The sequence below is a fragment of the Paraburkholderia sp. BR10923 genome, assembly GCF_040948765.1.
GTDB classification, from domain to species: Bacteria; Pseudomonadota; Gammaproteobacteria; order Burkholderiales; family Burkholderiaceae; genus Paraburkholderia; species Paraburkholderia youngii.
On sequence record NZ_JBFPKO010000033.1, the window covers coordinates 1 to 56,612 of the forward strand.

Consider the following 56,612-nt stretch of genomic DNA (forward strand, 5'->3'; position numbering starts at 1 on the left):
CATAACTTTCGACGACTGCGCATCCGCTTCGAACGGCTTGCATTCATCCATGAAGCCTTCATGAAAATTGCCTGCTGCATCATCTGCTGGCGAAAGCTGAAGAACTCATTTTGTTATCGCCTCTAAGGAGCTACCTAAGGTCTTCGCGGTGGACCGTGCCGCTCATCGCGATTGCGATCTATGCCGTGGCGAAGCCTGTGGCTGAAATGGTAGGCAGATGGATGAGCAGCCAAGAGGGTTGTGTCGCAGTAAGACGGGAGCGACGAGAAAATGCGATATCCAAAGAACACCTTATGAAACGAGCGAGTAGAACTGCTGTGCAGCGGGCAGCGGGATTGTACCCCGGCATTTCATCTGCCCTTTCTTGATCATGTGCATGGTCTCAATGCCATTGAGAATAACGCGAGCGCAGTCAAAGTCCTTGAACCCCTGCATCGGCCGAGTGATGCGTTTGATGGCCCCGATGGTCCTGTTCGAACACGTTGTTCAATTACTTGACTTGACGAATCTTGATGGGCGTCTCGCGCTCGGCATTCACCGCATGAAGCGCTGCCAGATTGGAGCCGCTCTTGTCGATGGTCGCCTTCTCGGGCGAGCCGTTCTGACCGATTGCCTTTTCAAAAAACCGCCGGGCAGCAGTCCTGTCCCGCTTGGCTCTAGACAGAAAGTCGATGGTGTTGCCCGCCTTGTCCACGGCGCGATAAAGATATTTTCACGAGCCTTTGACCTTGATATAACTTTCATCCATGCGCCAACTCCTGCCCACCGGGCGCTTGTGCTTGCGAAATGTCTTTTCGAAGCAGAGGTCAAACACAAACCGAAACCGCAAGAGGGCCGCGGCGTGCGGCCCGGTTGCGGGCTTAACGCGTAGCGACATACATTACGATTTCAAAACCGAGGCGTACGTCGGTGTAGCTCGGAGTCGTCCATTGCATACGTGCTTTCTCCTTCGGTTGAAACAGCGGTTGGAACAGCGTTGCGCCGGCGGCCCGGCGAAATTTCGTGCCCGGTCTCGACAGCAGCCGGCATCTTCATCGTGGGCACAGGCAAAGTTTTGGCAACCTCCCTCAGTTATTTCATGTATGACCTATCAGCCTTTTCGGCAATGTCTGTCTTCCTTGCCTCGTTCAGATTGAAACCGATTGCTGCAGTTCTTCCATTAGCGCCAATCGGTTTCGGCAAATGCGTCAGTTCGTGGGCACCCAAGATTCAGGGTCGTCCTTGGCACGAAGAATTCTTTCCGCGTGCCACGCTCCACCGCTGAATGGGCCGAAAACGTGGACGGCCTTTCCGACCACGTGCGGAACGCTCAGGTGAGCCTGGTCGGCAGCCGAAGTGTCAACGAGCACAGGGGCTCCGGTCTGAGGTTGGATGGTGATTTGCAACGTGCCTACCGAAGTGACAATTCCGTAGATTTGGCTGGGCAGAGGTCCCGGCGGAGTAGTCGGGGGCGGGACTACGACGGGGGCGAGCGTCCCGCCCGGAGCGAAGATGTTCAGGGCTGCGAAGCTGGCCACAAAGACCTTGCCATTGGCGACAGTGGGCACGATGTTGGCGTTGGCGCCGTTGCGAGGCCAGGAGCCGGCGACGGACGAGAAGATCGGTGTTGTGCCACCTGAGGCGTCGAAGGCGTATAGGGTCACGTTGGCCGGCGCAGTAGTGGAGGTGGGGCGACCGACGGCCCAGATGATCGCGGACCCGGATGTTGTGCCGTTCGATGAAACCGTCGTGAAAAAGCCACCATCCTGGCCGGATTGGATGCTAGAAAACGATTTTTCCAGTTGCAGCGTCGCCGTTGCCGGAACCTTCCATAGTTTGATGCTTCTGCCGCCACTGCTGACAACGCGGCGGACGCCGTCCGATCCCATAAAATACGATGGGCCGCACCAGCAGGAACCGAAATCGGCGATGGAAACCGCTCTGCCGGAGTCGTTGTGACCCATCGAGGCCCGGTTGATGAGGTACAGACGGCCGCGCTTTCCGCCGGCAACGAGCGTAGAAGCCGATTGTCCGGGGATGTCCGGTATAACCATGGCCCCACCGGAACCGAAATCGTCGTCCGTTTCATCTAGCGATGCGACACCATTAGTACCTGAAGGGGTGAAATAGTCCTGCAAGGTGGTCAAGTCGGTAGAGAGCCTCACCACGCTTTCCTGGATGTTCTTTGGAGGAGCGTAGGTCGTACCAGACGGGTCTGAGTTCCCGGTGACAGCGTACAGCACCCCCGACGGACCTGCGGCAATGCCATACCCGGACATCCAGATCGATGACAGAAAAAATGTGTTGGGTGAAGTCGACAGCTTGTCCATCAACTGATTCGCAGGCAGCGGTGACAGCGTGCTCGCCTTCCATCCCAACACCCAGCCTCTCGACTCATCGGCGCGTATGTCGCAGAAGCTGCCGAAAGCGGCGTAGACGTTTCCGTTCGCCAGAAGAAGACCGGCACGCTGCCGGCTGAACTGTGCGGCGAAATGGTGGGTCGTGCCGTCCGTCAGGGTATGCGAAGCCGAGACCGAGGTCGGAGAACCCGCTTTATCAGCCAAGGTGGTGATGTCAAGAGCGTGGAGCCAAAAGGTCAGCGTGTCGCTTACCAGCTTGTACGAGACCACATATAGCGTTTGGGTGCCCAGATCGATCACCGGCGTGGAGTTGATTCCCACGGTCGGGCCGTTGTTGTCACAGCCGCCGGGAAGCCTCGATCGCGGTACCGGAGTCCCGAGGTTCCGTTGGAGGAGCAGCTTGCCCGTGGAAGCCGAATAGGCGTAAATGTTGTTGGCTTCGGTGGCGACGTATACGACATCCTGCGTTGTCCCGCTTACGCTCAACGCTGAAACAACCAATGGCTGCGCGTCAACCCAGTCGTTCACAGGGTCGCCGAGCTTGATTGCATGCAAGACGCCGAACGAACCGGCTCTGACGTTGGAAGGGGTAAGGGTCGTCTCGTTCGAATTCCAACCAGTACGATTCGTGTCGCCATGATAGGTCAACACGTTCGCGGACGTGGCTGCCAACGTATTGATCGGAGATGCCGTCGCGGCAGGAGCTAAGTCGGTGACTTCTGGAGATAAAGGCTGTCCAGCTGACTGCCCGGACGCGACGGACATCCAGGCACCTAAAAAGACGGCGGCGAACAGATAGGATAGGAACGAAAAATGCCTTGCCGAAACTGCGCCGGATTCTTCGTTGTTAGTATTGAGCTTCGCGTTTTTCATGACAGGTCCTGCCTTCTTTCCAAGGACGTTATGCAGCAGTTCGCTAGACGCGAAAATCTTCGCGTTTGATTAAACTTATTTCGTAAGCAACCCTGCGCCAGTCAGGACATAGTTGGCGTCCGCCATCCACCGTACGTGGGGGCTTCCGCGCTGAATTGCTGGCGCACCGAATCGGGCGCGCGCCGCGCACCCGGGTGCTGCCGCGTGGTGTGGGCCAGCGCCGCCGCCTTACGCCGCACAGACCGGCAACGCGCATCAGGCGCGCCGCGCGCTTGCGTCCCACATGCAAGCCCTCGCGGGGCCAATCGCATTTCTCTCAAAACTGGCCTCACGTCGCTGGATTCACGATGAAATTGCACCTGCGAAAAGATCGCGCCGTCAGCCGCGCAGGTGGTAAGCCGTTCCTGCGCGGCTGTATTTCAGCAGTCTGTTAGTCAAGACGCCCGAATGCGCCTGGATTACCGTTCGATATCGATGGGCATTCCGTCGCATCGCCCGCCAGAACTACCGGTTCCAATTCGCGGAACTTTATTTTTCAGCTCCCGCTGAGCTGGTCTATGCTCAAGGAGTACGAAACGCTCCTCCGTAAACCCAGCCGAGGAACTTGCTGAGGGGGCCTATCATCATGAAACTCGCGCTATATGTCGCCATCTTCAGTGCGCTGTTCGGGGTCCGGCTGGCGCAAGCCGCCTGCCCCGACGACGCCGTCTTCATCGGTCTGAATGATCAGATTCGCGGTTACTCCTTGCGCGCCAACGGAGCGACCAAGCCCTGCCAGGTGCTGGAAGGGCCGCGCACCACCTTCGGCACTGCTCGGGCGATCGCCTTCAGCAAGAACGACTTTTTTCACGTCGCGCAGTTTCTCACCAACGGCACCGTCGCCATCTTTCCGCCGAAGGCCGAGGACAATGCGGCGCCCAGTCGCTCGTTCACGTTGCCGGGGAATGATCTGGTGAGCATCGCGGTGGATTCCCACCTCAACGACTTCATCTTGAGCATTCGCGCCGGGGCTGGCCCGCTCTTTGTCGCTCCCGTCAACAGCACTGGGTTGCTGCTCCAGCCGATTGTCATTTCTGACCCATCTCCAAATCTCCGGGTGTACGTGAGCCTTGCCGTCGATAACGAGGACAATCTGCTGCTTGCGGGTTATGACGACCGGGGAGCGGCGATCATCGATACGCTTGGCACGGCCCGGAGCCTCACCTCCCCGGCGCTTCTGCGCAGCCTCACTGGTAGCAACACCGGGCTGCTGGCGGGTGGGGAAGGTGGGGCAGCATCCAACAACCTGACGATCGCTGTCGATCCTCGTACGAACGAATTGTTCGTCTACAACACGACCACAGACCACACGCAGATCCAGGTGAGCGTTTTCGCCGCCGGGGCGAGCGGCAATGTGCCGCCGGTGCGGACGATCAGCGGTCCAGCCACAGGAATCACTGGGCCTGGCTTTCCGGGCGCCAACAAGATCAGCGTCTCCTCCGACGGGCGACTCTTTGTTGCCGAGCCGAACAGGCGCATTCTCGTGTTCGCGCCGGGAGCGACCGGCAATGTGGCGCCGTCTCAAGTCATCGAGGATTCCACCCCCGGTCCCGCCGACCAGGGAGGGATCGCGGTCCAGTCCTCCGGCCGCTGCCGATAGCCGCATGGCGGTCCCAGATCGGCGCGGGGTGTAAACCCCGCCGCGGCACGACGCCCGCTTTCATGATGGATATCTGCTGCGCACAAGTTCGGGGTCCCCATCGATCTTGGGATCCTCGTCGGCAATGGATCACGCGCAATCAAAGAGCCATGACGCCATCTATGCGGGCTGATGGAACACCGGGCTCGCGCCAATGTGGATTTCCCGTCGACGATCAACGAATCAGAGCAAAATACCTCTGTTCGCGAAAGACCGCTTCATGTAATGGATCGGACTTTTGAGTGGCCGTCTGCGCTTGGGTGCGAATGTCCGTAGATGGCCGATCCCTGCCTGACGCGGCCGGTCGTAGCCCACCCTCTGCGGCCCTTCACCGTTCTCTAGCCAATGTCCGCTTGAGAGCCAACCGCGGACCATGCTGCGTGTTCAAATCCAGAAGTAGTTAATGCTCTCACGCCACTTGGGTATTGCCTATGCCGTCGAGGAAGAGGTCCACCAGGTGGGCAACGCGCGATTTCGACGAGCCGCCTTGCTCGATGGCAAGAGAAATCGCCGTGACCATACAAACCAGATCGTCGAAAGAGACGTCCTTGCGAACAGCCCCCGACTTCTGGGCACGTTGGAGCAGTCGGCGTCCCTCTTCACGTCCCGCGTGACAGCCAGGCGTATCTTCCTGGAGTACCGTTCCCAGCAACGCCGCTAGCCCGCGATAGTGACTCGCGTGGTTCACGAGTTCCTTGACGAATGCACGTATGGAAGCGCTCGGCTCGAGCTTGTCATCCCGTGCACGGCTCGCCTCGGCGAGCGACAGGAGGCGCTCATCACTCGTCGCCGCGAGGAGCGCATCGCGCGTCGGGAAGCGACGATAGAGCGTGCCGATGCCCACCTTGGCACGCTTGGCTATATCGTCGAGCGAAGCCTCAGCGCCACGTTCGAGAAACACTTCGTCAGCCGCTTCGAGGATGCGTTCCCGGTTGCGAGCTGCGTCGGCACGCAGCGGCGCTTCGTCGGTCGGGAAAAACTTGCTCTTCATTTTGCCGTGATTCCTCTTGAAAAGTGGATGATGCCTCCATATACTAAGTGGAGCAACACTCCACTTAACCAGAGGTAGATATGACAAAGCGATTCGAAAACAAGATTGTGGCAATTACCGGCGGCACTGAAGGCATTGGCTTGGCAACCGCCCGGCTCTTCGCGAACGAAGGCGCGCGGGTCTACGTCACTGGTCGGAGGCAGGATCGACTTGACGAAGCAGTGGGGGAAATCGGTAACGGCGCCGTTGGCGTTCAGGGGGATGCCAGTAACCTCGCCGACCTTGACCGACTCTATGAGCGCATCCAGCGCGACTACGGCAAGCTCGATGTTGTTTTTGCAAACGCTGGCGTCTCGGAAAGCGAGCCACGACCGCTGGGAATGATCGATGAGGACAGCTTTGACCGTCTCTTCGGCCTGAACGTGCGTGGTCTGCTATTCACCGTGCAGAAAGCCTTGCCGCTGATGTCGTCAGGTGGCGTTGTCGTCCTTAACGGCTCGGTTGCGGGCAGCAAAGGCTTTCCGGGCCAGTCGCTTTACAACGCGAGCAAAGCTGCAGTGCGCTCGTTCGCACGAAGCTGGACGAGCGACCTGAAGGAGCGAGGTATTCGTGTAAACGTGGTCTCGCCGAGCGGAACCGAGACACGCCCGATGCGTAGCTACCTCGACGCACGTCCGGGAGTCGAAGATGTGTTGAAGCAGCTGGTGCCAATGGGACGCCTGGGGCAACCGGATGAGATCGCGCGTGCTGTTCTTTTTCTGGCATCAAACGAAAGCACCTACATCGCGGGCGTCGAACTCTTCGTGGACGGTGGGTCACTCGCGGTTTGAGCCCCCAAGCACCATTCCGTCGCTCTCGCCGGACATACGGCCGATTTGTGCAGCGGCTGAACGACGGTCCGCTTGTCTGCGTCCTGCGGACGCTCGCGTCAGGATGACGATGGTCAGCTCCTGGCCGTTCTGGTACTAGTCAAAACGAACCACCGTATCGCACGGAGTATTCCGTGGGCCTCTTCAACCAAGGCGCCGTGAACACACAAGACCGCGACCGAACTCACCGCGGACGACTGCAAAATAGGCGCCGGTATCCGCCTACTTCAGTGCTCGACCTGCCAGCGCAGCACCGGATGTGTCGCGCCCGCCGGCATCACCCATGCGCCATCGCTGCCGAAGTTCCAGCCGACGAAACTCCTCGGATCGCTCATCTGCGCGGTGGTCAAGCCGTTCGAAGCCGACAGATTGCCGCCGCTTTTTGCTTGTCCAGTCGTTTCGGTATTCCAGTAGACGTCGCTGCCGAGTCCTGTGCAGTATGCTGCAGACGCCGCCCACCGTCACAAGGTTGAACGCGGAGACGTTGCCTGTCGCGAACGACTCCGTGATGGTTCCGGTGTTGTTGTTGACGAGGCCACCGGACGAGCCGCGTGACTCGTTAGCCGCAACGTTGCCGGTCGCGTAGGACTGGGTGATCGTGCCTAGATTGCTATAGACGAGGCCGCCGCCGCCGGAGTCGGCCGTGACCTTGGCGCTGCTGCCGGAGCGCGCGATCGTTCCATAGTTGGTGCCGACGAGACCACCAAGCGTCGCGCCGGCGGCATTGGTTGCCGGCGCGATGTAACCCGAGGTGAACGTATTGATGATCAGGCCGTGATTGCTCATGGCGAGAATGCCGTCGGACCTGTAAGACGGCGCATAGGTGCCCGACTGTGCGTTCAGGACGTTCACGTCCCTGACCGCGCCGTTCGCGGCAATATCGCTAAACACAGCGTCCGTGTCGGGCCTGATGTTGGACACGCTGTGCCACATGCCGTCAAATTGACCGGTGAACGACAGCTTGCTGGCGAATCCAAGCGTCTTGAACGCGTAGCCGTCCGCGTCAATGTCGCGGCCCAGCGCATAGTTGCCGCTCATATCGTTCTCGATATTCTGCAGATCCTGCGCCGTATTAACGACCTTGTAGCCGGTGGTCTGCGAGAGCAGCCCGCTATATTGTGGCGCGGCCCACGCACCGTTCGCGAGCATGGTGCCTGGCGTGAAGCTGCCGGTCATGTCATAGAACGCGCTCACCGCGCCAGTGCTTTGCGACCAGTCGATCGTGCCATTATTCGTGACGCTGCCGCCGTTGTTCACGCCGGCCGCGTCCGCGCGAAGCGTCAGCGCGCCGCCGCCCTGGTTGCTGAAGGTGACGCCCCGGCCGACCGATACGCTATGCGCCGCGTTCAGCGCGAGTGATGCGCCGCCCGTCCACTGAATGCTTTGATCCGCGTTGATGTCGCCGCTCCGGCCTGGCGCACCGGTGGTCGTCATTGAGATCGACGTACCGTCGTTCATGCTGCGCGCGAATGAGCGCGCCGCGCCGTTATCGAACGTATAGGTGGGCAGCGTGACGTTCCATTGACCCGCGACGACCTTCGCGAAGTCTCCCCAGAACGTGAAGAGCCCCGTGTCTATATCGACCGTACCGCCTTTGCCGTCCACGTTCTTGGCGGCGATGTTGCCGGCGAGAATCACCTGTCCACCGGGTCCCGTGACGAGCCACACATGCCCGTTGCGCACGGCGGTGCCGGTCGCACGCAGGACGTCGGCGTTGCCAGCGAGGGCATAGATGTTGCCGTCAACGGCTTGCAGGCTGACCTGCGCCGCTTCGACCGCGCCAGTGTTGACGATCGCGCCGCTGCTCGCTGTCTGCACGAACATCTGCTGCGAGCTGGAGGAGTCCTGCAACAGCACCGTGTTACCGACACCGATTTCGGCCGTGCCATTCGGCGCGCTGACGTTGCCGTAGTTGTCCACTTCCTTCGCGGCTATCAGCAGTACGTCACCGTTCGTCGAGTCGATATTGCCGAGATTGACCACGCGATGATCCGACTGGCCGGAAAACGTCAGCGCGCAGCCGTTCATGAACGACGCGTTGTCAGTGTCGAGCGTGGAGGCGACGAAGCGGCCGCCCGTGGTGACGACACCTTGCGGCCCGATCAGCACGCCTTGCGGATTGATCAGGTAGACGCTGCCCGTCGCGTTTAGCTTGCCGAGCAGCAGCATCGACGGCGTGCCGCCTGTCACGCGGTTCAGCGTCGCGCCGTCGCCGTTGTTGAAGATGACCGTGTTGCCCTGGCCAATAGAGAAGCGATTCCATTCGATCACGCCGCGCGTCGAGCCCGGTTGCGTGATCACAAGATTGTTGCCCTGGCCGGCTATCGTGCCCGCGCCGGCGATGTAACGGCCGCCTTGTGGAAGGGGCCCCGCCGCGAGCGCGACGGGTGTCAGGGACAGTCCAGTCAGCGAAATGCCGATGGCCAGCAGGGAGCCTGCGTTTGAATGTTGCCGACGCTGTGCGTGTCGCATATTCCGAGGTAGGTTCGGTCGTGACATACCCTCTCCCGCGTCCACGTGAAATGGCTGCCGACGACACGCAGAGTCGAGCGCGAATACGGTGGTCGCAGCGTCTGAAGAATAGCTCCTGGCCTCGCGCATGCATGCCGATATCTCTGCGTTTTGCGCCTTGTTGTCTGTTGTCTGTGTAGTCGGGGCCGCTTGTTGTGTGGCGGCATCTCCGAATGCGTCTACGAAATCAATGTGAAACCGCTACATGACGCGACTGAGTCTTCGCAGTCGCCCTTGACAGGACCTGTGGACAGCCGAGAGCGATAGATAACAGCGGCGTCCGTGTCCAAAGGCCAAGGACCGTTAGCAATGCGGAGCCGACGTCTGAACGTCCGTCTAACGGGAGGGGCGAATGACGCTTGATGGCCGAAGCCAGCCGGACATGTCCGGCTCCGCCTCGACGCGGCTGCTGCCTGTCGCATCTTTGAACAGTTCGGCGAATGGCTGTGTGCTTCTGCGGCGCCTTGACTTTGCGCGCTGCTCCGTAGGCTGGGTTGTGCCGGATCATCCCGACCGGCGCAACCTTCGAGCGGAGCGTGGCATGCCCTACCGGACAGCATTTCTAGACCTGAGCTATCCCGACGAATCTGCACGGCCACCATCGCTGCATCGGTAAGAGTCATCCGGGCTGTTCTCCAATTTTTCCGTGCTATTTATCAGCGGTCGCGACCAGGTCTATCGGCGACTCGTGCAACCGAGCATAGTCGCCGACCCGCGCCGTCGCCTCTAGGATAAATCGGCCGCTGTCGATACGGGCGATACCGGCGTCAAGCATCCGGTGCAAATCGGCACGCAGTAAGATTCCATCGCTAGTCCGGTTGTCGAATCGCCAGTTCTTTCCGGGCAAGTGTGCTGCTTCGAGTGCGGCTTTGATCGTGGTCCCGGACACCGCGCATCGCCAGCCGTAGTAGCTTCCGAGTCTTTGCCTGAACGCGGCTTGCCGTATCCGGCGCTCCACTTCGGTCGTAACCTTCTTAGACGCCGGACCGGCATCGGCGGCGTCCCCTTCTGCTTGATCACCTGAGGTATTCGGTCCCGCAGCGAGTGCGGCGAGACTGATCTCGACTTCAATTACTGTTTGCACGCAGTCGGCCCCCTCAACGGTACGCTCGTCCTCGAACCAAAGCGTCGCCGACTTCGTGTTGCGGGCGCGCTGCGGCCATCCCGCCATTTGCCGATGATAGGCAACAGAAACATCATCGATCTTTAGAGCGACCCAGTTTTGTATCAGCTCGTCTGCCATATGGATAAAGAGCGCGTGTGTAGCACCCAAACCCTTTACACGGGTGACGCGGGTATCTACAAATTGCAAGAAACGCTCATCGGGAATGTCCTTGTCGTCCTCCCCTCCAAACAGACCGAACTGGACCGCGCAGAATCTTTGCTCGCCGGTCCACCCTTGCTTAAGCCAAAAGCACAGTGCTTGACCGGTGGCAGTGATCGCGTCAATCAGCTTTACTTGGCCACGCCTTCGAACTGACACGGAAGTGAATCCACAGGCAACCAGCACCGCCGGTACTAGCGCGAGCGCCATTTCCTCATTTTCGTACGATGCGGCCGACCGCGCCTGCTTTTTTGACATCCTCGCCTCCTGTTGACGAGAAACCTGTTTTCCAGTGCCGCGCTTGACGGCGAATTTTCCTTCGTTTATGCCGCCGAATCCGGCTTGCTCGCGTTACGAAATACCCATGCGGCAATGGAAGCGGACATGTTCGAAATCTGCCACAGCATGAGCAACGACATGATCCAGAAAAAGACCGCGTTTACTACCTGCCCCGGGTTAATCAAAGCCGCGGGAGTCATGCTAAAGAGCGCGCGAATTCGCGGCGGGAATCACGTCCACACCAGCGCGGCCAGGCCGACGATAAGCGCCAGATGAAGGACGGTCTCCACGATGGGCGCTGCTTTGTTTTTCATAGTTTTCCTGTGTCAGTTCACACGACGCCATGCGTCATCAATCGCACCAAAAACAGGGGGCACAAATTCATGTCCTTGGAACGATACAGGCCGGTCGTCCTTCGGATAGTCAAGCGCAGTGGGCGCACGCAGCATGTCGAGAATCCGGGCGCTATGTTTGCCCGTTGCTGCCACCTCTGCGAGAACTTCCGCCTCGATCCGATGAAGCAACGCCCACGTCAGAACACCCGCAGACCGATGACGCAGGACAACTGCCGACACCGCATCTGTGACAGCCGCATGCGCGGCAAACAACACGTCCATCACCCTCTCCGTTTTCCGCTTCGTTATTCGTGACCACCGTTTATACGATATATCGTGTTGTCAATTTCCGCTTGAGCCTGCTTCAGGTGCGTACACAGGCGTTGCGGCCCTTCTGAGCCGCCGCATTTGCTCTCTGCTATCGCCAACTGAATCTGGTCGTTCGCGGCGCGAGCGGCCGCCAGCTGCGACTCTTTGTCGTCGTTGGACGTTTGCTGCTGGTTGCAGCCATATGCAAGCGCTGCGACGAACGCAACGATGTAAACGGCGGTTCTCATCTTCCCGTTTTCCTATTTTTTAGCGGCGTGAATGCGATGAAGCTCCAGTGCTCGCTTTCGCCCGTTAGCCGTTAAGCTCACTAAATTCCTCGCAAAAGGGTTTTCGTCCACCAAACCCTTGTCACTCAACCCGCTAACTACTTCCATCAGTTCAAGGCGAGTCGTCGACCCTGACGCATAATCAATCGTGTCAAGATTAATCGGCTCTGCAGGATTGCAGCCAAGGGCGTAGATCAACGATGCCTCGATGTCGTCGAGACTAGCCTTCAGGCCACGTGAAGCCTTAGCCGATGCCATGATCCTTTTTGCTGCGGCCGAGGTCGCTTCTAAGCCCCATATTGATAGCAGACAGCCGCTGAACAGGAACACTCCTATCAAGGCGGCCGACCAGTTCTCAGAAAGCTTAGGAAGGTAGTTCGGTGCGAACAACGGAACAAACAAGAAAACTGCTGTCGTCACAAACGCTGCCACCACACCAGATCGTGCGATAGCCAAATGCTTTAACAGTGCGGGAATCCAATCCATAGTAGAGCTTTCCGGTTACTCAACGCTGCTGGTTCTTCGAACCGCCACCAGGCATCAAACGAGCCCCTGACCTGTTTAGCCGCTTATCGTCCCGGATATACCAGCTATAAGGGCCGCAATCAATTGAAAAACCGCATTACCAAGGAGGTTCGTGAGGGCTGTCGTGATAGTGGCGGCCGAAACCAAAGCCAAGACCCCGGCAACCGTGGTCAGCAGTTTCCTGCGATTCGCTTTGCGAAGGCCAGAGGCCTGAAGATCTTCTCGCTTCGCCGTAGCGTTGACCGTGAGTCGCTCGATTTCGTTAACCAGTTCCCTGTCCATATGGCACCCGGAAGTTTTCCGGTCAGTCGTTCCAGTCTCGCGTTCGCTTCCACACACCGTCTTCGTACTTGAACTCGGCGTCATCGCTCGACTTGGCGAAGTAGAAAGTGACTGTCGCGATCAAGCTACCGCCCTCACGAAAATAGCTGATGCTCGGTGAGGTGTCCTTTGGTAGTGCAGCTATCGCCTTCGGATACAGAGCGTCAACCCTGTCACGAAGTGACTTCTGCTTGTCATCTGGGACGTTCAAATCTTCCGTGCGCTTCATTCTTTTCTTTTTCCGTTATTCGGGAAGGAACTCTTGCGAGAGCGCGTCATCGACGGCCCACGGTAACACTTCGGGGAACGCGTCGAGATCAAGGCCCGTTTCGTTGCTCGCCGCGCTACGCGCCTTCGACCAGACGATATCGAGCCAGGCCGCATCGTTGAACTTGCCGCGAAGGCTAGGCGCTTCATCCAGAACGTACGCGACTTCCTTGCGCTGCGTGCGGATGGTGAACTCCCAGCTTTTGCTACGGCGTGACGGCTGAAACTTCCACTTCAGCAGATGAGCCAAAAGGACCGACATACGGCTCGCCAACTCGCGCTGTTCGCTCTTGCCCACGTCTTCAATCTCCTCTGCGATGTGCTGAACGTCGATGGCGCTCAGCTTGCCGGCGCGCAGAAGTGCCGCTTGCTCGTTGGCCCACGCAACTACGTCCTGTTCGTATCTCGTTCCCATGAACGCACTCCACGAAAGCTATGTGCCCATGATATGCCCCCATTGGGGGTATATCAATCCTTTTTCGCGTTCCAGATCAAAATTTCTCGGACGTATGCCCACACAACGTCCGGCATGTTTCTGTAATCGCTCGTATTGACGGGTGCCAGCCACTTATCCAGCGTTTTCTCGGGCACGCTGATGCGCTTCGCAAAACCGGATCGAGTAAGGCCAAGAGACTGCATTGCATCACGCAAGAACTCCTGCTGCGACTGTATCGTTGCGACGCGCGTTGCCATCAGATCACCCCGCTAACGATGGACGCCAAGCGCACGGGATCGCCCTCGATGAGCTTTTTAACGGCAGACAGGCTCGAAACTCCAATCAATTGCTGAATGAGCTTCAGTGATCGCCCGTCGCGATGCAGGCGAACTGCGAATGTTCGACGGGCCGCGCTCGCGTTGCCGTGCTCGATCCCGGCCTGTTGGTGAAGCCGCCGCATTATCTCGGTCAACGTCTCGCACGAGTAGCTGATGGCACCTGTTCCCGTGACGCGTCGCGTAAAGGCAAACGGCTCGCCGTCTCCCGCGAGAAACAACGGGCTGTTCGGGTCGAGCCCCCTGTACGCGGCGGGACGCGTTGAGACAGCCTGGCGCGTCGCGCGCCGGTATGCGAGATAGTCGTCTATCGCGTCGCACGTCTTCGTGCTCGCCCACACGAGCGGTCGCGTCCGCCCATTGAAGGCAATCTCCGCTCGCACGGTGGATTCGACGCGGACCTTGCCGCTTGCCTGCAAATAGTCGGACACAAGGAGCTTCGCAGCCTCGTTAGGTGTGATACCAGTACCGTAGAAGACAAGTAGCAGCGCCACGTCTCGAATGGAATTCTGGCCGGTAACACGGGCTACCTTCACAGCGCGCCGAAGCTGATGAGGCTCAATAACGGGTGGTTTCGCCATCCTGTAATGGTCAACGATTTGGTTGCATTACGAGGCAGTATGCGCCGGAAAGCCTGCAACCGCAATCGCAGGGCCAGAGCCCCCGTGACTTCCTCGGAAAAACCGGCGCACTGCGTCCGCTTCTGCTTGCTCACCTTTCCTGTCTTACGGCTAAGCGGGCGTATCGTGCATCTTCAACCGCAGAAGACCGGGGCGGAAAAAAGCCCGCGGTTCGTGAGAACGCGCGGGCCGGGTCGATAAAAGCGGATGCTGCATTCAGTGGTTGAAGCCAAGACGGAACTGGTCGCCGGTTGCAGGTGCAGCACGCCGTGAGGCGGCCTCCATCCAGCGATTCACTTCTGCAGCGCGGTGCGCAATCGTGTTTGAGATCCCAGCCTGTCGCGCTTTCACACGCGCAGAATAGTCGGCGGCCATCGAGTCGACGCTCGCCACCCACGGGTACATTTTGACGCGAGCTAGCGCCGGTCCCTAGACGCCGAACAGGTGGACACCTACCCCTGCTGGAAGATCCCCCTCCAGTCCCTCCAGAATGGCAAACAGCCCATGCCGTGGATCGGTCAGGTGCCGTCGACAGACCGAGCCAAGGCCGATCAGAACGGGGGGCGCGATCCAGGGCATCCATCGCTCCCAGACCTTCATCATAAGGTCGATGCTGCGCCTGTAGTCATCAATGGACCGACCCTGCGCGACCGGTACCGGAACGCGGACTGCATTCTGGACTTCGCGGGCGCTCATCGTCTTCGACAGTTCATCCTGCCAGGCATACACAACACGCAGCATTCCCTCCAGAAGCGTCGCCGTCGCGTTGATGCGATAGTCGATCGCAGCCTGGTCCGCAGCGATCTCCGGCTCACAGCATAAATCGGGCTGAGAGACCCACGTCGCCCCGGAAAACGAGGCGAGTTCTACGAATTGCTCCATCGTCCACGGATAGACGCCAGCGATGCCGCGCTGCCGGCCTTTCAGTTGAAAGAGCCGCATGGCGGTAAATCCCGCGCTATCCAGCGCGAAATCGAGCTCCGAGAGGTCCGTCGCTTCAGGAATGCGGAAGCGACCGGTTCTCGGATTCCAGAAGGCCGAAGCGGACACCATCCCCGCGTAGCCTTCATTGAACGCGTGGTATGCGAGTCGGCCGCCGCTGTGCGGTATACCGACACGGACGAGCAGGCCTTCGTCCACATGAGCGTTGCGCTGGCGAACCGGCATGCCGGGTTCAGCTGCTTGAAAGTACATAAGCTACTCCAGATGGATGCGCGGAGCAGCCCCTTGCGAGGGGATGCCCCGCAAGGGTGAATGAGATGAGACCGCTCACGCGGCCATCGAGAAGAGATCGAGCTGCTGCACTTCCTTGACCGCATTGCTGATCAGGTACTGATCCATTTCCGCCGGCGTGAAGTTCAGACGCTCGGCGAGGCGCGCGAAATACTGCCCGCGCACTGCCATCTCCTGATATCGCTGGGACTTCCCGGCAGGCAGTGTCAGGATCGTTTCGTTGAGCCAGAAACGCGCCGATTCGATCCCTGCATGGGCCTGCACGCGCGCATACCAGTCGTAGTCAAACGAACAGGTTACGAACTCACAGGCTCTTTCGGCATCGACGTCGAGGTGGTCGCTTTGTTCGAAATACACCACGCGTTCGCCAGCAGTCGTTTGCGCATAGGTGGACAAGCGACCGGATGCCGGTAGCGATTCCACTGCTCGGCGCCAAAATCACGAAGCTGCCGTTCTATTGTGAAAATGGACAGGCTTGAGGCCCAACAATCAATGGTTCGACAGATCAAGTCGCGTCCATTAGATTTTCGCCTAGATGGACAGTTTTCTTGCCGTCTGTCCATTTCATTCCGCATGTTACGAGCGGAATGACAGTCGTCGACGGGACACCGACCGACATCCGCCGGCAATACAGGTGTCATTGTGCCGCTTCCGCCTGTTGTCAATCGATCTTCTGAACGGTCGCCTTAGCCATCTTCGGACGCTCACGTCAATGGATCGAGCGGCTCAGGCGATACCATGCGCAACCGTCGGACCGAAGTTCCATCTCCGCTTCGCCGCGGTGCAACAGGTAGTTCAGGTGTGCGATGCTCTCGCCGGTGGCCATGCCGAGCAAGCCAGGCTCCGCCGAGCTGATTGAACGTGAGAAAAGCTGCGGGAATACATCCACTGCGCGCTTTGGCTGAACCAGAGCCTGCCTTAGCCGGTCGAGCGTCGCATGGTGGCTTCGTCTCAAATAGTCCAGGCGCTCGTGAAGTCCCCTGAACGGCTCGTTGTGTGCGGGCAGCACGAGCACGTCATCGGGGATCATTTGCTGCAGTTTGTCGAGGGATGCTAACCAGTCCTCCATCGGGTTGGCGTCCGGTTCGGTCGGGAAGACCGAGACATTGGATGAGATCTGCGGCAATACCTGGTCGCCGGAGATCAATAGTTTCGATTCGGCGCAGTAGAAGCATGCATGTTCCGGCGAGTGCCCATTGCCAATTACAACACGCCAGGAATGCTCACCAATGTTCAGGGTCTCGCCGTCGCTAAGCCGACGGAAGCTATCCGGAAACGCGTGCACGAACTTGCCAAAGCCGCCGAAGCGCATCCTGTAGAGCTCGATCGCGTCGTCGTCCCAGCCCGCCTGCCGGTAGAAGCGCACGCCGTCGTCCGGTGCGGCTTGTCCGGTATCGGCGGCCAAGACCCGGCACATCAGATATTCCATGCGGGTCATCCAAAGCCGGCAGTCGAATTTCCGCGTGAGCCACCCTGCCATGCCGATATGGTCCGGGTGCATGTGCGTGGCGAAGACGCGCGTCAATCTGCCTTGCGCCAAAGCACCGCCGTCGGCAAATAGTTTGTGCCAAGCCTCTGTCGTGTCGCTGGTTTTCAGGCCGGTATCGACGACTGCCCATCCGTTGCCGTCACGCAATGCCCATAGATTGATGTGGTCGAGCGCGAGCGGCATCGGCATGCGCAACCACAGCACGCCCGGCGCAATTTCGCTGACCGTCCCGGCTGCGGGCGCTTCGCCACAAGGGTAGTGAAGAACGGGCTTGTCGTCTCGAGGAGGAATGAGAGTCTCGTCACTCATGGAATCGGACCGATTCGTTTAGCGCGAGCAACGTAGGCAGCCAAGTACAGTGAGACGCCCGACAAGCCAAGGCACCGCAGTGTTGGTGTCTTGAGGATCCACGGATCGGACGGTCGATCTTGTGCTCGGCGATTTTGGTTGCCTAGGCTGCACCGCGCGCGGGTTCGTGTTCTACATCCCTATTGCTGCCGCTCCTGATCAAAGCAGCGACTTCAGCAGTCGGCCCATTTCGGACGGGTTCTTCGTGACCTTGATACCGCACGCGTCCATGATTTCCAGCTTCGCTTCAGCGGTGTCCGCACCGCCCGAGATCAGCGCGCCGGCGTGGCCCATGCGCTTGCCCGGAGGCGCCGTGACGCCAGCGATGAAGCCAACCACCGGCTTCTTCATGTTGCCCTTGATCCACTCGGCAGCGTTCGCCTCGTCCGGACCGCCGATTTCGCCGATCATGATGACGGCGTCCGTATCCGGATCGTCGTTGAACATCTTCATCACGTCGATGTGCTTCAGACCGTTGATCGGGTCGCCGCCGATACCGACTGCCGACGACTGGCCGAGGCCGATCGCGGTCAGCTGGCCGACTGCTTCATACGTCAGCGTGCCCGAACGCGACACGACGCCGATGCGGCCCTTGCGGTGGATGTGACCCGGCATGATGCCGATCTTCAGCTCGTCCGGCGTGATCGTGCCCGGGCAGTTCGGTCCGAGCAGCAGCGTCTTGCGGTTTTCGCGACGCATACGGTCCTTGATCTCGATCATGTCGCGGACGGGGATGCCTTCCGTGATGCAGATTGCGAGATCGAGGTCGGCTTCGACGGCTTCCCAGATTGCCGCGGCAGCGCCTGCCGGCGGAACGTAAATCACCGACACGGTCGCGCCCGTTTCAGCCTTGGCTTCAGCGACGCTCGCGTAGATGGGGATGCCTTCGAAATCTTCGCCGGCGCGCTTCGGGTTCACGCCCGCGACGTACGCTTCGCGGCCGTTTGCGTATTCACGGCAGGCACGCGTGTGGAACTGACCGGTCTTGCCGGTGATGCCCTGCGTGATGACCTTGGTGTCTTTGTTGATCAGAATCGACATGTATTGACCTCTGTTCGTTTGGCGTCGCGCGGCAGCGCCACGCGGCGCGATGCTTCACGCCTGTGTCGCTCGCGCGCCGCCACTCGTCATTTTGGCAAATGAGCTGGTAAATGCGCCGTAGACAGGTGGCTTACGCCTTGCCCGAAGCAGCCGCGACGACCTTCTGAGCCGCTTCTTCCATGCTGTCCGCCGAAATGATCGGCAGGCCGGATTCAGCGAGCATCTTCTTGCCCAGGTCTTCGTTCGTGCCCTTCATGCGGACCACGAGCGGCACCTTCAGCGACACGGCCTTCGACGCGGCGATCACGCCTTCCGCGATCACGTCGCAGCGCATGATGCCACCGAAGATGTTGACCAGAATCGCGGTCAGGTTCGGGTTCTTCAGCATGATCTTGAACGCTTCGGTGACCTTCTCGGTCGTCGCACCACCGCCGACGTCGAGGAAGTTCGCCGGTTCGCCGCCGAACAGCTTGATGGTGTCCATCGTTGCCATTGCGAGGCCGGCGCCGTTCACCAGACAGCCGATGTTGCCGTCGAGCGAGATGTACGCGAGGTCGAACTTCGACGCTTCGATTTCAGCCGGATCTTCTTCGTCCAGATCGCGGTACGCGACGATTTCCGGATGACGGAACAGCGCGTTCGAGTCGAAGTTGAACTTCGCGTCGAGTGCGATGACCTTGCCGTCGCCGGTCAGGATCAGCGGGTTGATTTCGGCGAGCGATGCGTCGGTTTCCCAGAATGCCTTGTACAGGCCTTGCAGGATCGCGCGGGCTTGCGGGATCGAAGCGTCGGGCACGCCGATCTTCTTCGCGAGGTCGTCTGCTTCCGAGTCCTTCAGGCCGGTCGACGGATCGACGGCAACCTTGTGGATCAGCTCAGGCGTCTTTTCCGCGACTTCTTCGACGTCCATGCCGCCTTCGCTCGACGCCATCACGACGATCTTCTGCGAAACGCGATCGATCACGAGACCGACATACAGTTCCTTCTTGATGTCAGCGCCTTCTTCGATCAGCAGGCGGTTGACCTTCTGGCCTTCCGGACCGGTCTGATGCGTGACGAGCTGCATGCCGAGGATCTGGTTCGAGTACTCGCGAACCTGTTCCAGCGACTTGGCGACCTTGACGCCGCCGACCTTGCCACGGCCGCCTGCGTGGATCTGAGCCTTGACGACCCACACCGGGCCACCGAGCTCTTCCGCGGCCTTGACCGCATCATCCACCGAGAAGACCGGCTTGCCGCGCGGTACCGCGACGCCGAATTTCCGCAGGATTTCCTTACCCTGGTACTCGTGAATCTTCATGCGTGATTCCCTTCAGTCTGAGAGTTGGATTGAGTTGTGTCGATCGAAAATTGCGAAAGGCGTTACCCTGTACAAGCCGCAACGGAGGCGAGACAACCGATTGGTGCACCAAGAGCGAACCGCGTGAAGCCGGTGGTCGACAAAGCACCCATCTCGGCGCCAGCCCATTTTCATATGTCTGAGAACGGTAATGGAAATCCTATCGGGACGCCACGCGGATCATTACCTTGCCTTCATTAGCACCGCTAAAAAACAGCTTTAGAGATTCAGCCGCGTGCTCGAGCCCGTCCACCAGGTGCGCACGATGCTTCAGCTTGCCCTCGGTGAACAAATCGAGGAGCACTTCGTCGAACTCGGCGTAACGATGCTCGAATTGCGAAACTACGAATCCTTCCATCCGCGCTTGTTTGATGAGCATGAGCGGAAGATTTTTGATTCCGTATGCTTCGCTCTCGGTAGCCAGGTCATACTGCGAGATTGCGCCACAGACCACAATGCGGCAACCAACAGCCATATTTTCTAAGACAGCGTCAAGCGTCGCCCCCCCGACGTTGTCGAAGTAAAGATCGATGCCGTCGGGACACTCACGACGAAGCGCTGCATCGAGTGGCTCAGACTTGTAGTCAATCGCACCATCGAGTCCCAACTCGTCGAGCAACCTGCGGCACTTAGCCTCACCGCCGGCAATGCCGATCACGCGGGCGCCAAATGCCCTGGCTATCTGCGCCGCCAGGGATCCCGTCGCCCCCGCTGCACCCGACACCACCACAGTGTCCGACGGACTGAGCGCGCCCACTTCGAGAAGACCCACCGCGGCCGCACGCCCGATGTGCGAAAAGATTGAAAGGTGCGTTTCCAGCGGAACGCCTGGTGGCAGCTCGATTTTCTCAAGCGCGTCGGGACGGGCAACCGAGAATTCTTCCCATCCCCATAGTCCCTGCACGAGATCTCCTCGGGAGAAGCACCCCGACCCCGACTGAACGACCTCACCCACGGCCATGCCAACCATCACGCTGCCTACTCCGAGTGCCGAATGGGAAGATGCAGGATCGAGCCTGAGCCAATTGCGACTACTCGGGTCCAAGCTCAGCAATAGCGTGCGCACGAGAACCTCTCCGCCCGCCTGACTCGGCCTCTCTCGCTCCTCAAGCTTCAGACAGCTAGGGTCATAGGCGCCTCGCGCCGGCTTGTGGACAATCCACGACTTTTGCTTCATACGTTCTCCATGCACCGCTCGGTTCCGCGATCGCTATTCCGAAATTCTCAACAAATAGGCGAACAAGGACGCTGCCTTATCGCGGTTTAATGGGTGTGTCCGACGGGAGACCGCAGACATTCATCGTCGGACCGGAGGCACCGCGTCACGTCCTCGTTCACCCTCGACCGTCTCACATCGCCCGATGCTTCGTGCAACAGGCCAAGGCCGCGATTTTCGGCGGCCCGTTTAGCCGCGCGTATGGCATCGTGAAAATTACTTTCGGCTGCAACTCGAACTCGATCAACGCTCACGACCCATTGATCGAACGCATAGCGCCACCGAACTCTGCGCTCTTCGAGAAGCACGCAAAACCAGCGCCAAATCGAAGCGTCCTCCGCATTGGCCGCGGCAGCCGCGTCAAGGCGGGCCTGCTGCATCGTATCCATCGTTCTGTTCCGCCTTAGATAGTTCCGATGGCGATTTCGACGAACCTCAGTTGATCCGCTCAGTCAGTTCGGGCACGGCAACAAACAGGTCGCCGACGAGCCCGTAGTCGGCCACGCTGAAGATGGGCGCCTCAGCATCCTTGTTGATTGCCACGATCACCTTCGAATCCTTCATCCCGGCCAAGTGCTGAATCGCACCCGAGATGCCCACCGCCACATACAGTTGCGGTGCGACGATCTTGCCAGTCTGGCCCACTTGGTAGTCGTTCGGCACATAGCCCGCATCCACGGCCGCGCGCGAGGCGCCCAGCGCCGCACCGAGCTTGTCGGCCAGCGGCTCGAGCACCTTGGTGTAGTTCTCGCCGCTCCCCAAGCCGCGGCCACCCGACACGATGATGTTCGCGCTCGTGAGCTCCGGGCGATCGAGCTTCGTCACTTCGCGGTTCACGAGCTGCGAAATGCCACGGTCACCTGCGGCTTCGATCTTGTCCACCGATGCGCTGCCGCCTTCGGCCGCGACCGCATCGAAGCCCGTCGCACGCACCGTGATGACCTTGATCGCGTCGCCCGATTGCACCGTGGCGATGGCATTGCCCGCGTAGATCGGACGCTCGAACGTATCGGCGGACACCACAGCCGTGATTTCGCTGATCTGCGCCACATCCAGCCTGGCCGCCACGCGTGGGGCAATGTTCTTACCATAGGCCGTTGCCGCCGCCACGATGTGCGAGTAATCCTTCGCAATGTTCAGCACCGTGGCTTCGACGTTTTCCGCCAAGCCTTGGGCCAGATGCGGCGCATCGGCCAGCAGCACCTTCGCCACGCCCGCGATCTTGGCCGCTGCCTCGGCTGCGCCATGCGCATTGTGGCCGGCGACCAGCACGTGGACGTCGCCGCCAATCTTCTGTGCAGCAGCAACTGTGTTCAGCGTCGCGCCCTTGATCGACGCGTTGTCATGTTCCGCAATTACCAGAATCGTCATTTCGTCTCGCTCCGCGCGTAATCTCACAGCACCTTGGCTTCGGTCTTCAGCTTCTCGACCAGCGTCTGCACGTCCGGCACGATCACGCCGGCGCTGCGCTTGGGCGGCTCGGCCACCTTCAGCGTCTTCAAACGCGGTGCCACATTCACGCCGAGGTCCTCGGGTTTAATCGTTTCCAACGGCTTCTTCTTCGCCTTCATGATGTTGGGCAGCGTCACGTAGCGCGGCTCGTTGAGGCGCAGATCCGTCGTCACCACGGCAGGCAGCGTCAACGTCAGCGTTTCCGCGCCGCCGTCCACTTCACGCGCAACCGTGGCCTTGCCGCCTTCGACCGTCACCTTCGAGGCAAACGTCGCTTGCGGCAGATTGGCCAGCGCGGCGAGCATCTGGCCCGTTTGATTCGAATCGTCGTCGATCGCCTGTTTGCCCAGGATCACGAGCTGCGGTTGCTCCTTATCGACGAGCGCTTTGAGCAGCTTGGCCACAGCCAGCGGCTGCAGATCTTCGTTCGACTCGACCAGGATCGCGCGATCGGCACCGATCGCCAGTGCCGTGCGCAGCGTCTCCTGGCATTGCGCCACACCGGCCGACACCGCCACCACTTCCGTAGCCACACCCGCTTCCCTCAGACACACCGCCTCTTCCACGGCGATTTCGTCGAACGGGTTCATCGACATCTTCACATTCGCAATATCGACGCCCGCGCCGTCCGACTTGACCCGGACCTTGACGTTGTAGTCGACCACGCGTTTCACTGAAACCAACAATTTCATCTCAATCACCGTTCATTGAAAAATGCAAAACCCTCCGAGGGCTCGGAATTTCTTACTAAACGACGGAAACTTCTAGCTGCTCCTCAACCTGGCGGCGTTCGGATGCCACCGTTCCTTCAGTGCTCTGCCGCAACACGAAGACCGATACCGCGTCGCCTAGATTTTTTGCTTGCTCCTGGAGTGACTGCGCGGCGGCGGCCGCCTGTTCGACAAGCGTCGCATTCTGTTGCGTCACCTCGTCCATCTGCGATATCGCTTGCCCGACCTGCTCGATCCCGCGGCTTTGCTCGTCGGATGCGCGTGCTATTTCGGCAACGATATCCGAGACGCTGCGGATGGCCTGCTTGACGTGTGTCATGGTTGCGCCCACGTCCGTAGCTTGCCGAGCACCCTCCTGGATCATCGCCACCGACGCGCCAATCAGTTCCTTGATTTCCTTAGCCGCAGCCGCAGACCGTTGGGCAAGGCTGCGCACCTCACTGGCAACGACTGCAAATCCGCGTCCCTGCTCGCCGGCGCGCGCCGCTTCAACTGCGGCGTTCAAGGCAAGAATGTTTGTTTGAAACGCGATGCCTTCGATCACGCCAGTGATATCTGAAATCTTGGACGAGCTGCTGGCGATTTTCTCAATAGTTCCAACCATGCCTTGTACGGCTTCGTTACCCGTGTCGGCTAGACTGGCTGCGCCAGTCGCGAGAACATTCGCCTGCATTGCATTGTCTGCATTCTGCTTCACGGTCTCCGTCAGCTGCGTCATGCTCGCTGCCGTTTCCTCCAGCGAGGAAGCTTGTTCTTCAGTTCGTGAGGAGAGTTCCATATTGCCGCTTGCGATTTCGTGGGACGAACGCCCAACCGAGTCAGCGGACGCCAGTATGCGGCGAACCGTCGACGATAGCTGCTCATCCATCCTTTTCAGAGCCGCGAGCAACTGACCGAATTCACCTCCGCAGTCGACGATTAAATTGTTCTCCAGCTTGCCGACAGAGATGTTACCGGCGACACCTATTGATTTTTCGAGGGGGCGCGAGATCGAACGCACGAGATAGATACTAATAGCGATTGCTATGAGTAGGCCCATACCCGACATCGTCAACGCGAGAATCAGCGTTGTATGATAGGTCGCATGCCCCTGGTCGGCCCATTTTCCCGCTTCAGAACGTGTAACATCGACGCCATCATCAATGGCAGCCGTCAGTGCTTTCCAGACCGCTTCATCGGCGACGATATATGTTTCCGCAGTATCTCGGTTGCCGGCCGCATGGGCCGAAGTAATTTTCGCGTCACCATCCATGATCCGAGGAAGTAACGCCGCAATGCGGTCGGCCACCGCCCGTCCTTCGCCACTCGCAGCCCCACTGGTGTAGTAGCCATTCCACGCCTTATGTAGGAGGTCTTCATCTTCGCGAATTGCATCCGTCAACGATGAGACAGTGGACGCATCGGTCGTTGCCTGTACGCGGCGCAACTGTAAGCGTATGTCCAACTGCGCCTTGCGCATGTCGCCGAGGTTCGCAATAGGAAGCGCGCCTTTGAGGTAAACGTCCGCGACACGTGTATTTAGCTTGGATAGTCCGATAGCGCTAAATGAACTCATCGCAGCCAGCATAACAACGCAGACAGCCGCACCCACAATGATCGTGAAGCGCATCGTTCCCATCATGCCTTTCATCTGTTGTCCCCAGTTTCCTACCAGGCCAAGGTTATGGCGTGCGCACAGGCGCAGTCGTGCACACCTGTGCGGTCGAAAGTCATACCCTTTCGTCGGCCTTCGCCGGCTCCGGTCTAGTGACGAACGCATCGCTGAAGAAATTTCCCGACGGAAGTCCGTTCGCTTGAGTGAAGGTGTGCCGCGCTGCGTCGACCATCAGCGGGTTGCCACAGGCGTAAACTTCATGCTGCGAAAGATTCGGAAAATCCGCACACACGGCCTCATGCACGAAGCCTTTGCGTCCGGTCCAACCAGGCTCGTCGCCCGACAGAACCGGAACGAAGCGGAACCCGGGATGGGCCTGCTCCCACGCGCATACCTCGTCGTATGCGTAGAGATCGCCAAGACGCACGCCTCCCCAATAGAGCACCGCGCCACGTTGCTGGATGACCGTCTCATGCGCCTTCAGCATCGCCGCAATCGGCGCGTAACCCGTTCCCGAGGCCAGGAAGATAACGGGCGCAGACGAATTTCGTAGCATGAACGTGCCAAATGGTCCCTCGATTCGCAGCATGTCACGCGGCTTCAGCGAGCGGTAGACGTGGTTCGAGAAGTGCCCGCTTGGCACCGCGCGGACATGCCACTCGATCGTTCCGCTCCCGTCGGGCGCGTTCGCCATTGAGTAGCTGCGCCGCGCCCCATCCCGCAAGACCACTTCCACATACTGCCCCGGCTGAAAAGCAAAACCCGTTTGCGTTGGCACTGCCAGCCGCACGCGGGCCACGTCCTCGCTCACGCGCTGGACTTCCAGCACCCGCGCGCCTGTCTGCAAAACACGCTGCCCCGGAGTGGACGCGACCTCCTGGGCCTCGATCGTGACATCCGTCGTGCAGCGAGCCTGACAGGTCAAGACGTAACCGTCGCGCACGCCTTCCGGCTCGAATCCGCTCGGATAGCGCGCGTCGCCGGACACGACGCGCGCCTCGCACGCGTTACATTGGCCACGCCGACAGCTATGACGCGGAAAGTAACCGGCAGCCAGCGCGGCATCGAGCAGGCTGCCCTCGGCGGAACACGGAATTTCGACACCCGCCGGCTCGATTCTCAGCTTGAATGCAGTCATGGCACTATCCGGTTACTCGTTCGGCCTCTTTTGCCTTGAGCAGATCAAGCGCAACGTCCACAATCATGTCCTCCTGGCCACCGACCATACGACGGCGGCCAAGTTCAACGAGGATGTCGACGGTCTTAAGTCCGTACTTTTTTGCGGCGACTTCGGTGTGACGCAGGAAGCTCGAATAAACACCGGCGTAACCCAGCGCGAGCGTTTCGCGGTCGACTCGCACCGGGCGATCTTGCAGCGGGCGGACGATATCGTCTGCAGCGTCCATCAGCTTGTAGAGATCACAGCCATGGTTCCATTCGAGTCGAGCGGCCGCCGCGATAAATACCTCGAGTGGCGCGTTGCCGGCACCCGCCCCCATCCCTGCAAGACTCGCATCAATGCGGTCACATCCTTCCTCCACCGCCACGATGCTGTTCGCGACCCCGAGGCTCAGGTTGTGGTGTGCATGAATGCCGGTCTGCGTTCCGGGATCAAGGACGTCTTTGAATGCGCGGAAGCGTTCACGGACGTCGTTCATGCCAAGGGCACCGCCCGAATCCACGACGTAGCAGCACGTCGCTCCATAGCTTTCCATGAGCTTTGCCTGCTGAGCCAGATGCTGCGGCGTCGTCATATGGCTCATCATCAAAAATCCCACTGCTTCCATCCCAAGCTTGCGCGCATGCTCGATATGCTGTCGCGAGACATCGGCTTCGGTGCAGTGGGTCGCGACACGTACGATGCGTGCGCCGGCATCGTAGGCATTGCGCAAGTCGTGAATCGTGCCGATGCCAGGCAAAAGTAGCGTCGCGACCTTGGCATGCTTGACCGTGCCCGCCACTGCCGCTATCCATTCGAGGTCAGTGTGTGCGCCGAAGCCATAGTTGAAACTCGATCCTTGCAAACCATCGCCATGAGCGACCTCGATCGAGTCGACTTTCGCCTCGTCGAGCGCCTTGGCAATGGCGACGGCCTGTTCCACGCTGTATTGGTGACGAATCGCATGCGAACCATCGCGTAGCGTCACGTCGGAAATGTAAAGCTTTTTGTCAGATGTCATGCCGTCTCTCCCTTCAGGCAGTGGTACGGGCGACCATTTCGGCGGCCATGCGTTCAGCACAGGCCATCGCCGCGGAGGTCATGATGTCGAGGTTGCCGGCATAAGACGGCAGATAATGCGCGGCCCCCTCCACTTCGAGGAATACCGAGGTCTTCAACCCGCTCATCCGCGCGCCGACCCCGGGGATATTCAACGGTTGAGTGGCGTCAATGCGGTCGAATTGGACCGTCTGCTTGAGGCGATAGCCAGGTACGTAACGGTTGACGGCAGCCACCATTTCCTCGATCGACTGCGCCACGGCATCCTCGTCGGCCGACTCTGACAAGCAGTACACCGTATCGCGCATGATCAGTGGCGGCTCTGCTGGATTCAGGATGATGATCGCCTTTCCCTTCGTCGCTCCACCGATCTGCTCAATCGCCTTTGAGGTCGTTTCAGTAAATTCATCGATATTCGCGCGCGTACCCGGGCCTGCCGATTTGCTCGAGATCGACGCGACGATTTCGCCGTAGTGCACTTTCGCGACACGAGAGACGGCGGCGACCATCGGAATCGTCGCCTGTCCGCCGCACGTGACCATGTTGACGTTTAGCGCATCGACATGCTCAGCGAGGTTCACAACAGGTACGCAATACGGACCAATCGCTGCCGGCGTCAAGTCGATCATCCGGACGCCAGGCTTGAGCCGACGTAAGAACGCGTCGTTCTTCACATGCGCGGCGGCGCTTGTCGCATCGAATACGATATCGATTTCGTCAAACACCGGCAGACGGGTGAGCCCTTCGACGCCCTCGTATGTCGTGGCTACGCCCAAGCGCGAAGCACGTGCGAGGCCGTCAGATGCACGGTCGATGCCGACCATCGCCCCCATCTCGAGATGCTCGCCATGTCGCATAATCTTGCTCATCAAATCCGTGCCGATATTTCCGGATCCGATGATCGCGGCCTTCAGTTTCTTTGCCATTGCTCGTCCTTCGCTAGTGCGTTCAATGAGTGTTGGTGGCGGGAAAGATGACCGAGGCGCCCCCGCCAAATAATCGCTCGACCTCGTGCGCTCGCAACGTCAACACCCTCCGTTGATTGATGTATCCCTTGTCCGTAATCTCGCCACTCTCCTGGTTTGGCGGAGCGCCGATGATGATTGCGCGTGCGACTCGGCCAGCAGAGCCATGACTCTCGTTGAGCGAGGAGAGCGCGGTTGCAATCCTTCTTCGGACCTCTGCATTGGCCGCCAATTGCTCACCCGTCATCGCACGCGCGTCGTCTCCGACCAACGCGTGCAAGGCCGGTGACGGAAAAACGAGCAGGCCGACCTCATCGCGATCATGTCCAGCCACAACGACGTCCTGCGCGTACGGCATCAGGGCGGCAACGGTACGTAGGCGCAACGTGCCGACCGACACCCAGCTTCCCGTGGTCAGCTTGAAATCTTCCGAGATGCGTCCATCAAACAGAACGCCAGCGTTCGGATCTGCGGGATTGGCCAAGCGCCCTGCATCGCCTATCAAATAAAATCCTTCCTCATCGAATGCCTCGTCTGTTAGCTCCCGCGCATGGAGGTACCCGGGGAAGACGTGTTGGCCGCGCACTCGCATTTCGAGCTTGTCACCGTTCGGTACGAACTTGATTTCCGCGCCCGGAACCGGCACACCGAGATTGCCGGGCTCGGGATAATGGAAGTGCAGGCTGGTGATAACCGGTGAAGTTTCCGTCGAGCCCCACGCCGAAGTGAACAGTGGTGGCGCATCACGATGGCGTTCAGCGGCCGATTTCAGGCGATCCCATAGCGGCTTTGGCAACGCAGCGCCAGCGAAAAAGATTGCCCGCATATTCTTGAAAAAATGCCGTGCAAACGTCTCGTTTTGCTCGAGATGGGGCAGCAACACATCGAATCCGCGCGGCACGTTGAAATAGAGTGTCGGCGACAGTTCGAATAAATTACGCACCGATTTTTCGATCGACCCGGGCACGGGCCGCCCATCATCGATATAGAGGGAGCCGCCATTGCGCAGGATCATGTTGAAGTTGTGGTTGCCGCCAAATGTATGGCTCCAAGGCAGCCAGTCCACGACGATCGGTGCGGCGAAGTCAACAAACGGCCAAACCTGAGCGATCGCCTCCTGGTTTGCACAAAGCATTCCGTGCGTATTGATTACGGCTTTCGGGATGCCAGTCGAGCCTGACGTCAGCAGGTATTTCGCGTGCGTATCCGGCGTGACGCATGCGTGAGCCTCCATGATGGCTGCCGTTTCCCGCGTCTTGCGTAGGCAGCCGAGATCGATCCCGCTGTCCAGTACATTCCGCGAATACACGAGCGGGCATTGCCTGCCGCTAGCCTGCATGGCCTTGCCATAAACTTCTCCGTCGTCGGCATACATCAGACCCGGATCCAGCACGTTTAGGAGCGCGTTCAATTTGCTGCAATCGTGCGCTGCTCTCGAATAGGCTGCCGATATGAACGACACCGGCAGGCCGATATGCATCGCGGCCAGCGCCACAAGCGCAGCATCTATGCTGTTATCCGATAGAACTACAATGGGCCGCCGGGATGCCGGGCCGATATCGAGCAGGCCTTGAGCGATCGCGCCCACCTCTACACGCACTTGCGCATACGTGAAACGGCGCCAACCCGCACCGCCGTCAGTACGCTCCGCCAGGAAGATCTGTCCAGGCGTGGTGCGGCTCCAGTATTCAAGCCAGCTGCCAATGCATCCAACGTGCGGCCTTGGCGGCATGCGCGAACGCAGAATGAAGCTGCCGTCGGGAGCGTCAGTGCGTTCGATATCGGGCGTTGCCAAGGCAAGCCCCGCTGACGCCTGATGCCAGCTAAGCCCGTCGAGTACATCATGCGCCGAGTTCATCACGTCACTCCAGCGCGCAGCTCACGCGGCCTAGGCCGCTGATCTCCACGTCGACGCGATCGCCCCTCGTCACCGGCACCATCGGCCCGAGCGCGCCCGACATCACGACGTCACCGGCGCGCAGGGGTTGGCCGAGTTCAGCCATCTTTTTGGCAAGCCAGTACGTCGCGCTCAGCGGATTTCCGAGGCAAGCCACCCCTGACCCGACGGAGGCAGTCATCCCGTTCTTCCTGAAGTCCATCCCGCATCCGGCCAACGAGAGATCGCCTATACGGCGCGGCTCGAGGCCGAGAACGTAAAGCCCGCAGGACGCATTGTCAGCGACGGTATCGACAAGCGTAATCTTCCAATCGTCGATCGCACTGTCGACAACCTCGATCGCCGGCAACGCGTATTCCAAACCGATGAGAAAATGCCCCCAGCTCAAGTCCGGAGCATCGAGATCGCGACCAACAACGAACGCGATCTCCCCTTCGGCCTTTGGCTGAATCAGCTTTTGCGCCGGTAGTTCGGCACCGCTCAAATACTCCATGTCCGCGAACAGCACGCCGTAGTCGGGCTGATCGACCCCAAGCTGCTGTTGTACGGCTTTCGATGTCAAGCCAATCTTTTTTCCACAGACTCGTGCGCCCGCCGCAAGGGCGCGGTTGACGTTGACCTCGGCGATCGCGTAGGCATCCTGCACCGTTTGAATGTCGAAGGTCTCCGACACGCGAGCGATAGTCTTCCGTTCGGAGCGCGCCTGCCACAATGCTTCGGCTGCTCCCTCAATGCCTGGTCTCATGCCTCTCTCCTAATATTGACGGACCGACGCGCGGCACGCGGATGCCCCTCGCCAGCGGCCCAACAGTGCACCGGTCTGTTCCCGTTCTGTTGTCAGCATTTCGAGGTATTCGCATTCGAGCTGCCGTACCAACTCAGCGACGCTGCTCAAGTGCCCGATTGCGCCTAGCCCTTGTCCCGCCGACCACACGTCCTTCCACGCCTTTTTCCCGGCACTGATGTCGCCCGAAAAATCGATCCTTTTGCCTTCACTATCCCGGGACGCATCGATGCCGGCCGCATGCAGCGTGGGTTTGAGCCAATTGGCAAGAACACCCGACACGGCTTTGGACTCAACTAAATCCTCAATCCGACTACTCACCACCAGATCGCGATATTCGGCCGACGCCATGCTTTCGCGAGTCGCGATGAAGCGTGTGCCGGCCACGACGAAGTCGGCACCGATCAATTGGGCGGCGCGGATATCGCGTCCGCTCGTAATGCATCCAGCGAGCCCAAGTGGTCCGCTCCAGAATTGACGGACCTCGGCGACGAATGCGAAAGGGTTGTAATAACCCGTGTGCCCGCCAGCGCCATGGGTAACAAGAATCAGCGCATCGACGCCTGCATCGACAGCCTTGCGCGCCAGCGTGGGCGTGACAACATCCGCCATCACGATGCCGCCGTAGCTATGCACATGCTCGCGCACGCGCGCAGGGCTGCCGAGCGCGGTAGAAACGATGCGGGGCCGATATTTCATGACCAGTGCCAGCTCACGCTCGAAGCGATCGTAGGTGCTATGCACGATCATATTGAGCGCCCAGGGGGAAGCGCCCGGCATATCGCGCAAAGCGGATGTCACCTGCGCGAGCCATACCTCCAGGAGATCGACATTGCGAGCATTCGGGGCCGGGAAGCTACCGACAATGCCGGCTGTTGCACAGGCGATCGCAAGCTCCGGTCCGGAAACCAGAAACATCGGCGCCGCCATTAACGGCAACCGACCGGCAGTGAACAGCTCGTCGAGGCAGCCGCGGTTTGTCGCACCGTCCATCTTCGTCGCGCCTCCCATATCCGTCATGCTTTGCGCGGGGGACGCCCGCGCACCTCCCACCCGCCATCGCTTTGAATGATGTTCGCCGTCGTCGCACATGAATTGGTGCGCGAGGCGAGCAGCACGTAATGTCCCGTGTGGTCTTCCGGTTGGGCCATAAAGCTGAGCGGTACGGCGTCCGCCACGGCATCCGAGAATCCAGGGATCTCGGATAGCCGCGCGTCATGCTTGCCTAGTGACTCCGGGCCTTTGAGAGGGGTCGCAGTGCCGCCCGGGGCCACGCCGTTCACGCGAACGTCCGGCGCGAGTTCATAGGCGAGTTGCCGAATCATCCCGACGCAAGCGTGCTTCGAAGCCACATAGACGGGTCCGCCACCACCCGCATAAAAACTCGAGTTGGAGAGCGTAAAGATCATGCTGCCCCTCGTCTCACGCAATACTGGCGCCGCTGCCTGCGCGGCAAGCAGATACCCCATTACGTTGACGTCGAACACTTCGCGGAAAGTGTCAGCGAGCTGCTGTCCGTCGGCAAACTTCCGCAGCGATGCGAAGTAGTCCCAAACGCCCGCATTGCCAACCAACGTATCGAGTTTGCCGAATGCGCTCAGCGTCGCAGCGACAGCCTCTTCGTTGGCCGTGGCGGAGCGAACGTCACCAACAGTCACCGCAACGCGGTTGCCGAACTCCTGACGCAAGGCATCCGCGCCTTGAGCACTCCGCACCAACGCCCCGACGCCCTTCGCGCCCTCCTGGAGGAAACGCCGCAGCACGGCGAGCCCGATCCCGGAATTGGCGCCCGTAATCAGCGCTACATCGTTGTCTAGCCAACCCATGGTCAAAGGAACGTATTAAGGTTCTTGGACATCAGCAGTGATTGCGTGATGACGATCTTGCGGCTCGCGATCTTGAAGCTGCCGTCGAATTCGCGGAGTAGATCCTCGCGTCTGCCGAGTAGCAGGTCGTTGTCCGCCTCGCCGCGACTGCGGTAATTAACAAAGACCGAATGGACCACATACTCGCCAGGCCGAGAACCGGGCAACGCCTCCACATTGCTGATCACATGCACATGCCGGGTTGGCGGATCCTCGGCCCATGCCGACGGTTGCTTGAACCTTGCAATGCGGCGCGCCAGATCGAAGTGGTTGTCGTCAAAATAAGCGGCGCGACCCGGGGCATACGCGCCGAGTTTGTCTGCGCGCCTGCGGTTCTCGATGGCAGGCATCCAATAATGGATATCCTCCGTCATGAGCGAGAGCCAGTCGTCCCATGCCTCCGTATCGAGCAGTCGTGCCTCACGGAAGAGGAACTGCTCGATGCGATGGGCAACCTCCCGATCCACCGTGCCATCCGCCGGGCCGGCGGATACGAGCGTAGGTACCGCACTCATGCGACCTCCTTTGCTGCCTGCCCGTGGACAAATGCATTCTCATCAAGCCTCGCCGAGTCGCGCTTCGGCACGTCACTCCACGAGCGGGCCTGCATCAGATCGAGCCAGCGCTGATAGAACGCCCGGTGGTTGGCCTCGTTGACCTGATTCCGGTAAACATTGCCGGGCAAGTCGCTGTCCTCGAGACGGCTGCCGCGACCAAGCCCCATGTACAGGTCCTGTTGCCGCGTGACGAAACCCGCATTGGTACGCGTCGAAAACTCAAAATTTTCGCCGTCGTCCATCTCGAACACACCCGTCGGCGAGAACGTCATCATCGTCCCCTTAAGCCACTTTTCCTTGATCTCCTGCGGCGCGCTCTTGTTGACGATGGTCCACGTGTGCAGTTCGATCTTGCCCGGTCCTCGCGGATGCCAAACGCGGAAAGTGTTCTGCCCCGGCAGGAACGACAGGTTCGGAAAGACGCTGACAGACGAAATCGAACCGATCATCTTGGAGCGAAACTCGCCAAGTCGCTCCGCAACTTTCGGTTGAATGCCATACAGATATTTGCGAATTTCCTTTTCGCCCAACGTAGCCGCGTTACCGATGATGTCGAGATTGAACTCCCAGCCGTGGCCGTTGAAGTTCACATGGTACGAGTCGGGATCCTTATAAACTTCCGCGACCGGTCCGCCCAGCATTGCGCGTGCCGCCGAGTCGTGCGTCCAGAGCGCGTGGTAGATATCGCCGATGAAATTTTCCGTCGGAATCTTCCAATTGCAGTTGATCACCGACTTGACGCAGCCGCCGACAAACTCCGTGCCCTCCCCGTCCATATCGAGGATCACATCGAGGTAATACCGGAAATCGCCAAGGTATTCGTTCAACGAGGGCGCATCCGGATCCATATTGCCGAATACGAGGCCCTTGTAGGTTGCGACCTGAGCGACGGGGTGCAGGGCGTGCTCGGCACGATTCATTCCACTTTCGTCGAACAATTCCTGGCCGGCCATGCCGCGCAGCGCACCGTCGATGCCGAAAGCCCAGCCGTGATAGTTGCAGACGAAACTGCGTGCGTTACCAGCGTCCGTGAAGTTCAGCTTGTTGCCGCGATGCGGACAGGTGTTGAGGAACGCCTTGATGGATCCGTCCTTCTGGCGAACGACGATGACGTTGTCTTCGGCCATATAGGTCGTCAGATAATCGCCGGCCTTGGGAATCTGTGACTCATGCGCGAGAAACAGCCAGCTCCGGGCAAAGATCTTCTCGAGTTCCTGCTCGTATATGCGCTGATCCCAATAGACCCTGCGCGACAGACGCCCGGCGTCGAGATCGATCAGCCGGTCGAGGCCGGCAAGCGGCTCGCTAGCCGGATCCTTGCGCAGCCGCTCGCAGCTTCCGGTGCACTCGTATGTCATTTCTTCGCTCCTCAGATTGCCGACGCCGCCGCGTCCGCTTCCTGTTCAAGGTCGGCGTAAATATCGTCGCCTTCCTCGATCACCTTGTAAGTCCGCAGATCCACCGTGCATGGGAACGCCATCGCTTGCCCGGTCGGAATATGAAATTGCCCATCGTGGAGCGGGCAGGCGATCAGATCGCCGTCTACAATTTCGCCTTCCGAAAGCGAAGCGGTCGCATGCGTGCACATATCGGACGTCGCATAGAAAACACCGTCGACGTTGTAGACCGCAAGCGGGCAGCTCGACTGCTGAACCTTGCACACCTGTCCTGGTTGCAGCTGGTCTCGTTTGATCAAGAAAATCTTGTTGCTCATCTCAGGAGTCCTTCTCGCTTCGCTGCGGATGCAGCTGTACGAAACCCAGCCCGGTCACCCACTCCGGCACTGCCTCGTAGGCAATCGTTTCTCCGCGGGAGCCTTCGAGCGCTCCCATGGCGCAGGCCCAATTGCGGATTTCCATTCCACCCTCACCGCCGTGCTCGAGGATGTACTCGTCCGACAACGCGCATAGCGCATTGAGATCGCCTGCCTCGGCGTACCCGATGATTTCGCGATCGAACACTGCGTTCACTCGCCCCATTTGGGCAGAGCCTACCCAATGACTTATTCCACCGCTGCCGATCACGACGACGCGCTCATCGATGGGGAAAGCCTCGACTGCCCGCCTGATCTGTTCGCCCAGTTCCGCGGATCGCCGTAACGTGATGTACGGATCGACGCCGCACGCCAGATAGACCGGAATGGTTTTGACGTCTACGCTCATCGTGCGCAACGGATCGACGATAAGCTGCTGAGGAATCGCCACCGAATGGTCCGCTGTGAACGCGCGCGCCACCGCCCAATCGAATCCGTTTTCACGTCCGTACGTAGCGATATGTGCCGCCAACGCCTCGTTATTGCTGAACGCAGCGCGTTTGAGTCCGGGTAGCTGATCGATGGGGCCGTCGACGTCTCCGGTCGCTATCAGGTAGCTCGGCAGACACTGCGGACCGAACAAGATGTAGTGATCGCAGCCGATGATGATTACGGTGGTCGGCTCTAGCTCTTGCAGGCGCTGCGCGCACTCCGCATAGGCCTGCCAGACCGCATCGCGCTGCTGCTTCGCCGGCGCCTCCGGCGCCACATACATGACGGGATCATGCGGGACCAGAAACGCTCCTACGATTTTTCCCATAGTTGATCTACCCCTTCAGTGCCGCTGCAAAAACCGCTTCCCCGTCCTTCACATCACGCAGGCGCGACAGATAGGCCCTCATGTCGCGATTCGGCGAGAGCTCCTGCCAAAAACCCATGGTCAACATGCTGTTCACCCCGTATCGCTGAAGGCCTTTCACGTCGAACGACAAGATCATCGCGCGCTCGGCATCAGTCAGCGGCAAGCCCTCGAGGAACTGCTCCGCGCCCTCTTTAAACCGCTGTTTAGCGCCGCGATCGATACACAGCTGATGCAGCACACGCTCCACGCTGTTGCGGCTCATGATTGCTGTCCAACGAAATCCGTGACGAGCCGGAGGAAATCGTCTCTGCGCTCCGTTTGCACCCAGTGGCCGCACTTGGCGAACTGGTACAGATCGGCGTTGGGAATGTGCTGAGCGAGTAGGGCACCGCAAGCAGGCGGCACGACTCTGTCCTCGCGCCCGTGCAGCACGAGCGTCGGCGCTTCGATGCCGGCGACGGCGGACGCGGGGAATCCCTTGACGATCGTCGGCCCGTCGTTATTCGGCCTCGGAATCAGCTTGCGCAAGGCGTCTTGCGCACCAGGACGAGCGCTGGCCTCATAACGCGTCCGGACCATCTCGTCGGTGATGATCGTCTGGTCATAAGGGAACAAACGCATCGTCTGCTCCATGTTCTCGAGCGACGGTTCATACGTCCATGCCGACCGCAGGCCGGGGGTCTGTTCGAATTCGCCTGCAGGAGTGCCTAGCAACACCAGCCGGTCAACGCGTTGCTTGTCGAAAAGGGCGAGACCGATGGCGAGCGCGCCGCCGAACGAGTTTCCGACGAAGGACGCCTTCTCGATACCAAGTGCGTCCATGATGCCCGTGAGATGGCGCACCCAGAGCTTGATGTCGTACTTGCTGCCTTCCTTGAACTCGGTGAAACCAAAGCCGGCGATGTCTGGCACGATCACGCGAAACTGCTCACCAAGATCGCTCATCACGCCCTTCCAGTTGGTCCAGCCCGACACGCCGGGACCGGATCCATGCAGCAGGAAAAGAGGCTTGCCCTGCCCGACCTCGTGATAGTTCGTTCGATGGTCCGCCGCCTGCAGCGTCTTTCCAACGCCTGCCAAATCGCCCATTTTCGCTCTCCTCGCGCTCTCTCCATACACATACGTATGTGTATGGAATGCATCGTATGTCGTGGCAGAGATGAAGTCAATAACCTTCGTCAGTCAATTTCCAGGTGTTAACGTGAATACACATGACCATACGGCTCTGCATGTGTCGATGAAGTAAAATATTTCTTTTGCCCTTACGGACACGCAATGTCACGATCTTCGGTAGCGCGTACTTCGGACGCGTCAAGCAAACCTCAACTCACGCCGGATGACTGGATTCGTGCAGCCGCAGAAGTTCTGGTCGACAAGAGTGTCGAAGCCGTGCGTGTAGAGGTTCTGTCGAAAAATCTTGGGGTTACACGGGGCAGCTTTTACTGGCACTTCAAAGACCGCGACGATCTCTTGAGTCATTTGCTGACGTGGTGGCGCGATACCGCCACTGAGCAAATCATTGAGCGTTTTGAGAAACGCAACGTCAAGGCGCGGGAACTGCTGCGCGAACTGATGGCATTGCCGTTTCACGGCGAAGCAGCGCAGGTTGCCGCCGCGACGGAGTTAGCGATACGGGGATGGGCAAGGCGGGACGAGATGGCCCGTCAATTTGTGGATGAGGTGGATGCGAAGCGCCTTGCTTATATTGCCCAGTGCTTTAGCGCACTCGGCTTCGATATTTCGGAGGCACGGAAGCGCGCATTCGCCCTTTACAGTTATGAGTTGGCCGAATCCCTACTTTCAAACCAGGGTACCGATAAGCAGCGGGATGAGCGGCGCGTTTTCATGGAGCGCATGCTGCTGCGCGATGAACACTAACTCTGGCCTACGAAAGCAGGACCTCGCAGCAGCGCCCGTCCTGACTTTCAGCTTCAGCAAGCCGTACCAGTAGGTCATGCTGCGACCGGCTGCTTGCGCATCCTGATGCCGTCAGGCGGGGCACAGGGCACAGCGACGAGCTTTTGTGCGAAATCTTCGGCACAGTAAAACAACCCAGGTCTGGAACACTGGACTTAGTAATCGTCCAGGGCAGGTACCGCGCTGCCAATCCGCAAACTTCTTGGGGTTACGCCGAACGCCTGCTTGAACGTCCGACTGAAGTGGGCTGCGTCGTTGAATCCCCATTTGTAAGCCACGTCCGTCACCGTTTTCGTACTGGCAGCCGCACATAGTTCGCGATAGCAGACTTTCAGCCGACGATCACGGATCCAACGACTGACCGTTGTCCCCGTACCTGCGAAGGTAACATGTAATTTCCGCACCGAAATATGATGAGCGTTTGCGATTGACGCAGCGCACAATTCGGGGTCGTCCAGATTTTTGTCAATGTACTGCCGGATCGCATTTAGCAGTATGGCCTTTGAGGATGGACGATCGGTGTCGACGGTAATCGCCGCGTCGAGCAAGTCGAAAAAGGACTGACAGGCAATCGCCAATGCGCCATCGGACAGTTGGTCGAGCTCCTGCGAGATCGTCCGGAGATGCTCACCGGCAATGGCCGACAAGCCGGAACCTTGCACCGCCGGTAACGCGCCGCACAAATGAGTGGCAGCGCTCGCAACCGTCAAGGGAACTCGCTCGCGGGGCAAAAGCAGATAGAACTCGCGATGAGACCCCTCCACGTCAAAGTCAAAACCGAGCTCACTATCCCAGATCAGCAGATGATTGGGGGGCAGTACGACCTCGCGCCCATCTTCGTAGCGGCACGCTAGCCGTCCACTGAGGTTCATCAGAACACCCAGTAGCGGTGCATCTCCCGACGCCGCTCGTTGGCCGGTAATCCGGCCACTCCGCAACTCCCCGATTGTCAGCCGATCCACTTTCCGGTACCGCACAGATGCGTCAAATCCGTCCGGCTCTGGGATCGATAACGTCCAATTTACATGCAGATCAGAGAGCTTGCTGCTGAATGCGTCCTGCAAGAGCTTGTGGGGCAACCCGTGGGTCGACCAGGTAACAGCTGCCATTGGGTTCCTTTCCATTGGCGAATTGACAGATAACAACTACCAGCGATCGTGTGGATCAGGAAGGCCGCCGTCAAGTGCGCAGAAACCCGAATCCGGGCCCACGATGCACAAACCGACAAGTCGCATGCACGCATGTGCAAGCGCCGGATGCCAGTCACCCAGTACAGTCGGCCATCACTAACAGCAACCAAACTATTAAATAGGAGGAGATGATGAGCGATCTGCGTCCTGTCGTCATCTATGGCGCCAGCGGTTATACCGGACGGTTGGTGGCCGAGTACCTGCGCGAATACAACATCCCGTTCGTCGCCGCAGGTCGCAACAAGTCGAAGCTACAGGAAGTCATGGCTTCAGTGCCCGGAATCGAAACTGCCGATTACGAAATCGCCGAAGTCGACGGTTCTGTCGAGTCGCTGGTAGCGCTTTTCAAAGGCAGAAAGGTCGTCTGCAATATGGTCGGCCCTTTTTTGCGATATGCGCCCCCAGTCCTCGAAGCCGCGCTGCGCGCCGGATGCCACTATCTCGACACTGCCGGAGAGCAGCAACACCATCTTCAGTTACTTGACGAATGGGGCCCCAAATTCGCAGCCGCCGGACTGGTCGTATCGACTGCTGTGTCCATGCAGTATGCGGTTCACGACATTGCTGCCCGCATAGTTCTGGAAACACCGGGAATCGACACTCTCGAGCTTGGGGAGTACGTCAGCGCAATTCCGACAGTGGGCTCGAGCCAGTCGATGTTCGACGTGATTCGCACAGATTCTTACTACCTCCAGGACAACGTTCTTAAAAAGTACGATGGCATCGTCCAGCAGGACATGGTTGTGCCTGGTACCGCCTATGTTGTCCCGGGCCTGCAGTGGGGTGGCACGGCACTCCCCGTGTTCTTCCGGGATGACCGCAGGGTGCGCAACTGTCGCATGTTCGTCGCGATGCGTAATGACAAGGGCGATATTCCCCAGCGGGTTCGTGCAGCGGAGCGCATGTTCAAGGTCATGTTCCAATGGTTGCCTGAAGAGAAGCTGCACCCGGTGCTAGACCGGATCGCAGCCAGCATGACGCCCAACACGCCGCCTCGTGAAAACCGGCAGGTGCACCGATCCGTTGACTGGTGTATTGGCCGCGGGAACAACATCACAGCACGCGCAGTTATTCACGGCACTTCCGGCTATCAAATCACGGGTGTTTTGCAGGCTTATGCGGCCATGCGATTGCTCGGAAACACCTACAGCGGTGTGGGCTTCCGATCGCCGGCGCAGTTCCTGGGACATCGCGAACTCATGGGGGCTCTGGAGGCGTTTGGCCTTGCACGCGTGACCGAGGAGACAGTGGCATGACCGCGGTGCCTGTTTGGATAGCCGGCGTAGGCATGACCTCGTTTGGGGTTAGGCAAGACGCGTCGGTCAAGGATCTCACGAGGACGGCGGTGCTTGAGGCCATCTGCGACGCCGGAGGCGATCTGAGCACCATCGACGCAGCGTACTTTGGCAATACGTGTCAGGACGTCCTCGAAGGCCAGGTGGTAGTGGCCGGCCAGATGGCGCTGCGATCAATGGGCTTCGAACGCATCCCGATCGTGAACGTCGAGAACGCGTGCGCGACGGGGGCGACAGCCTTGCATCAGGCGATCATGCATGTGCGCTCTGGGGCAGCAGACGTCGTGCTGGCAGTCGGAGCCGAAAAACTGAGTATTGGCGACAAGAGCAAAGCACTTGGAGTCTTCGACGGCGGTGTCGACGTCAATGACAGGCAAGGTGTGCGAGCCGTTCTCGAGGAGCTGGGGGGCGGGATTCCAGACGATGGGCAACCTCACAGCCTGTTTATGGATATCTACGCTGCGCTCACCAGAGCACACATGAATGCGTTCGGAACCACGCAGCGACAGCTTGCCGTCATCTCCTCGAAGAATCATGCGCATGCTGTCCATAACCCTCTCGCACACTTTCGCAAGGAAATGTCAGTGGAGGACATCCTGGCGGCACGGCCGGTGTCGGGGCCGCTCACAGTCCCAATGTGCGCCCCACTAACAGATGGAGCGTCCGCAGTTGTCGTTTGCAATGCGGCCGGCCTGCGACGTCTCGGCAGCGCCCAGCCGATACGGGTACTTGCAAACGTTCTGCAGAGTGGGACCGTGCGTCCGCTCTCGGCTTGGGATCGATCAGTCACCCGCCTCGCTGCTCGGTCCGCCTATGAACAGGCGGGAGTCGGACCCGAGGACATTTCCGTCGCGGAGGTCCATGACGCATCTTCATTTGGTGAGCTTCTGCAATCCGAGTTGCTTGGATTCTGTGAGATCGGCGCCGGCGGCCCGTTCGCGGAATCTGGTGCAACGAAGCTCGGCGGCAGCTTGCCGATCAATCCGTCCGGTGGCCTCGAATCCAAAGGTCACCCAATGGGGGCCTCTGGCCTCGCCCAGATCTATGAGCTTGTGCACCAGCTTCGCGGTAACTGCGGAGCACGCCAGGTGCACGGCGCCCGTATAGCCCTCGCGGAGAACGGCGGCGGGCTCTACGCAGGTGAGGAGGCGGCCGCCGCAATCACCATTCTCGGCTCCTGAATCGTCCGCAAATCTTCTCGGAGGAGACAATGACCTACCAGACACTTAACATCCGGCGCGATGGCCGGACTCTTTTCGTTGATTTCAACAATCCCCCGCTGAACCTGATCAATGCTCAGATGATCGGCGAGCTGTTCGACCTTGCGGGATCGCTCGCGTTTGACCGTGAGACCGCGGTCGTAGTCTTCGGCAGCGCGAACCCGGAGTTCTTCGTTGCGCATTTTGACCTGAACGACCTCCTCCGGCTCTCTAGCGACCCGACCGCGCCCCGGAGCCGTTACGACGACATCAACGTGGTGCAAGCCCTCTCGACGGCATGGCAGACCCTGCCGCAGGTCACCATTGGCGTGGTCGATGGAATCTGCCGCGGCGCGGGGCTCGAATTCATACTCGCCCTCGATATGCGCTTCGCGACGCCAGGAAGCAGGTTCTGTCTGCCAGAGGCCAGTGGCGGCATCTTGCCTGCAGGCGGCGGTACCACACGTCTTGCGATGTTGATCGGGCCTGCCCGTGCTCGTGAAGTGATCTTGTCGGCACGCGATTTCAGCGGCGACGAAGCGGCGACCTACGGTTTTGTGAACCGGACGCTGCCGCGCGAGGATCTCCATACATACGTAATCACGCTTGCCCACGGTGTCGCGACGCGACCGCCAAGCTCGATTGCCGCTGTGGACGAGGTCATCAAAAGCGTTTTTAGCTGGGCCGTCGACGCACAATTCGCCGGCTTCGCCAGTGAGAACGCGGCGTTCATGAAGCTTGTAGACGAGCCCCCTGTCCGGGAGGGCCTAGAAAAGATGGCGCAACTGCAGGACGTCGAGCATGAGCGTGACCTCCCAGCGCTTCTCGCCGCCGCCGAGTAGCCGAAACGATCGTCACAAACAGGAGACGCCGAAATGACACAACAGGTCGAACACGCTGCGCTGACTTCAGTGCGGCCGGATCTGCCGTACGTCGAGCTCACGGGATTCGAAGTCCTCAGCGAGGAAGAACGCAACATCCAGCAAGCGATGCACAAGTTTGCACGAGATGTAATGCGGCCTACGGCGATTGCCATCGACAAGCTGAGCGCCGAGGATGCGATTGCACCAGGCTCTCCGTACTGGGACTTTATCAAGACCGCAGCTTCAGCCGGGATCAGTTTCGACACCGACGCTGATGATGTGCCGCCCCAAGCACTGGCCCGGCTACAGGCTATCGTAATCGAAGAATTCGGGTGGGGTGACGTGGGACTAACGGTCTCGCTCGCCGCAGCCGCGTTCCCGAACATGATCGCCAAGCGGGCCGCCAACCAGGAACTCATCGATCTGACTGCAAACAAGCTCGGATGCTGGATCGCGACCCAGCCAGATCGCGGTTCCGACGGCACAATGCTCTACCCGGGCGAACGGCACGCTACAGCACCGCAGGGCAACAAAGGCAATCTCACAGCGAAGGTCAGCGGTGGCGACATTGTGATCAATGGACAGAGTTCTGCCTGGGTCTCAAACGGTTCTGTAGCGCAGGTTGCAATCTTGACGATCGTGGCCGACTACGGTAACGGGTTCTTCGACGAAGAAGGGCATCCGCACGGTATCGAGGTGATTGTTCCCTTGGACCTTCCAGGCGTGAGCCGCGGCAAGCCGCTTGAAAAGCTCGGCCAGCGGGCGTTACCGCAAGGCGAGATCTACTTCGACAACGTCAAGGTGCCCCTGCGCTACGCAGTGTCCTCACGGGAGGAATATTGGCGCGGTCATGCAAATACGTGGTCGACAGCGGGCGTTGGCATGGGCCAGATGGCAACCGGCATGGCGAGGGCTGCATTCGAAGTGGCGCTCGCCTATGTGCACGAGCGGCGCCAGGGCGGCGCACTTCTCAGCGACCATCAAATGGTCCAGTACCGGCTCGGTGCCATGGCGCGGAAAGTCGAAACCATTCGCGCGGTGGCCAGGCGTGCCACTGAGTACACCCTACTCTCGCCGGCTAAACATCCGTACTTTACCGGCGCGTCGAAGGTTACGTGCACCGACCTCGCGTTCGAAGTCGTAGACGAGGCCCTGCAGCTGTTCGGCGGTTATGGATTGACCCGTGAATACCCGCTAGAGAAGCTCTTTCGGGACGCAAGGGCTGCCCGGATCGAGGACGGCGAGAATCATCTTCTCAACATGAAATTTGGCTACCTGAATTCGCTGCTGTACCGCTGCAATCGAATCGGGTTGTGAACTAGGAACTTGTATGGCTATCACAGATTTCTTCGACCGCGGGTGGCGGGCCAACCCCGAGAAGATCGCCTTCATCGCTGGCGATCGCACCTTCACGTATAGGCACATCGGCGAGCTGTCCTGCCGCGTCGGCAATGCCCTACTCGGCCGTGGTATCGAGCGCGATGCCAAGGGCGCAGTGCTGGCAAGTAACGACCCTGAGGCGTGGGGTTGTGTGCTCGGACTGTGGCGCGCGGGGCTCGCCTGGGTCCCGGTCAATCCGGCGAATCCGCCAGAGGAGACCCAGCGGCTGCTGGACGGCTTTGACTGCGAAGTACTGTTCTGTCACGAGCAGTTCCTGCCGCTTGTGCATGAAATTCGTGCCGACCTGAAAAAACTGCACACCGTGATCTCTCTGGGCGACGACGTCGAAGCTGCATCTGCAACGGGTGCCGTTACGCTCGAATCGTTCCTTGCAAACGCGCCAGCCTCCCTTCCGGACTTTGTCCCGGAACAGGGCTCACTCGCCGGCGTGATGCCGACCGGGGGAACGACGGGGGCACCGAAAGGTGCGATGAACACTCACCGAAGTTTGTCCGTCAGCGCACTGCACCAGATGTTTGCCGCGCCATACTCTTCGGACGAGCCGATCGTGAATCTTGTCGCCGCTCCGATGACACACGCCGCCGGTACGCTTACCCTGCCATGTACCGCGCGCGCAGGGACGATCGTGGTGATGAATCGAATGGACCTGCATCAGCTGCTTGATCTGATCGAAAAACACCGTGTTACGGAACTCTATCTGCCGCCCACGGTAATTTATCGACTTCTCGAAATTCCCGGGATCGAAAAACGCGACTTCTCGTCGCTAAAATACTTCATCTACGGCGCAGCTCCGATGTCAACGGAGAAGTTGCGTCGCGCGATCGAAGTGTTCGGACCGGTGATGTTTCAGGGATACGGTCAAGCTGAAGCTCCCTCCGCGATTGCATTCATGCGTCCCGAAGACCACTTCCGCAACGGTGAAATTGCCGACGACGCGCGGCTCTCGGCCGCCGGGCGGCCTGCTCCGCTCGTGCGTGTCGAAATCCTCGACGACAATGGCAGAATTCTTCCCATCGGCGCGGCAGGCGAGATCTGCGTTCGTGGCGATCTGCTGATGGCAGGTTACTACAAGGCCCCGGACAAGACCGCTGAAACAATCATTGATGGCTGGCTCCACACCGGCGACATCGGTTATCTCGACTCAGAAGGCTTCCTTCATATTACCGACCGCAAGAAGGACATGATCATAAGCGGCGGATTCAACGTCTACCCGAGCGAGGTTGAGCAGGTCATCTGGACCCACCCGGCGGTGCAGGATTGCGCCGTGATCGGCATTCCGCACGCAGACTGGGGCGAAGCAGTCACGGCTGTGATCGAACTGAACCAGGGCGAACAAGCGACCGAGGACGAGATCATTGCCTATTGTCGCCCAAAGCTCGGTGGAATCAAAACCCCCAAGCGCGTCGTGTTCGTCGATGCCCTTCCCCGAAGCCCCAACGGCAAGGTCCTAAAAAAGGATGTGCGCGCGCCTTTCTGGCGGGACGAGCAGCGCAAAATCTGACATTCACACGAGGACGTAGAAGTTCGGCCGGTCGGCATACTCCGACCGGTCTTTTCGAACTCAATAACGATTGCATTGGTTCGCATACCGAAATAAATCGTGCAGGCCTAGCCTACCTTTCGTTAGCGATGGCAAAGAGGAGACATTGAATGGACAAGAACCGTCCTTTGGTTACACCGACAGACGTCAGGGGGATGCCAAACTGCGTCAAAGTGTTGTGTCGCGCTGCAGCAATGCGTGGCAATGCGGAGGTGCACGGCCATGTTCAGTAATCTCGTCGTGGCCATCACTGGTGCGGGGTCGGGCATTGGCCGCGCGCTGGCTATCGAACTCGCTCGCAGGGGCGCTCGTCTCGCACTGTCAGATGTGAGCGAGCAGAATCTGGCGAAAACCGTCGAGCTATTGCCGGTCGCCACCTCGTCACGCTCCTACTTACTCGACGTATCAAGTCGCGATGCAATGTTTCGGCACGCTGACGAAGTAGCCAGTGACTTCGGGCAGGTCGACTTTGTGATCAACAACGCCGGAACCTCAGTGCTGGCCTCAGTCGAACACGCCACGATAGAGGAGTTCGAGAAGGTAATCGGAATCAACCTGTGGGGTGTGATCTACGGCACCAAAGCCTTCTTGCCAAAAATGCTGGCCCGGCGCCAAGGCTGCATCGTAAATATATCGAGTGTTTTCGGGCTAGTGGCGACACCCTGCTCGGCTGCATACACAATCTCCAAGTTCGGCGTTCGAGGACTAACAGAAACACTGTGGCAGGAATTGGAGGGCACCGGCGTGCGAGCCGTACTCGTGCACCCGGGTGGCATCAACACCAACATCAGCAACGTTCCAAAAGCCGAACATGAGACGGATTTTGAGCGTCGTCTACTGGATGCCAACAAACGCCAGATGACGACAACACCCGAGCAGTGTGCACGCGAGATTGTGGCGGGACTGCTACGCGGCGACAAACGGCTGCTGGTTGGCAATGGCGCGCGCTCGCTGCAATGGATTGCTCGTCTGTTTCCCGACAGCTATGGCGCACTCGTGCGCAGAAAGTTGGGGGTTTAACCCGGCCCGACCCGGCGTTACGTCGCGGCAACGTCCTGGTCAACGGCCCGCAAGTCGCCACGCCAACCCGTTCTAGCACGAGCGCGTCGCAGAGCACTGCGGCGGCCTTACTGTCCCACGGTTCCGCGAAGGCCGCCACTCCCAATATGGCCTCGCTGAACTGTCGGAAGCTGTAGTTCGACCACAACGTATAGAAAAAAACGACAACGGAGACAATTATGTGGAAGTGGAAGTACGCAACAACGGCATGCCTGTCAGCCTTGACGCTGATTGCTGGATCTGTCGACAGCGCACACGCACAGGCGGCTGGCGACAACGTCGTCAGTCTTGGCTGGGCGCATGTGGCGCCACAGACCGGTAGCGGTCCGCTGACGGTAACAAGCGTCGGCGGAACGCCTGTCAACATGCCGATTCCGGGTTCAGGGTCTGGTGCCCGAAGCGCAGACTTACCCGCCTTCATCTTCGAACACTACATTACCAATCAAATTGGCGTTGCGTTTTTGGGTGGCTGGCCCGGTCGAATGCAGCTAGAGGGGCGGGGCGTGATGGATAGTTATGGCGTTCTGGGCGATACGCGGACGTGGGCTCCCGAGGTGGTATTGCGTTACCACTTTGGTCAGCCCGACAGTCGATTCAGGCCCTTCGTCGGCGTCGGCGTCAATTACACGTGGTTCACTGACACGCGTGTCACGAACTCCGATTTTGTCGAGCAATCCTTCGGTCCCGGTGGAACTGCGACTGCACATGCCTCCAGTTCATGGAATCCGGTGGTACAGGCTGGCCTTGACTATCAGATATCCAGGCGCTGGTCTGTGGACATGCTGGTGGCATATATCCCTACCGACACCAATGTGACGCTGACAGGGAAAACGGCAGGCGGAACAGAGATTGTCAGTCATGCGAAAGTCAGGCTTCATCCAATCGTGACTTTCCTCGGTATCTCGTACAAGTTTTAACGGTCGAAGGTGCTGCCTAAGCTCCGAAGGTATTCGGACGGAGCTTGACTGCATCATCTCTAGCTCCGGGTTCGATAGAACTCAATCGACGGCGAACGATTCCGAAGGGCAGAAGCAACAACGGTTCGTTAATAAAAGCGTTATAAATTTCGTCCCATTACGCCATCAACTACATGGCGCTCCTTTTGAGCTAATTTCATTCATATGAGGGGAAGATAACATGCGAATGGCAGGCAAAACGGTGCTGGTCACAGGTGGAAATAGTGGAATTGGATTCGCTGCGGCCAAACGGCTATCGGAAGAAGGCGCTACTGTGGTTATCACTGGACGCAACGAAGCTACACTTTCCGAAAGCAAGGCGGCACTTGGCGAATCGGCTTTTGCCTTTCGCTTGGATGCTACTGACTTCGTCGGCCTGGAATCCGGGCTCGCATCCATCGTGAGAGACGTAGGCAATTTCGACGCTGTGTTTCTGAATGCTGGCGACGCAAGCTTGACGCCAGTGGGCGGCACGACTGTAGAACAGTTCGATCACTTGATCGCGACGAACCTGAAAAGTCCCTTCTTCTGCGTTCAAGCGCTCCTACCCCACCTACGAAACAATGCTTCTATAGTACTGAATAGTTCGATCGGCAATGCGATCGGAATGCCGGGGATGGCAGCCTATGCTGCCAGCAAGGCTGGACTGGTCGGGATGGCCCGATGCATCGCCTCAGAGCTGTCTGGAAGAGCGATCCGAGTAAATGTCGTCTCTCCCGGTAATATTCGAACTCCGTTCTGGCGAACTGTAGCAGACGCCGCGCTCATTCCAGCCGTACATGAGTTCGCGACGCAATCCGTCCCACTGGGCCGCCTGGGTGAGGCAGAAGAGGTCGCAGAGGTTGTGCTCTTTCTCTGCTCTAGTGAGTCATCATATGTGCAAGCTACCGAACTCTATGTTGACGGTGGGGTCACTGGCGCGATGATGGGGGCTCCCGCCTATCGCCAGGGTTAGCGTATCTGCATCCGGCAAGGTGCGACATCGCTTTGGTCGACATCACTCCGATGTGCTTAATCGATAGCCCGCAGTTCTGTCGAATCCCTGAAGACGGTTCACAACAGGCATTCCCCCGTCCGCTCGTCGCGAAACACATCGGTAACCTGTCGGGATGCCAGCACCCTTAGCTGAGTGAAGCAGGCGATATCAGCTGCGTCGACAGGTGTAGATCGTCTCTCGAATCAGGCGCAGTTCTATGGAAAGTCTGGCAATCAGCGTCAGGAGCATTTCACCCTACTGCGGGGCAGCGCTGAGCGCTCTCCATACGACCTTTGTCGCTGCACGAAGTGCTTCAACGTCGGCCGAGCCCCCGCGTACAGGGCGAACGAGGACAATTAGTCCCGCCATATGCGAATAAAGCAGACGACCGCGGAGCGCGCATTCTTGAGGTGTAAGCGACGGGTTGATCTTCCCTACCAGGCTCGCAAATGTTTCCTGAAATTGGCGGTTAAATCTGGCCACCAAGCTCCGGGCAAACTCTTCACGCTCTCCCATGCTCCATCCTTCGAGACAAAACGGCGCAATGTGGGTACCGGGTTTGGTCAACTCATCAAAGGCGACGTCCACGATAGCGTCGAGCCGAACCTCTGGTGACCGTTCATCGTCCTTGACCAAACTTTGATACAGCGTCAGGTATCGCGTCGCGACCTCTTCCATCGCCGCACGCAACAAGTCTTCCCTGCTCGGGAAGTAGTGCTGCAAAGTGGCCAGGTGAATACCTACCTCACTGGCAACGCGCCGGAGAGCAAAACCGACGTTACCGTACTTTGCGAGCACATCGATCGCCGCCTCGAGGATTTCCGGAGTTCGCGTTGTCCTGTTACCGCGACGCTTCGGCTCGTCGGGTTCCTCTTTCCTGCCAGCCAGGTTGATCGCGACCTGTTTCACTTATGCACACTCCTAGCTGATTGCCAGTTGTCCGGGAATGGCGGTCGACGCAGCTGCACCGCCGAGCGACGACTGCCTTAATGGGGCACGACCACGGCGTACCACGGTTGACTACCGCCCTCAACAGGAGATCCGTCACTGCTCCGCGCCCAGATAATACGTCAAACGACCAATAATTACCAGACCACCGACCAATTCTCGATTTACACGTCCGAACTTCCACCAATATATAGACAAATCCGTAGTTTCCCGGTTGCTGAGAATCTTGATTTATTGGTCGTATGACTGTATAAATCAGTCATGCGACCAATATTAGAGATTGCCTGACGCCGACCTTCCATCGGCCACGCATTTCTCCGTCGCGCACGTTGGTGACGCAGCCAACCCCGTTCCACGTTGGATAAGACACAGTCGAGGACGGGCGACGTTGGTAGCCGCGCCTGTGAATGCTTGATGTATCCATGGAGGTCGCGATGAGCCTCAGCGAGAAATCCTTGCGCAACTTGATCGACAAGTGGCTTGCGCCAACTCCGGCATCACCGGTACATCTAACGCGGTCGCGTTTGAGCAATACGGCTTCGGGAGAAGCGCGTTGCGTCTTCGCGAGGTCTTCCAGACTGACTGGGACTGTGCCGCTCGAAATTATGTTCTTCAGGCACGATGACGGCCGTTGGTATGTATATCCTCCTGCGACGAAACGGCCGTCAATGCGCCCCGGCTGATTTTGCTCCAGAGGCAATTGCGACCGCCCGGTCGCATCTCCCGTTCGTCAACGTTCGTCCGAATCCGCGGTCAGCCGAGCCGAGGCACAACTATCGGGGAGAGTCGTTTGCGGCCCGGCCCGTCGTCAGTTTCACGCTGTGTCGTTCGTGAAGACCATGAAGGGGTAGTCGTCCTCGATCGCATCGCAAATTCCTGACGTGCTGACGCTACCCGATACGTTCAAGCCGGCGAGACGTATATCTACACTTGTCTGCCCGTCCATGCTAACCCACCCTTTCGCTCTCTGCCGTTCGCGTCTGACGAAGTGGGATCACGTCCGCCCCGGTTAGCTCCGCGAGCTTCCTCTTCAGCGTGAATATTTCAGCGACCAGCGATTGCTCACGGGCCAAGGCCGCCTCATAAAGCTCCCGATACTTCTCGGTCTCTTCTTTATGTCTGGCAAGCTTCCCTTGAATCTCCTGTTGCGGCGTGCGCTTCTGCTCCTCCGCAGCTGCCTTAATGTCGGCAATCAGTGCCGCAAACTGTGGACGGGACCTTTTAATACTGCCCTTCTTACAGCCCGCCTCCATGCTGACCGAGTCATTGCTGATTTTTGTGCCCTTCGGCACTACCTTCGGGACGCCTCGTCTAAGGCGCTCCAGCGCCTCCTCATATCTATCTCGTGCCACGTACACTCCTGTTGCGTTTCCTCGCAGGACGCTGCCGGCAGCTATGTGCAGGCTTACTTCGCTCCACGGGGACCGAGCTTATGCTCAGTGCTCGCCCCCTTCTCGCTTGCAATCCTTTGCCTACGCTCCAGCAATCTCGCAAGGATATCTCTTTCGATCCTGGTCTCTGGTAGGTCCGGAGCCGCGCTGTCCAGCTCCATCACCATTTGCAACTGGATCCGAATGATCCGCTCAAACTTGGGCAACTGGATGACCAGGTTCTTGCAGTCATTCAGCAGGCATTCGAGGTTCATCGGATCCTCGGGACGCTTGTCACACTGGCCTACTTTAGTACAGCCACCGGCAAATGTTTCGCGATAACCCCGCTTACCCTGACGGAACTCGTTCAGCGTCGTGACCCGATCAAGCGACACCTGTTTGCGGCGCACCGCTCGGTCATACCATATAGCGTATCCGCCGCTTAGCTGCCCCGGATCGCCCATCTCCACGTTGACCAAATGTCCGAGATATTCGGCGTCAGGCTCGGTCGCTTGCCACTCCACGCCGAAGTGCTTCCCGCCGGCTTGCTGACCGGAGATGAAGTCACCCGCAAACTGTGAGCCGCGGGCGTAATACAGCGACATCTCGTGGGTTATGTGCTGCAACTGGCGCTTCAGCGATGGCAGAGATACGAGGCCGCTGGCGTGGGCGTATAGTGCGAGCGATCGGCGGAACTGGTGTGTGGTAAGCCGCCACCGCTGGCCGACACTAAAGTCGCCCTCACCTCTCCAGTCCCGTTCCGGATCGACTAACTCCAACTCCTCGAGGTCTTTCTCTGTGATCGCGATCTCCAGTACGGAACGTAGCCGATTAAATGACCGCTCGGAAAACTGTAGGTTCGGAGTCCGGTTCCTCGCCTCGAACCTAGGAGAAAATATGCTACCTATGCTGACGAACAGATAATGTGAACTCTCTCCCGACGTACTGTCTTTTGGGGTGTCGCCCGCCAGCCCATAGACCGCTCGCGAGATGCGCTGCGCCAGGACGATCGCACGTCGGCCGCTACTGCTCGTCACCCATTGCGCACGTTTGGGCTTGCCGCCGGTCAGCTTCGTGACGCGTCCTTGCACCATGTAATGCGCCACACCACCGGCCGTTACTTCCGCCAGGCAAAAATGCGGCAGTGCCTCGACTTCGTTGTGACGCATCCCAGTAAAAGCCTGAATTTGTAGCGCACATGCCCCCATGATTTCTGTCAGCAACGCTGATAGACTTTGGAAATGCGCGCCATACCCCTTCCTCGCCCAGAAGTCTTCGAGATCGTATTCACGCAGCACTTCCACGAAATCAGGTCTCGCTTCTTGCCTACGTTGTCCCAGGTCTTTCTGTCGGGCTCTGCTCCTTCCCAAGAGTTTGTCTTTCGCGCACGCACCCAACATCTCCAAGATTCTGTCGATAACTCGCTCACAGTCGCCCAGCTCCGAGGCAAGTGCAGCTAATACATGCGTATAAATTCGAGTCGGCAGCGGAGGTGTCTGGAAATGATCGACGGCCGCGCCGATGGCTGCTATTCTGCTGATGGTCCTCGCCTGTACAACCTTGAATCCCACCCGCTCCTGTCCCAATTGGCGCAGTAACTGCAGCAATGGCGAGAGGCATCTGGCGTGGACGGGGTACGTTGTCGCATGCTGTATCATCGCTTCGGAATCCGCCATCAGCTGGCCGAGCGTTGCGCATTGTGATTCCGCTACTGCAGCTAGCCGACAGATCATCGTGCAATACTTGATCATCGTCGCGTTGCTTAACGGGTCAGTCCGCAGGTAGATCAGGACGAACATCAGCCAGCGTATTTCATCTACCAGCGCCGAGCGCTGTGGCGTCATCTGCCTTAGCGCCGCCGGAATATCTGGGGCAGAGTACGGAAGGCGCCAGTAATCGAAATACAAAACCACTCCGGATCCATCAGTCCCATACGGTGAACGGTCCCAGGCTAGCTGTCCGTAAAACGATAGCGGGTCGCCGTCCAAACTTCGCGATACGACGAAGTTGTCCGGAGGCATCAATCCATTCGACGAATCATACTCGTCGGGAGCACTTTTTCCGGGAATGCTCTCCAGCCTTGCCTGGAATCTCGTCATTGCAACCTTTCTATCTCAAGATAGGCCCGCATCTTCGCCGACCAATAGGGGGTCAAACTACCGTTTTGATCGACCTTACCCTCAATGTGCGCCACTATGTCCGGTCGAAGTTCCCTTACCCGGTCCAAAATGAACTCAATCCGTTTCAAGACCGGCTCATATTTGCTCCTGTACTCTTCATAGGTACTCACGCGGCTCGCCCTGCGTCCGATGCACAAACGCGCGCTCAATAATTTGTGCACATCCGCCTCATCCGCGTGGGCATGGAAATGCTCGCAGAAGTAGCAGCCCTCGGGGCACTTGCAATCCGGCGTGACGGGAGTGTTTTCAATGATCGGGTTTGGCTGCTGGGGCGCACCACAGGTTCCGCTAACCCGGTCCTCGCTGCCTGGCAGATGGTCGCCTTTCGCCAAGATGTTCACCTTCGTCTCGAGGACTTTCCAGAAGGCAGCAACCTCAAGCTTCCCAATAGTAGGTGATCCGTTGCTGTAGTATCGAGCGGCCGTCTCTTCCGTGTGTTGCATCGCGACCGCGGCAGTGGCCGGATCGCTGGTGCGGATCAAAAAATCCTGCTTGCCCGCGCGGAGTTCGCGAGGATTTACTGTAGGCAAGCTAGGGTCGAGCATGCGAAGTGTCTTGTAAATCGACTGGACCGCAGCGTGTCCGCCTATGGGTTCGGGCTTTTCCGCTTGCTCGTTCGGACCAAGGCTGAAGAAGAGGTAGTCACAGGTTCGTTCTCGCAGAAGAAATGTGCGCAGATACAGGTATTGCCGCAGCAGCCGCGTATGATTCACCCCAATCTCGAAGGTGACCTGCGTCCCGCCGGCGCGGTACTTGATATTGCGAAACTGCTGTCGCGTCACATTCTTTCTAAGAATCTGCTCGTCCAATTCAGGACTCCATGGCAGGCTGGCGACTACTGACAACGGCTGTCCCGACGATGCAAGGAGCAACATCAGGTACCCTTTCATCGCGAGCATTCCGCGCTCGATGCGTGAATGATGCAGTCGGTCGGCAGTAGCCGCCGCCAGTAACTGATGCATTCGCAAGTTGTCCAATCGCAATTTAGCGGGGTGTCGCTTCGTGAGATGGCGAACCTCTTCCGGCTTGCGGATCCTCCCATTTGCGAAATCGATGTGACGCCCTTGCCCAATGGATTGCCGACGCTGCGTCACGGCCCACGGTACCGTTGGAAATACCCATAATCGATTTCCGCGTTCACCTAAGTAATCGCAGACCGGAAGGGGGAATGGATATGGCTTGTGATTCACGAGCAAGTCGGTGAATCCTTCGACCAGGCATTCGCACCACGCCAGCACTTTGCCAACCACCGCCTCATCCGGCGGTAGAGTTGGCTCGACAAGCCGCTTATCCTTCGTAATAAGGTTGATGCCAATTCCGAGATCCTCGAAGCCGGTCACCCGTTGTAGCACTGCGATAGCGTGGCTTTGATAGGCAGCCGCTGGATTCTGACCTAGCGTGCCCGTCATGATCCGTTCGCGTAGGTACGCGACATAGGACTTTAGCGCTTGCTTCAATGCAGGTTCAGCGTAAATAGCGTCGTGCCGACCGTTCAGGTCGCACCAATCCATGAAGCGGAGGTAACAGCCGTATGCGGGTCGCAGACTCGACAGGCGAGTTCCTCCCAACCTGGCCTCGAGGACCACGGATTGAATGACCGTCCGAACGTGCTCGACCCGCCGGCGGTGCATGGAAGCCGGGTCTACACGCCGGCCCTCATTCGCCCCTCGGGTGGCGTTACTCCTGCGCAGAAAGCAGAGTGCACCGAAATCCAGCGTTCCATTCCTGTGACCGAAAGCCAATATTACCCGCTCTGGATGCAGCAATACCGCGCCCTCAGGAAGCGGCAGCAAATGAAGATCAGTTTGCCGGCTCTGAAGGACGCTACCGCGTTCTCTCTTCATCTGGTTGCCTCTGGTCTGTCCAGTTTCTCCCGGCCTTCCAGGGCGTGCCGCTTTACCCTCTCGCCCAGTTCTGTCTCCCATGCATCTTGCGCCGCACGCGCCAATTCGACGGCCTCACGGTAGCGCACGTAGCCCTCAGTAACCGAAATACGCTTGTGGTGAAGCCGCGCCTGGACCCATTTCAGGCCATCCATCAGCGTCCACTTTGGTCCGTCTGTTCGGTTCGGATCCCTCGGCTTGTCAACCAACCGTTCAAGCTCGTTCATCCCGAACGTCGCCCGCAACCAGTGGAACGTGTAATGAAAGTCGCCATCATGCTTACCGCGGACGGCCGGAATAATTTTATTGCGGATAATGTGCCCTAGCGCGTCGCCGGTCTTGTGTCTGCGATGAGTGTTGGTTTCATTGAGTTCGGGAACGGCCTGCATCGATCGATACCATGGCTGCTTTCTCTTCTCGGTCAGGAACAGATACTGGTCGTCGATGTCGCCGCCGGCGGCCATCTTCCGCCGTTTCGTCGCGCGTTCACTGTGTGCGTAGCCGTGAAGGGCGTCATATAGCCATACCGGAATATACAGCGGATAGTTCTGATTGAGCTTCGTGTCGATACCGGTGCCCGGGCCTACCGCGACAACCACGAATCCATGTCGGGCTTGCGTAGCGTAGCGGATGCACGCCGTTCTCCATGAACCACCGGGTGTAGTGCTTGCCCAAACATGCTTCCGCCGAAACGTCAAGACCGTTTCCAGCCGTGCGCCGGTGTACCAAGCCAGCCAATGCATCAGCTGGACTTCGTAGTTTCCGTGCGCGTGCAAGGCTTCCTCCAGCCAAATTTGTTGTTCCACGGTCAAAGGTCGCAGCTTGCCACCGTCCCTGATATGGGGATCGAACGGATTCGGAGATGGCTTGCCCTTCACCTTTAAGTCCGTTGCTGTGACTGGAATTTCTAGGACGATCCCCTGCGACGTTGGAACCGGAATTTTGACTTGCCTTTCTAGCCATGTAGGTTTCGCTGGCTTGAAATGCGTTTCGCTCATCAGATAGCGATAGAAGCGAATGACAGTCTGCATGCGCCTCTGCCCGACGCTGTGGCTGATCACGTTTTGGATGACCAGGTCCGATAGGTATGTTTTGAATCGGTAAGTGGGACGCTCGTCCTTGAAGAAACCAGAGAAGCCCATCCAGTCAATGTTCTCTTCCTCGAGAAATCGTAGGTAGGCGACGAGATCGTCCACCGTGGATGCGATGTCGCGGGTCGATGAATGCGGGTCATACGCCTTCTCCTGCAACCTGTGTCGTATCCACAAGTTTGCTTCGTACCACGGAACGCCACCACTACGAATGACTATCGGGTATAGGTCATAATCGGAACGCTTCCACCGGGGTGAACCGTCTCCTCGGTTAGCTTCGCCTTGGGTGCGCATCGGGCGGATGAAGTAATGCGCGCCGTTCGGCAGTTCGACTCGCGTCGCACCGGTGTCGGCTGCGTCGCACGTAACTGTTTGTACGTAGCGGGGGAGGACGATACGACGCGCATGGCTTTGGGACATGGCTCACCTTCGGCTTTTCTGTCGGTCTCAGTGTATGACCTGTCGATGTCCATTTTCTTAATGATCTGCCAATGTCCATTTATTTTTGGCGCGGCATGCGCCCATCGCGGTGGTTAGTTCGGCATACCCGAAGACCTTCGGCCGGCGCCTCCGCGTCGAACTGTCCGACGCGGAACCATCCGTGATTCGTGATGGGTACCTTCGGAAACGTGTCGACTTTGGGGATGCGGTATCGGCGCCCCAGTCTGTGGACTTCGTACCAGGCTCATACCGCTGGAAACGCATGCGGTGCGTAGTGGTGCATGGACAGCATGAAGTCGATCGCGACCAGTTGTGACGGCGTGATCATTTCGAACTGCACGTCGCAGAGATCACGATTTTCTGGTGTGTCTTGAATGAGACCGGCCGCGAGATCGGCGTCGTGCTGTTCGGCGCGTTCAATTTCGAGCGCGTCGAGCGTGAGCAGGTAGCGCAACAGGTTCATGCGCTCCCAAAACGACAGCACATCGGGCTGCACTCGCACATATCCGGCAGAACTCAGCGACCGACCCACCAGCTCGCGGCGCTTCAGATCCCACTGTGTCGCGAGCAGGTAATTGCGGAAATCGTTGAGGCCCGCCATGTACGCATGCTCCGGCTCCCGGATCATCGATTCGAGCGACTTGTCCCGATCGCCAACGA

General features: G+C 58.9%; 55 protein-coding genes and 3 pseudogenes (1 of these 58 running past the window's edge). 14 read left to right on the plus strand and 44 right to left on the minus strand.

Annotated features, from left to right (window positions below; translation table 11 throughout):
* Positions 1-126, plus strand: a pseudogene (locus AB3X94_RS35975) (IS5/IS1182 family transposase); the annotation flags it as partial.
* A 165-nt stretch (positions 127-291) separates the two neighbouring features.
* Here AB3X94_RS35975 and AB3X94_RS35980 read toward each other — a convergent pair.
* The 4 genes and pseudogenes from AB3X94_RS35980 to AB3X94_RS35995 form a co-directional block, all read right to left on the minus strand.
* A pseudogene (locus tag AB3X94_RS35980) lies at positions 292-799 on the minus strand (IS6 family transposase); the annotation flags it as partial.
* 61 nt (positions 800-860) lie between these two features.
* On the minus strand, positions 861-935 hold the full coding sequence (gene pqqA / locus AB3X94_RS35985) for a pyrroloquinoline quinone precursor peptide PqqA (RefSeq protein WP_113062024.1): 75 nt from the start codon (positions 933-935) through the stop codon (positions 861-863).
* Positions 936-1,187: 252 nt separating this feature from the next.
* The gene (locus AB3X94_RS35990) at positions 1,188-3,212 is read right to left on the minus strand and encodes a hypothetical protein (protein WP_368613977.1); all 2,025 of its coding nucleotides are present in this window, start codon (positions 3,210-3,212) and stop codon (positions 1,188-1,190) included.
* Positions 3,213-3,255: 43 nt separating this feature from the next.
* A complete protein-coding gene (locus tag AB3X94_RS35995) occupies positions 3,256-3,501 on the minus strand; it encodes a hypothetical protein (RefSeq protein ID WP_368613978.1) in 246 nt (81 codons plus the stop codon).
* Positions 3,502-3,837: 336 nt separating this feature from the next.
* Between AB3X94_RS35995 and AB3X94_RS36000 the strand changes: the two genes are divergently transcribed.
* Positions 3,838-4,851: a hypothetical protein gene (locus AB3X94_RS36000; RefSeq protein ID WP_368612450.1), complete on the plus strand. Its 1,014-nt coding sequence runs from the start codon at positions 3,838-3,840 to the stop codon at positions 4,849-4,851.
* 448 nt (positions 4,852-5,299) lie between these two features.
* Here AB3X94_RS36000 and AB3X94_RS36005 read toward each other — a convergent pair whose 3' ends face one another.
* The gene (locus tag AB3X94_RS36005; protein WP_368613979.1) at positions 5,300-5,881 is read right to left on the minus strand and encodes a TetR/AcrR family transcriptional regulator; all 582 of its coding nucleotides are present in this window, start codon (positions 5,879-5,881) and stop codon (positions 5,300-5,302) included.
* 80 nt (positions 5,882-5,961) lie between these two features.
* Between AB3X94_RS36005 and AB3X94_RS36010 the strand changes: the two genes are divergently transcribed.
* A complete protein-coding gene (locus tag AB3X94_RS36010) occupies positions 5,962-6,711 on the plus strand; it encodes a glucose 1-dehydrogenase (RefSeq protein WP_368613980.1) in 750 nt (249 codons plus the stop codon).
* Between the two features lie 266 nt (positions 6,712-6,977).
* Here the strand turns inward: AB3X94_RS36010 and AB3X94_RS36015 are convergent.
* Both AB3X94_RS36015 and AB3X94_RS36020 read right to left on the minus strand, forming a co-directional pair.
* Positions 6,978-9,222: pseudogene (locus AB3X94_RS36015) on the minus strand (filamentous hemagglutinin N-terminal domain-containing protein).
* A 688-nt stretch (positions 9,223-9,910) separates the two neighbouring features.
* The gene (locus AB3X94_RS36020; RefSeq protein ID WP_368613981.1) at positions 9,911-10,843 is read right to left on the minus strand and encodes an HNH endonuclease; all 933 of its coding nucleotides are present in this window, start codon (positions 10,841-10,843) and stop codon (positions 9,911-9,913) included.
* 12 nt (positions 10,844-10,855) lie between these two features.
* On the opposite strand from AB3X94_RS36020, the gene AB3X94_RS36025 reads away from it, so the two are divergent.
* Entirely contained in the window at positions 10,856-11,140 is a 285-nt protein-coding gene (locus AB3X94_RS36025) for a hypothetical protein (RefSeq protein WP_368613982.1), read from the plus strand.
* A gap of 50 nt (positions 11,141-11,190) precedes the next feature.
* Here the strand turns inward: AB3X94_RS36025 and AB3X94_RS36030 are convergent, their stop codons facing one another.
* The 14 genes from AB3X94_RS36030 to AB3X94_RS36095 all read right to left on the minus strand — a co-directional run bounded on the left by AB3X94_RS36030 (position 11,191) and on the right by AB3X94_RS36095 (position 20,926).
* Positions 11,191-11,481 (minus strand): DUF2471 family protein, encoded by a 291-nt coding sequence (locus AB3X94_RS36030; RefSeq protein WP_368613983.1) that lies wholly within the window; start codon positions 11,479-11,481, stop codon positions 11,191-11,193.
* A gap of 23 nt (positions 11,482-11,504) precedes the next feature.
* On the minus strand, positions 11,505-11,756 hold the full coding sequence (locus AB3X94_RS36035) for a hypothetical protein (protein WP_368613984.1): 252 nt from the start codon (positions 11,754-11,756) through the stop codon (positions 11,505-11,507).
* Between the two features lie 12 nt (positions 11,757-11,768).
* Positions 11,769-12,281, minus strand: coding sequence for a hypothetical protein (locus AB3X94_RS36040; RefSeq protein WP_368613985.1), 513 nt, complete (start codon positions 12,279-12,281; stop codon positions 11,769-11,771).
* 75 nt (positions 12,282-12,356) lie between these two features.
* Positions 12,357-12,602, minus strand: a complete 246-nt coding sequence (locus AB3X94_RS36045) for a hypothetical protein (RefSeq protein ID WP_368613986.1) — start codon at positions 12,600-12,602, stop codon at positions 12,357-12,359.
* A gap of 22 nt (positions 12,603-12,624) precedes the next feature.
* The gene (locus AB3X94_RS36050) at positions 12,625-12,870 is read right to left on the minus strand and encodes a hypothetical protein (protein ID WP_368613987.1); all 246 of its coding nucleotides are present in this window, start codon (positions 12,868-12,870) and stop codon (positions 12,625-12,627) included.
* 15 nt (positions 12,871-12,885) lie between these two features.
* The gene (locus AB3X94_RS36055) at positions 12,886-13,323 is read right to left on the minus strand and encodes a DUF29 domain-containing protein (protein WP_368613988.1); all 438 of its coding nucleotides are present in this window, start codon (positions 13,321-13,323) and stop codon (positions 12,886-12,888) included.
* Positions 13,324-13,376: 53 nt separating this feature from the next.
* Positions 13,377-13,601: a transcriptional regulator gene (locus AB3X94_RS36060; RefSeq protein ID WP_368613989.1), complete on the minus strand. Its 225-nt coding sequence runs from the start codon at positions 13,599-13,601 to the stop codon at positions 13,377-13,379.
* Positions 13,601-14,260: a tyrosine-type recombinase/integrase gene (locus AB3X94_RS36065; protein WP_368613990.1), complete on the minus strand. Its 660-nt coding sequence runs from the start codon at positions 14,258-14,260 to the stop codon at positions 13,601-13,603. Before AB3X94_RS36065 ends, AB3X94_RS36060 begins: the two co-directional genes overlap by 1 nt.
* 468 nt (positions 14,261-14,728) lie before the next feature.
* Positions 14,729-15,493: a hypothetical protein gene (locus AB3X94_RS36070; protein WP_368613991.1), complete on the minus strand. Its 765-nt coding sequence runs from the start codon at positions 15,491-15,493 to the stop codon at positions 14,729-14,731.
* Between the two features lie 75 nt (positions 15,494-15,568).
* Positions 15,569-15,955: a hypothetical protein gene (locus AB3X94_RS36075; protein WP_368613992.1), complete on the minus strand. Its 387-nt coding sequence runs from the start codon at positions 15,953-15,955 to the stop codon at positions 15,569-15,571.
* Positions 15,956-16,241: 286 nt separating this feature from the next.
* Positions 16,242-17,330 (minus strand): MBL fold metallo-hydrolase, encoded by a 1,089-nt coding sequence (locus AB3X94_RS36080; protein WP_368613993.1) that lies wholly within the window; start codon positions 17,328-17,330, stop codon positions 16,242-16,244.
* A 198-nt stretch (positions 17,331-17,528) separates the two neighbouring features.
* Positions 17,529-18,410 (minus strand): succinate--CoA ligase subunit alpha, encoded by an 882-nt coding sequence (gene sucD / locus AB3X94_RS36085; RefSeq protein WP_368613994.1) that lies wholly within the window; start codon positions 18,408-18,410, stop codon positions 17,529-17,531.
* Positions 18,411-18,540: 130 nt separating this feature from the next.
* Positions 18,541-19,710, minus strand: coding sequence for an ADP-forming succinate--CoA ligase subunit beta (sucC, locus tag AB3X94_RS36090; RefSeq protein WP_368613995.1), 1,170 nt, complete (start codon positions 19,708-19,710; stop codon positions 18,541-18,543).
* A gap of 199 nt (positions 19,711-19,909) precedes the next feature.
* On the minus strand, positions 19,910-20,926 hold the full coding sequence (locus tag AB3X94_RS36095; RefSeq protein ID WP_368613996.1) for an NADP-dependent oxidoreductase: 1,017 nt from the start codon (positions 20,924-20,926) through the stop codon (positions 19,910-19,912).
* Between the two features lie 191 nt (positions 20,927-21,117).
* On the opposite strand from AB3X94_RS36095, the gene AB3X94_RS36100 reads away from it, so the two are divergent.
* Positions 21,118-21,372, plus strand: coding sequence for a hypothetical protein (locus AB3X94_RS36100; protein ID WP_176106426.1), 255 nt, complete (start codon positions 21,118-21,120; stop codon positions 21,370-21,372).
* Between the two features lie 28 nt (positions 21,373-21,400).
* Here the strand turns inward: AB3X94_RS36100 and AB3X94_RS36105 are convergent, their stop codons facing one another.
* From AB3X94_RS36105 to AB3X94_RS36180, 16 genes are all read right to left on the minus strand, one after another.
* Positions 21,401-22,336, minus strand: coding sequence for an electron transfer flavoprotein subunit alpha/FixB family protein (locus AB3X94_RS36105; RefSeq protein WP_368613997.1), 936 nt, complete (start codon positions 22,334-22,336; stop codon positions 21,401-21,403).
* 23 nt (positions 22,337-22,359) lie between these two features.
* Positions 22,360-23,109 (minus strand): electron transfer flavoprotein subunit beta/FixA family protein, encoded by a 750-nt coding sequence (locus AB3X94_RS36110; RefSeq protein ID WP_368613998.1) that lies wholly within the window; start codon positions 23,107-23,109, stop codon positions 22,360-22,362.
* A 55-nt stretch (positions 23,110-23,164) separates the two neighbouring features.
* Positions 23,165-24,778, minus strand: coding sequence for a methyl-accepting chemotaxis protein (locus AB3X94_RS36115; protein ID WP_368613999.1), 1,614 nt, complete (start codon positions 24,776-24,778; stop codon positions 23,165-23,167).
* A gap of 79 nt (positions 24,779-24,857) precedes the next feature.
* Complete coding sequence (locus AB3X94_RS36120; protein ID WP_368614000.1) at positions 24,858-25,880, minus strand: FAD-binding oxidoreductase; 1,023 nt, start codon at positions 25,878-25,880, stop codon at positions 24,858-24,860.
* 4 nt (positions 25,881-25,884) lie between these two features.
* On the minus strand, positions 25,885-26,922 hold the full coding sequence (gene dmpG / locus AB3X94_RS36125) for a 4-hydroxy-2-oxovalerate aldolase (RefSeq protein WP_368614001.1): 1,038 nt from the start codon (positions 26,920-26,922) through the stop codon (positions 25,885-25,887).
* A gap of 13 nt (positions 26,923-26,935) precedes the next feature.
* Positions 26,936-27,886 carry an acetaldehyde dehydrogenase (acetylating) gene (locus AB3X94_RS36130; RefSeq protein WP_368614002.1) on the minus strand — a complete coding sequence of 317 codons (951 nt, stop codon included), beginning with the start codon at positions 27,884-27,886 and terminating at the stop codon, positions 26,936-26,938.
* Positions 27,887-27,908: 22 nt separating this feature from the next.
* Positions 27,909-29,783, minus strand: a complete 1,875-nt coding sequence (locus AB3X94_RS36135; protein ID WP_368614003.1) for a feruloyl-CoA synthase — start codon at positions 29,781-29,783, stop codon at positions 27,909-27,911.
* 4 nt (positions 29,784-29,787) lie between these two features.
* A complete protein-coding gene (locus AB3X94_RS36140) occupies positions 29,788-30,567 on the minus strand; it encodes a 2-keto-4-pentenoate hydratase (RefSeq protein WP_368614004.1) in 780 nt (259 codons plus the stop codon).
* A gap of 9 nt (positions 30,568-30,576) precedes the next feature.
* Positions 30,577-31,626 carry an NAD(P)H-dependent flavin oxidoreductase gene (locus AB3X94_RS36145; protein ID WP_368614005.1) on the minus strand — a complete coding sequence of 350 codons (1,050 nt, stop codon included), beginning with the start codon at positions 31,624-31,626 and terminating at the stop codon, positions 30,577-30,579.
* Positions 31,623-32,432 (minus strand): 3-(cis-5,6-dihydroxycyclohexa-1,3-dien-1-yl)propanoate dehydrogenase, encoded by an 810-nt coding sequence (gene hcaB, locus AB3X94_RS36150; RefSeq protein ID WP_368614006.1) that lies wholly within the window; start codon positions 32,430-32,432, stop codon positions 31,623-31,625. The genes AB3X94_RS36145 and hcaB overlap by 4 nt, the downstream gene beginning before the upstream one ends.
* A gap of 2 nt (positions 32,433-32,434) precedes the next feature.
* Positions 32,435-32,986, minus strand: coding sequence for a 3-phenylpropionate/cinnamic acid dioxygenase subunit beta (locus AB3X94_RS36155; RefSeq protein WP_081069608.1), 552 nt, complete (start codon positions 32,984-32,986; stop codon positions 32,435-32,437).
* Positions 32,983-34,386 carry an aromatic ring-hydroxylating dioxygenase subunit alpha gene (locus AB3X94_RS36160; RefSeq protein WP_176106436.1) on the minus strand — a complete coding sequence of 468 codons (1,404 nt, stop codon included), beginning with the start codon at positions 34,384-34,386 and terminating at the stop codon, positions 32,983-32,985. Before AB3X94_RS36160 ends, AB3X94_RS36155 begins: the two co-directional genes overlap by 4 nt.
* A gap of 11 nt (positions 34,387-34,397) precedes the next feature.
* The gene (locus tag AB3X94_RS36165) at positions 34,398-34,742 is read right to left on the minus strand and encodes a non-heme iron oxygenase ferredoxin subunit (RefSeq protein ID WP_368614007.1); all 345 of its coding nucleotides are present in this window, start codon (positions 34,740-34,742) and stop codon (positions 34,398-34,400) included.
* Between the two features lies 1 nt (position 34,743).
* On the minus strand, positions 34,744-35,601 hold the full coding sequence (locus tag AB3X94_RS36170; protein WP_176106438.1) for a protocatechuate 3,4-dioxygenase: 858 nt from the start codon (positions 35,599-35,601) through the stop codon (positions 34,744-34,746).
* A 7-nt stretch (positions 35,602-35,608) separates the two neighbouring features.
* On the minus strand, positions 35,609-35,905 hold the full coding sequence (locus AB3X94_RS36175; protein WP_368614008.1) for a hypothetical protein: 297 nt from the start codon (positions 35,903-35,905) through the stop codon (positions 35,609-35,611).
* A complete protein-coding gene (locus AB3X94_RS36180) occupies positions 35,902-36,732 on the minus strand; it encodes an alpha/beta fold hydrolase (RefSeq protein WP_368614009.1) in 831 nt (276 codons plus the stop codon). The genes AB3X94_RS36175 and AB3X94_RS36180 overlap by 4 nt, the downstream gene beginning before the upstream one ends.
* A 186-nt stretch (positions 36,733-36,918) precedes the next feature.
* Between AB3X94_RS36180 and AB3X94_RS36185 the strand changes: the two genes are divergently transcribed.
* Complete coding sequence (locus tag AB3X94_RS36185; RefSeq protein WP_368614010.1) at positions 36,919-37,521, plus strand: TetR/AcrR family transcriptional regulator; 603 nt, start codon at positions 36,919-36,921, stop codon at positions 37,519-37,521.
* A gap of 194 nt (positions 37,522-37,715) precedes the next feature.
* Here AB3X94_RS36185 and AB3X94_RS36190 read toward each other — a convergent pair whose 3' ends face one another.
* Positions 37,716-38,669, minus strand: a complete 954-nt coding sequence (locus tag AB3X94_RS36190) for a helix-turn-helix domain-containing protein (RefSeq protein ID WP_176106441.1) — start codon at positions 38,667-38,669, stop codon at positions 37,716-37,718.
* A gap of 212 nt (positions 38,670-38,881) precedes the next feature.
* Here AB3X94_RS36190 and AB3X94_RS36195 point away from each other — a divergent pair, with 212 nt between their 5' ends.
* The 8 genes from AB3X94_RS36195 to AB3X94_RS36230 all read left to right on the plus strand — a co-directional run bounded on the left by AB3X94_RS36195 (position 38,882) and on the right by AB3X94_RS36230 (position 48,018).
* The gene (locus tag AB3X94_RS36195; RefSeq protein WP_176106442.1) at positions 38,882-40,006 is read left to right on the plus strand and encodes a trans-acting enoyl reductase family protein; all 1,125 of its coding nucleotides are present in this window, start codon (positions 38,882-38,884) and stop codon (positions 40,004-40,006) included.
* Complete coding sequence (locus AB3X94_RS36200) at positions 40,003-41,226, plus strand: thiolase family protein (protein ID WP_368614011.1); 1,224 nt, start codon at positions 40,003-40,005, stop codon at positions 41,224-41,226. The genes AB3X94_RS36195 and AB3X94_RS36200 overlap by 4 nt, the downstream gene beginning before the upstream one ends.
* A gap of 29 nt (positions 41,227-41,255) precedes the next feature.
* On the plus strand, positions 41,256-42,086 hold the full coding sequence (locus AB3X94_RS36205) for an enoyl-CoA hydratase/isomerase family protein (RefSeq protein ID WP_368614012.1): 831 nt from the start codon (positions 41,256-41,258) through the stop codon (positions 42,084-42,086).
* Positions 42,087-42,119: 33 nt separating this feature from the next.
* Complete coding sequence (locus tag AB3X94_RS36210) at positions 42,120-43,424, plus strand: acyl-CoA dehydrogenase family protein (RefSeq protein WP_176106445.1); 1,305 nt, start codon at positions 42,120-42,122, stop codon at positions 43,422-43,424.
* A 13-nt stretch (positions 43,425-43,437) separates the two neighbouring features.
* Complete coding sequence (locus tag AB3X94_RS36215; RefSeq protein WP_176106446.1) at positions 43,438-45,009, plus strand: AMP-binding protein; 1,572 nt, start codon at positions 43,438-43,440, stop codon at positions 45,007-45,009.
* Positions 45,010-45,270: 261 nt separating this feature from the next.
* Positions 45,271-46,068 (plus strand): SDR family oxidoreductase, encoded by a 798-nt coding sequence (locus AB3X94_RS36220; protein ID WP_176106447.1) that lies wholly within the window; start codon positions 45,271-45,273, stop codon positions 46,066-46,068.
* A 218-nt stretch (positions 46,069-46,286) separates the two neighbouring features.
* Entirely contained in the window at positions 46,287-47,024 is a 738-nt protein-coding gene (locus tag AB3X94_RS36225) for an OmpW family protein (protein WP_368614013.1), read from the plus strand.
* A gap of 226 nt (positions 47,025-47,250) precedes the next feature.
* Entirely contained in the window at positions 47,251-48,018 is a 768-nt protein-coding gene (locus AB3X94_RS36230; protein ID WP_368614014.1) for an SDR family oxidoreductase, read from the plus strand.
* Between the two features lie 276 nt (positions 48,019-48,294).
* Here the strand turns inward: AB3X94_RS36230 and AB3X94_RS36235 are convergent, their stop codons facing one another.
* From AB3X94_RS36235 to AB3X94_RS36260, 6 genes are all read right to left on the minus strand, one after another.
* Positions 48,295-48,948, minus strand: a complete 654-nt coding sequence (locus AB3X94_RS36235; protein ID WP_176106450.1) for a TetR/AcrR family transcriptional regulator — start codon at positions 48,946-48,948, stop codon at positions 48,295-48,297.
* Between the two features lie 986 nt (positions 48,949-49,934).
* Positions 49,935-50,339 (minus strand): hypothetical protein, encoded by a 405-nt coding sequence (locus AB3X94_RS36240; protein WP_368614015.1) that lies wholly within the window; start codon positions 50,337-50,339, stop codon positions 49,935-49,937.
* 53 nt (positions 50,340-50,392) lie between these two features.
* A complete protein-coding gene (locus AB3X94_RS36245; protein ID WP_368614016.1) occupies positions 50,393-52,456 on the minus strand; it encodes a hypothetical protein in 2,064 nt (687 codons plus the stop codon).
* Entirely contained in the window at positions 52,453-54,381 is a 1,929-nt protein-coding gene (locus AB3X94_RS36250) for a hypothetical protein (RefSeq protein WP_368614017.1), read from the minus strand. The genes AB3X94_RS36245 and AB3X94_RS36250 overlap by 4 nt, the downstream gene beginning before the upstream one ends.
* Positions 54,378-55,931 carry a hypothetical protein gene (locus tag AB3X94_RS36255; RefSeq protein WP_368614018.1) on the minus strand — a complete coding sequence of 518 codons (1,554 nt, stop codon included), beginning with the start codon at positions 55,929-55,931 and terminating at the stop codon, positions 54,378-54,380. Before AB3X94_RS36255 ends, AB3X94_RS36250 begins: the two co-directional genes overlap by 4 nt.
* A gap of 265 nt (positions 55,932-56,196) precedes the next feature.
* Positions 56,197-56,612 carry the 3' end of a hypothetical protein gene (locus AB3X94_RS36260; protein ID WP_368614019.1) on the minus strand. The gene runs 991 nt beyond the window's last position, so only the last 416 of its 1,407 coding nucleotides appear in the window; the start codon falls outside the window, past its right edge — the gene reads right to left on this strand; the stop codon is at positions 56,197-56,199.

What these genes read in the sequence shown, in the direction of transcription:
- AB3X94_RS35990 (WP_368613977.1), bottom strand. Translation starts at nt 3,212, where the DNA reads ATGAAAAACGCGAAGCTCAATACTAACAACGAAGAATCCGGCGCAGTT.
- AB3X94_RS36000 (WP_368612450.1), top strand. Translation starts at nt 3,838, where the DNA reads ATGAAACTCGCGCTATATGTCGCCATCTTCAGTGCGCTGTTCGGGGTC.
- AB3X94_RS36005 (WP_368613979.1), bottom strand. Translation starts at nt 5,881, where the DNA reads ATGAAGAGCAAGTTTTTCCCGACCGACGAAGCGCCGCTGCGTGCCGAC.
- AB3X94_RS36010 (WP_368613980.1), top strand. Translation starts at nt 5,962, where the DNA reads ATGACAAAGCGATTCGAAAACAAGATTGTGGCAATTACCGGCGGCACT.
- AB3X94_RS36020 (WP_368613981.1), bottom strand. Translation starts at nt 10,843, where the DNA reads ATGTCAAAAAAGCAGGCGCGGTCGGCCGCATCGTACGAAAATGAGGAA.
- AB3X94_RS36030 (WP_368613983.1), bottom strand. Translation starts at nt 11,481, where the DNA reads ATGGACGTGTTGTTTGCCGCGCATGCGGCTGTCACAGATGCGGTGTCG.
- AB3X94_RS36035 (WP_368613984.1), bottom strand. Translation starts at nt 11,756, where the DNA reads ATGAGAACCGCCGTTTACATCGTTGCGTTCGTCGCAGCGCTTGCATAT.
- AB3X94_RS36040 (WP_368613985.1), bottom strand. Translation starts at nt 12,281, where the DNA reads ATGGATTGGATTCCCGCACTGTTAAAGCATTTGGCTATCGCACGATCT.
- AB3X94_RS36045 (WP_368613986.1), bottom strand. Translation starts at nt 12,602, where the DNA reads ATGGACAGGGAACTGGTTAACGAAATCGAGCGACTCACGGTCAACGCT.
- AB3X94_RS36050 (WP_368613987.1), bottom strand. Translation starts at nt 12,870, where the DNA reads ATGAAGCGCACGGAAGATTTGAACGTCCCAGATGACAAGCAGAAGTCA.
- AB3X94_RS36055 (WP_368613988.1), bottom strand. Translation starts at nt 13,323, where the DNA reads ATGGGAACGAGATACGAACAGGACGTAGTTGCGTGGGCCAACGAGCAA.
- AB3X94_RS36060 (WP_368613989.1), bottom strand. Translation starts at nt 13,601, where the DNA reads ATGGCAACGCGCGTCGCAACGATACAGTCGCAGCAGGAGTTCTTGCGT.
- AB3X94_RS36065 (WP_368613990.1), bottom strand. Translation starts at nt 14,260, where the DNA reads ATGGCGAAACCACCCGTTATTGAGCCTCATCAGCTTCGGCGCGCTGTG.
- AB3X94_RS36070 (WP_368613991.1), bottom strand. Translation starts at nt 15,493, where the DNA reads ATGTACTTTCAAGCAGCTGAACCCGGCATGCCGGTTCGCCAGCGCAAC.
- AB3X94_RS36080 (WP_368613993.1), bottom strand. Translation starts at nt 17,330, where the DNA reads ATGAGTGACGAGACTCTCATTCCTCCTCGAGACGACAAGCCCGTTCTT.
- sucD (WP_368613994.1), bottom strand. Translation starts at nt 18,410, where the DNA reads ATGTCGATTCTGATCAACAAAGACACCAAGGTCATCACGCAGGGCATC.
- sucC (WP_368613995.1), bottom strand. Translation starts at nt 19,710, where the DNA reads ATGAAGATTCACGAGTACCAGGGTAAGGAAATCCTGCGGAAATTCGGC.
- AB3X94_RS36095 (WP_368613996.1), bottom strand. Translation starts at nt 20,926, where the DNA reads ATGAAGCAAAAGTCGTGGATTGTCCACAAGCCGGCGCGAGGCGCCTAT.
- AB3X94_RS36105 (WP_368613997.1), bottom strand. Translation starts at nt 22,336, where the DNA reads ATGACGATTCTGGTAATTGCGGAACATGACAACGCGTCGATCAAGGGC.
- AB3X94_RS36110 (WP_368613998.1), bottom strand. Translation starts at nt 23,109, where the DNA reads ATGAAATTGTTGGTTTCAGTGAAACGCGTGGTCGACTACAACGTCAAG.
- AB3X94_RS36115 (WP_368613999.1), bottom strand. Translation starts at nt 24,778, where the DNA reads ATGAAAGGCATGATGGGAACGATGCGCTTCACGATCATTGTGGGTGCG.
- AB3X94_RS36120 (WP_368614000.1), bottom strand. Translation starts at nt 25,880, where the DNA reads ATGACTGCATTCAAGCTGAGAATCGAGCCGGCGGGTGTCGAAATTCCG.
- dmpG (WP_368614001.1), bottom strand. Translation starts at nt 26,922, where the DNA reads ATGACATCTGACAAAAAGCTTTACATTTCCGACGTGACGCTACGCGAT.
- AB3X94_RS36130 (WP_368614002.1), bottom strand. Translation starts at nt 27,886, where the DNA reads ATGGCAAAGAAACTGAAGGCCGCGATCATCGGATCCGGAAATATCGGC.
- AB3X94_RS36135 (WP_368614003.1), bottom strand. Translation starts at nt 29,783, where the DNA reads ATGAACTCGGCGCATGATGTACTCGACGGGCTTAGCTGGCATCAGGCG.
- AB3X94_RS36140 (WP_368614004.1), bottom strand. Translation starts at nt 30,567, where the DNA reads ATGAGACCAGGCATTGAGGGAGCAGCCGAAGCATTGTGGCAGGCGCGC.
- AB3X94_RS36145 (WP_368614005.1), bottom strand. Translation starts at nt 31,626, where the DNA reads ATGACGGATATGGGAGGCGCGACGAAGATGGACGGTGCGACAAACCGC.
- hcaB (WP_368614006.1), bottom strand. Translation starts at nt 32,432, where the DNA reads ATGGGTTGGCTAGACAACGATGTAGCGCTGATTACGGGCGCCAATTCC.
- AB3X94_RS36155 (WP_081069608.1), bottom strand. Translation starts at nt 32,986, where the DNA reads ATGAGTGCGGTACCTACGCTCGTATCCGCCGGCCCGGCGGATGGCACG.
- AB3X94_RS36160 (WP_176106436.1), bottom strand. Translation starts at nt 34,386, where the DNA reads ATGACATACGAGTGCACCGGAAGCTGCGAGCGGCTGCGCAAGGATCCG.
- AB3X94_RS36165 (WP_368614007.1), bottom strand. Translation starts at nt 34,742, where the DNA reads ATGAGCAACAAGATTTTCTTGATCAAACGAGACCAGCTGCAACCAGGA.
- AB3X94_RS36170 (WP_176106438.1), bottom strand. Translation starts at nt 35,601, where the DNA reads ATGGGAAAAATCGTAGGAGCGTTTCTGGTCCCGCATGATCCCGTCATG.
- AB3X94_RS36175 (WP_368614008.1), bottom strand. Translation starts at nt 35,905, where the DNA reads ATGAGCCGCAACAGCGTGGAGCGTGTGCTGCATCAGCTGTGTATCGAT.
- AB3X94_RS36180 (WP_368614009.1), bottom strand. Translation starts at nt 36,732, where the DNA reads ATGGGCGATTTGGCAGGCGTTGGAAAGACGCTGCAGGCGGCGGACCAT.
- AB3X94_RS36185 (WP_368614010.1), top strand. Translation starts at nt 36,919, where the DNA reads ATGTCACGATCTTCGGTAGCGCGTACTTCGGACGCGTCAAGCAAACCT.
- AB3X94_RS36190 (WP_176106441.1), bottom strand. Translation starts at nt 38,669, where the DNA reads ATGGCAGCTGTTACCTGGTCGACCCACGGGTTGCCCCACAAGCTCTTG.
- AB3X94_RS36195 (WP_176106442.1), top strand. Translation starts at nt 38,882, where the DNA reads ATGAGCGATCTGCGTCCTGTCGTCATCTATGGCGCCAGCGGTTATACC.
- AB3X94_RS36200 (WP_368614011.1), top strand. Translation starts at nt 40,003, where the DNA reads ATGACCGCGGTGCCTGTTTGGATAGCCGGCGTAGGCATGACCTCGTTT.
- AB3X94_RS36205 (WP_368614012.1), top strand. Translation starts at nt 41,256, where the DNA reads ATGACCTACCAGACACTTAACATCCGGCGCGATGGCCGGACTCTTTTC.
- AB3X94_RS36210 (WP_176106445.1), top strand. Translation starts at nt 42,120, where the DNA reads ATGACACAACAGGTCGAACACGCTGCGCTGACTTCAGTGCGGCCGGAT.
- AB3X94_RS36215 (WP_176106446.1), top strand. Translation starts at nt 43,438, where the DNA reads ATGGCTATCACAGATTTCTTCGACCGCGGGTGGCGGGCCAACCCCGAG.
- AB3X94_RS36220 (WP_176106447.1), top strand. Translation starts at nt 45,271, where the DNA reads ATGTTCAGTAATCTCGTCGTGGCCATCACTGGTGCGGGGTCGGGCATT.
- AB3X94_RS36225 (WP_368614013.1), top strand. Translation starts at nt 46,287, where the DNA reads ATGTGGAAGTGGAAGTACGCAACAACGGCATGCCTGTCAGCCTTGACG.
- AB3X94_RS36230 (WP_368614014.1), top strand. Translation starts at nt 47,251, where the DNA reads ATGGCAGGCAAAACGGTGCTGGTCACAGGTGGAAATAGTGGAATTGGA.
- AB3X94_RS36245 (WP_368614016.1), bottom strand. Translation starts at nt 52,456, where the DNA reads ATGACGAGATTCCAGGCAAGGCTGGAGAGCATTCCCGGAAAAAGTGCT.
- AB3X94_RS36250 (WP_368614017.1), bottom strand. Translation starts at nt 54,381, where the DNA reads ATGAAGAGAGAACGCGGTAGCGTCCTTCAGAGCCGGCAAACTGATCTT.
- AB3X94_RS36255 (WP_368614018.1), bottom strand. Translation starts at nt 55,931, where the DNA reads ATGTCCCAAAGCCATGCGCGTCGTATCGTCCTCCCCCGCTACGTACAA.